The organism is Pseudorhodoferax sp. (assembly GCF_047601025.1).
Taxonomy (GTDB): Bacteria; Pseudomonadota; Gammaproteobacteria; order Burkholderiales; family Burkholderiaceae_C; genus Pseudorhodoferax.
The window spans coordinates 1,620,181-1,676,069 of record NZ_JASGJZ010000001.1 but is presented as its reverse complement, the minus strand read 5'-3'; the positions used below and the strand labels follow the sequence as shown (position 1 = coordinate 1,676,069).

Annotated in this window: 49 protein-coding genes (2 of these 49 only partly in view); 22 read left to right on the top strand and 27 right to left on the bottom strand. The window is 70.4% G+C overall.

Features of this window, described 5'->3' with window-relative positions; translation table 11 throughout:
- Positions 1-1,441, top strand: partial view of a tyrosinase family protein gene (locus QM782_RS07810; RefSeq protein WP_415202346.1) — the 3' portion only. The gene continues 47 nt to the left of window position 1, outside the view; the window shows 1,441 of its 1,488 coding nt (coding positions 48-1,488); its start codon lies beyond the left edge, outside the window; its stop codon occupies positions 1,439-1,441.
- 23 nt (positions 1,442-1,464) lie between these two features.
- Positions 1,465-1,869 (top strand): hypothetical protein, encoded by a 405-nt coding sequence (locus tag QM782_RS07805; RefSeq protein ID WP_415202345.1) that lies wholly within the window; start codon positions 1,465-1,467, stop codon positions 1,867-1,869.
- 79 nt (positions 1,870-1,948) lie between these two features.
- On the opposite strand, the gene QM782_RS07800 is transcribed toward QM782_RS07805, so the two are convergent.
- On the bottom strand, positions 1,949-2,944 hold the full coding sequence (locus QM782_RS07800; RefSeq protein ID WP_415202344.1) for an SGNH/GDSL hydrolase family protein: 996 nt from the start codon (positions 2,942-2,944) through the stop codon (positions 1,949-1,951).
- 188 nt (positions 2,945-3,132) lie between these two features.
- On the opposite strand from QM782_RS07800, the gene QM782_RS07795 reads away from it, so the two are divergent.
- Positions 3,133-4,026, top strand: coding sequence for a dienelactone hydrolase family protein (locus QM782_RS07795; RefSeq protein ID WP_415202343.1), 894 nt, complete (start codon positions 3,133-3,135; stop codon positions 4,024-4,026).
- Positions 4,027-4,064: 38 nt separating this feature from the next.
- Here the strand turns inward: QM782_RS07795 and QM782_RS07790 are convergent, their stop codons facing one another.
- On the bottom strand, positions 4,065-5,234 hold the full coding sequence (locus QM782_RS07790; protein ID WP_415202342.1) for an ABC transporter substrate-binding protein: 1,170 nt from the start codon (positions 5,232-5,234) through the stop codon (positions 4,065-4,067).
- Between the two features lie 444 nt (positions 5,235-5,678).
- Here QM782_RS07790 and opgC point away from each other — a divergent pair, with 444 nt between their 5' ends.
- Positions 5,679-6,887 (top strand): OpgC domain-containing protein, encoded by a 1,209-nt coding sequence (gene opgC, locus QM782_RS07785; RefSeq protein ID WP_415202341.1) that lies wholly within the window; start codon positions 5,679-5,681, stop codon positions 6,885-6,887.
- Here opgC and QM782_RS07780 read toward each other — a convergent pair.
- The 3 genes from QM782_RS07780 to murU all read right to left on the bottom strand — a co-directional run bounded on the left by QM782_RS07780 (position 6,811) and on the right by murU (position 9,834).
- Positions 6,811-7,554 (bottom strand): SGNH/GDSL hydrolase family protein, encoded by a 744-nt coding sequence (locus tag QM782_RS07780; RefSeq protein WP_415202340.1) that lies wholly within the window; start codon positions 7,552-7,554, stop codon positions 6,811-6,813. The two genes, opgC and QM782_RS07780, sit on opposite strands and share 77 nt — an antisense overlap.
- Positions 7,555-7,711: 157 nt before the next feature.
- Positions 7,712-9,091, bottom strand: coding sequence for an aminopeptidase P N-terminal domain-containing protein (locus QM782_RS07775; RefSeq protein WP_415202339.1), 1,380 nt, complete (start codon positions 9,089-9,091; stop codon positions 7,712-7,714).
- On the bottom strand, positions 9,088-9,834 hold the full coding sequence (murU, locus tag QM782_RS07770; RefSeq protein WP_415202338.1) for an N-acetylmuramate alpha-1-phosphate uridylyltransferase MurU: 747 nt from the start codon (positions 9,832-9,834) through the stop codon (positions 9,088-9,090). The genes QM782_RS07775 and murU overlap by 4 nt, the downstream gene beginning before the upstream one ends.
- 178 nt (positions 9,835-10,012) lie before the next feature.
- On the opposite strand from murU, the gene QM782_RS07765 reads away from it, so the two are divergent.
- Positions 10,013-12,199 carry a catalase gene (locus QM782_RS07765; RefSeq protein WP_415202337.1) on the top strand — a complete coding sequence of 729 codons (2,187 nt, stop codon included), beginning with the start codon at positions 10,013-10,015 and terminating at the stop codon, positions 12,197-12,199.
- Positions 12,200-12,277: 78 nt separating this feature from the next.
- Here QM782_RS07765 and QM782_RS07760 read toward each other — a convergent pair whose 3' ends face one another.
- Positions 12,278-13,210, bottom strand: coding sequence for an MBL fold metallo-hydrolase (locus QM782_RS07760; protein WP_415202336.1), 933 nt, complete (start codon positions 13,208-13,210; stop codon positions 12,278-12,280).
- 192 nt (positions 13,211-13,402) lie between these two features.
- On the opposite strand from QM782_RS07760, the gene QM782_RS07755 reads away from it, so the two are divergent.
- The 4 genes from QM782_RS07755 (at position 13,403) to QM782_RS07740 (ending at position 17,933) form a co-directional block, all read left to right on the top strand.
- Complete coding sequence (locus tag QM782_RS07755) at positions 13,403-15,469, top strand: transketolase family protein (RefSeq protein WP_415205614.1); 2,067 nt, start codon at positions 13,403-13,405, stop codon at positions 15,467-15,469.
- A 5-nt stretch (positions 15,470-15,474) separates the two neighbouring features.
- Positions 15,475-16,497 carry a hypothetical protein gene (locus tag QM782_RS07750; RefSeq protein ID WP_415202335.1) on the top strand — a complete coding sequence of 341 codons (1,023 nt, stop codon included), beginning with the start codon at positions 15,475-15,477 and terminating at the stop codon, positions 16,495-16,497.
- Between the two features lie 45 nt (positions 16,498-16,542).
- Entirely contained in the window at positions 16,543-17,541 is a 999-nt protein-coding gene (gap, locus tag QM782_RS07745; protein WP_415202334.1) for a type I glyceraldehyde-3-phosphate dehydrogenase, read from the top strand.
- A gap of 95 nt (positions 17,542-17,636) precedes the next feature.
- Positions 17,637-17,933 (top strand): hypothetical protein, encoded by a 297-nt coding sequence (locus QM782_RS07740; protein ID WP_415202333.1) that lies wholly within the window; start codon positions 17,637-17,639, stop codon positions 17,931-17,933.
- Between the two features lie 25 nt (positions 17,934-17,958).
- Here the strand turns inward: QM782_RS07740 and QM782_RS07735 are convergent, their stop codons facing one another.
- Complete coding sequence (locus QM782_RS07735) at positions 17,959-19,410, bottom strand: aminotransferase class V-fold PLP-dependent enzyme (RefSeq protein WP_415205613.1); 1,452 nt, start codon at positions 19,408-19,410, stop codon at positions 17,959-17,961.
- 49 nt (positions 19,411-19,459) lie between these two features.
- The gene (locus QM782_RS07730; RefSeq protein WP_415202332.1) at positions 19,460-19,930 is read right to left on the bottom strand and encodes a Rid family detoxifying hydrolase; all 471 of its coding nucleotides are present in this window, start codon (positions 19,928-19,930) and stop codon (positions 19,460-19,462) included.
- A 275-nt stretch (positions 19,931-20,205) separates the two neighbouring features.
- On the opposite strand from QM782_RS07730, the gene QM782_RS07725 reads away from it, so the two are divergent.
- Positions 20,206-21,621 carry a cache domain-containing protein gene (locus tag QM782_RS07725; protein WP_415202331.1) on the top strand — a complete coding sequence of 472 codons (1,416 nt, stop codon included), beginning with the start codon at positions 20,206-20,208 and terminating at the stop codon, positions 21,619-21,621.
- On the top strand, positions 21,618-22,310 hold the full coding sequence (locus tag QM782_RS07720) for a response regulator transcription factor (RefSeq protein WP_415202330.1): 693 nt from the start codon (positions 21,618-21,620) through the stop codon (positions 22,308-22,310). The genes QM782_RS07725 and QM782_RS07720 overlap by 4 nt, the downstream gene beginning before the upstream one ends.
- Here the strand turns inward: QM782_RS07720 and QM782_RS07715 are convergent.
- Entirely contained in the window at positions 22,244-23,506 is a 1,263-nt protein-coding gene (locus tag QM782_RS07715; RefSeq protein ID WP_415202329.1) for an MFS transporter, read from the bottom strand. The two genes, QM782_RS07720 and QM782_RS07715, sit on opposite strands and share 67 nt — an antisense overlap.
- Positions 23,507-23,561: 55 nt before the next feature.
- Positions 23,562-24,035: an FKBP-type peptidyl-prolyl cis-trans isomerase gene (locus QM782_RS07710; protein ID WP_415202328.1), complete on the bottom strand. Its 474-nt coding sequence runs from the start codon at positions 24,033-24,035 to the stop codon at positions 23,562-23,564.
- A gap of 147 nt (positions 24,036-24,182) precedes the next feature.
- Between QM782_RS07710 and QM782_RS07705 the strand changes: the two genes are divergently transcribed.
- Together QM782_RS07705 and QM782_RS07700 are read left to right on the top strand one after the other, a co-directional pair.
- Positions 24,183-25,001, top strand: a complete 819-nt coding sequence (locus tag QM782_RS07705; RefSeq protein ID WP_415202327.1) for a gamma-glutamyl-gamma-aminobutyrate hydrolase family protein — start codon at positions 24,183-24,185, stop codon at positions 24,999-25,001.
- A gap of 230 nt (positions 25,002-25,231) precedes the next feature.
- Complete coding sequence (locus QM782_RS07700; protein ID WP_415202326.1) at positions 25,232-25,981, top strand: SDR family NAD(P)-dependent oxidoreductase; 750 nt, start codon at positions 25,232-25,234, stop codon at positions 25,979-25,981.
- 55 nt (positions 25,982-26,036) lie between these two features.
- On the opposite strand, the gene QM782_RS07695 is transcribed toward QM782_RS07700, so the two are convergent.
- Positions 26,037-26,567: a DUF3016 domain-containing protein gene (locus QM782_RS07695; protein ID WP_415202325.1), complete on the bottom strand. Its 531-nt coding sequence runs from the start codon at positions 26,565-26,567 to the stop codon at positions 26,037-26,039.
- Between the two features lie 32 nt (positions 26,568-26,599).
- Positions 26,600-27,751, bottom strand: a complete 1,152-nt coding sequence (locus QM782_RS07690; protein WP_415202324.1) for a serine hydrolase domain-containing protein — start codon at positions 27,749-27,751, stop codon at positions 26,600-26,602.
- A 179-nt stretch (positions 27,752-27,930) separates the two neighbouring features.
- Here QM782_RS07690 and QM782_RS07685 point away from each other — a divergent pair, with 179 nt between their 5' ends.
- Positions 27,931-30,126, top strand: coding sequence for a malate synthase G (locus QM782_RS07685; RefSeq protein WP_415202323.1), 2,196 nt, complete (start codon positions 27,931-27,933; stop codon positions 30,124-30,126).
- Positions 30,127-30,172: 46 nt separating this feature from the next.
- Here the strand turns inward: QM782_RS07685 and QM782_RS07680 are convergent, their stop codons facing one another.
- From QM782_RS07680 to QM782_RS07650, 7 genes are read right to left on the bottom strand one after another with little or no spacing between them, the layout of a single operon-like run.
- The gene (locus QM782_RS07680; RefSeq protein ID WP_415202322.1) at positions 30,173-30,823 is read right to left on the bottom strand and encodes a hypothetical protein; all 651 of its coding nucleotides are present in this window, start codon (positions 30,821-30,823) and stop codon (positions 30,173-30,175) included.
- A gap of 1 nt (position 30,824) precedes the next feature.
- Positions 30,825-31,313, bottom strand: a complete 489-nt coding sequence (locus QM782_RS07675; protein ID WP_415202321.1) for a hypothetical protein — start codon at positions 31,311-31,313, stop codon at positions 30,825-30,827.
- A 10-nt stretch (positions 31,314-31,323) separates the two neighbouring features.
- Positions 31,324-34,068, bottom strand: a complete 2,745-nt coding sequence (locus tag QM782_RS07670) for a DEAD/DEAH box helicase family protein (protein WP_415202320.1) — start codon at positions 34,066-34,068, stop codon at positions 31,324-31,326.
- Positions 34,065-35,264, bottom strand: a complete 1,200-nt coding sequence (locus tag QM782_RS07665) for a PDDEXK nuclease domain-containing protein (RefSeq protein WP_415202319.1) — start codon at positions 35,262-35,264, stop codon at positions 34,065-34,067. Before QM782_RS07665 ends, QM782_RS07670 begins: the two co-directional genes overlap by 4 nt.
- Positions 35,261-36,913, bottom strand: coding sequence for a site-specific DNA-methyltransferase (locus QM782_RS07660; RefSeq protein WP_415202318.1), 1,653 nt, complete (start codon positions 36,911-36,913; stop codon positions 35,261-35,263). The genes QM782_RS07665 and QM782_RS07660 overlap by 4 nt, the downstream gene beginning before the upstream one ends.
- On the bottom strand, positions 36,910-38,655 hold the full coding sequence (locus QM782_RS07655; protein ID WP_415202317.1) for an AIPR family protein: 1,746 nt from the start codon (positions 38,653-38,655) through the stop codon (positions 36,910-36,912). Before QM782_RS07655 ends, QM782_RS07660 begins: the two co-directional genes overlap by 4 nt.
- On the bottom strand, positions 38,655-41,450 hold the full coding sequence (locus tag QM782_RS07650; protein ID WP_415205612.1) for an SNF2-related protein: 2,796 nt from the start codon (positions 41,448-41,450) through the stop codon (positions 38,655-38,657). The genes QM782_RS07655 and QM782_RS07650 overlap by 1 nt, the downstream gene beginning before the upstream one ends.
- A 300-nt stretch (positions 41,451-41,750) precedes the next feature.
- On the opposite strand from QM782_RS07650, the gene QM782_RS07645 reads away from it, so the two are divergent.
- The 5 genes from QM782_RS07645 (at position 41,751) to QM782_RS07625 (ending at position 45,552) form a co-directional block, all read left to right on the top strand.
- Positions 41,751-42,884 (top strand): AI-2E family transporter, encoded by a 1,134-nt coding sequence (locus QM782_RS07645; RefSeq protein ID WP_415202316.1) that lies wholly within the window; start codon positions 41,751-41,753, stop codon positions 42,882-42,884.
- A 7-nt stretch (positions 42,885-42,891) separates the two neighbouring features.
- The gene (locus QM782_RS07640; RefSeq protein ID WP_415202315.1) at positions 42,892-43,107 is read left to right on the top strand and encodes a cysteine-rich CWC family protein; all 216 of its coding nucleotides are present in this window, start codon (positions 42,892-42,894) and stop codon (positions 43,105-43,107) included.
- Positions 43,108-43,143: 36 nt separating this feature from the next.
- A complete protein-coding gene (locus QM782_RS07635) occupies positions 43,144-43,332 on the top strand; it encodes a 4-oxalocrotonate tautomerase (protein ID WP_415202314.1) in 189 nt (62 codons plus the stop codon).
- A 103-nt stretch (positions 43,333-43,435) separates the two neighbouring features.
- A complete protein-coding gene (locus tag QM782_RS07630; RefSeq protein WP_415205611.1) occupies positions 43,436-44,785 on the top strand; it encodes an MFS transporter in 1,350 nt (449 codons plus the stop codon).
- Between the two features lie 2 nt (positions 44,786-44,787).
- Complete coding sequence (locus tag QM782_RS07625) at positions 44,788-45,552, top strand: class II glutamine amidotransferase (protein ID WP_415202313.1); 765 nt, start codon at positions 44,788-44,790, stop codon at positions 45,550-45,552.
- A gap of 4 nt (positions 45,553-45,556) precedes the next feature.
- Here QM782_RS07625 and QM782_RS07620 read toward each other — a convergent pair whose 3' ends face one another.
- The 4 genes from QM782_RS07620 to QM782_RS07605 are packed head-to-tail and all read right to left on the bottom strand — an operon-like array spanning position 45,557 to position 48,793.
- Positions 45,557-46,117, bottom strand: coding sequence for a cytochrome b (locus tag QM782_RS07620; RefSeq protein ID WP_415202312.1), 561 nt, complete (start codon positions 46,115-46,117; stop codon positions 45,557-45,559).
- Between the two features lie 56 nt (positions 46,118-46,173).
- Positions 46,174-46,977, bottom strand: coding sequence for an ABC transporter permease (locus QM782_RS07615; protein ID WP_415202311.1), 804 nt, complete (start codon positions 46,975-46,977; stop codon positions 46,174-46,176).
- Positions 46,978-46,979: 2 nt separating this feature from the next.
- Positions 46,980-47,801, bottom strand: coding sequence for an ABC transporter permease (locus QM782_RS07610; protein ID WP_415202310.1), 822 nt, complete (start codon positions 47,799-47,801; stop codon positions 46,980-46,982).
- Entirely contained in the window at positions 47,798-48,793 is a 996-nt protein-coding gene (locus QM782_RS07605) for an ABC transporter ATP-binding protein (protein WP_415202309.1), read from the bottom strand. Before QM782_RS07605 ends, QM782_RS07610 begins: the two co-directional genes overlap by 4 nt.
- Before the next feature lie 153 nt (positions 48,794-48,946).
- On the opposite strand from QM782_RS07605, the gene QM782_RS07600 reads away from it, so the two are divergent.
- Entirely contained in the window at positions 48,947-49,927 is a 981-nt protein-coding gene (locus tag QM782_RS07600; RefSeq protein WP_415202308.1) for a Bug family tripartite tricarboxylate transporter substrate binding protein, read from the top strand.
- On the opposite strand, the gene QM782_RS07595 is transcribed toward QM782_RS07600, so the two are convergent.
- Both QM782_RS07595 and QM782_RS07590 read right to left on the bottom strand, forming a co-directional pair.
- Entirely contained in the window at positions 49,928-50,902 is a 975-nt protein-coding gene (locus QM782_RS07595) for a Bug family tripartite tricarboxylate transporter substrate binding protein (protein WP_415202307.1), read from the bottom strand.
- 193 nt (positions 50,903-51,095) lie between these two features.
- The gene (locus QM782_RS07590) at positions 51,096-52,418 is read right to left on the bottom strand and encodes a sulfatase (protein ID WP_415202306.1); all 1,323 of its coding nucleotides are present in this window, start codon (positions 52,416-52,418) and stop codon (positions 51,096-51,098) included.
- Positions 52,419-52,506: 88 nt separating this feature from the next.
- Between QM782_RS07590 and QM782_RS07585 the strand changes: the two genes are divergently transcribed.
- Entirely contained in the window at positions 52,507-53,511 is a 1,005-nt protein-coding gene (locus tag QM782_RS07585) for a LysR family transcriptional regulator (protein ID WP_415202305.1), read from the top strand.
- Here the strand turns inward: QM782_RS07585 and gshB are convergent.
- Complete coding sequence (gene gshB / locus QM782_RS07580; protein ID WP_415202304.1) at positions 53,441-54,388, bottom strand: glutathione synthase; 948 nt, start codon at positions 54,386-54,388, stop codon at positions 53,441-53,443. The genes QM782_RS07585 and gshB overlap by 71 nt on opposite strands.
- Positions 54,385-55,569: a benzoate/H(+) symporter BenE family transporter gene (locus QM782_RS07575; RefSeq protein ID WP_415202303.1), complete on the bottom strand. Its 1,185-nt coding sequence runs from the start codon at positions 55,567-55,569 to the stop codon at positions 54,385-54,387. Before QM782_RS07575 ends, gshB begins: the two co-directional genes overlap by 4 nt.
- 64 nt (positions 55,570-55,633) lie before the next feature.
- Between QM782_RS07575 and QM782_RS07570 the strand changes: the two genes are divergently transcribed.
- Positions 55,634-55,889 carry the 5' portion of a DUF3297 family protein gene (locus QM782_RS07570; RefSeq protein ID WP_415202302.1) on the top strand. The gene runs 2 nt beyond the window's last position, so only the first 256 of its 258 coding nucleotides appear in the window; its start codon is at positions 55,634-55,636; the stop codon is cut by the window's right edge — 1 of its three bases falls inside, at position 55,889.

Sequence of the window (55,889 nt, the reverse complement as noted above, 5' to 3'; positions counted from 1 at the left end):
CCAGATCGCGGCGCTCGGCGCGGCGCCGCTCGCGCTGGGCGGCTGCGAGGCGCTGCTGGAGCGCATCCGCAACCGCCCGGTCCGCCGCAGCCTGCGCACGCTGGCGGCCAACGATCCCATCGTCGAAACTTACCGCGCCGCCGTCGCCGCGATGAAGGCGCTGCCGGCCAGCGACCGCCGCAGCTGGAACGCCCAGGCGCAGATCCACTTCGACCACTGCCCGCACGGCAACTGGTTCTTCCTGCCGTGGCACCGCGCCTACCTGCTGTACTTCGAGCAGATCTGCCGCGAGCTGACCGGCGCGCAGGACTTCGCGCTGCCCTACTGGAACTGGACCTGCCAGCGCCAGATCCCGGCGCCCTTCCTCGGCGATGCCGGCAACCCGCTGTTCGCGCCGGGGCGCAGCGGCGTGCCCCCGGCGGCGCTGCCGGACGATGCCGTCGGCCCGGGCGTGATGCAGGACATCCTGGACGAGCCGAACTTCGCGCTGTTCGCCAGCAGCCCGGCCGCCGCGCTGCGGCCGCCGGTCGGCTACGGGCCGCTGGAGGGCACGCCGCACAACAGCGTGCACGGCTTCGTCGGCGGCGTGATGAACAACTTCCAGTCGCCGCGCGACCCGGTCTTCTGGATGCACCACAACATGATCGAGCGCGTGTGGTGGGAGTGGAACGGCGTACAGGGCCATGCCAACACCGACGATCCGGCCTGGACCGGGCTGAGCCTCGCGGGCATGTTCGCGGACCGCCACGGGGCGCTGGTGCAGAACGTCACCGTCGGCGCGATGAACCTGGCGCCGCTGCTCAGCTACCGCTTCGACAGCGATCCGTTCACCAGCTGCCCGCGGCGCCTGCGGCCGCTGGAGATCCCCGACGAGGCGGCGCTGCGCCGGCTGCTGCAGGAAGGCGGCCACGTGGAACTGCAGCGCCGGCGCGTGCTGGCGCGCACGGGGGCGCTGCAGGTGCCGGTGGGCGCGGCGGCCAGCCCGGTGCTGGAGGTGGCCGACGCACCCGCGCTGGCCGGTGCCAGCCGCGCCGGGCGCGAACGGCTGCTGCTGCGCGTCGAGCCGGCCGAGCAGCCGCCTTCCGGGGAGTTCTTCGTGCGGGTCTACGTCGACCTGCCGGGCGCCGGGCCGGACACCGGCACGCAGGTGCCGCAGTTCGCCGGCAGCTTCGCGTTCTTCCACGATCCCCAGGCGCATGCCGCGCACCAGGGCCACGGCGCGGCGGCGGCGAACGCGGCCTTCATGGTGGATCTGGGCGCCACGCTGCAGCGCCTGCGCGCCGGCGGCGCGGCGCTGGGCGGCGCGGTCGGCGTGCAGCTGGTGGCGGTGCCCTGGACGGCGCGGGCCGACCGCACGCGCACGCTGCAGATCCGCGGCCTGGAACTGCTGCTGGCCGACAGCCTTGCGCCGGCACCGCGCCCGCTGGGCCAGGGCCGGTGATGCGGGCCGGCGCGCGCGGGTGCATGGCGCTGGCGCTGGCCGGTGCGTTGGCGGCCGGCGCCCAGTCCCTGCCGCCGCCGGGCGCGGCCGTGCCGGTGGCGGAGCTGCCGCTGCCGCCGGCGCCGCCCTCGGCGGAGCTGCTGCAGGTGCGCGTGGTACCCCTCGGCGCCGCGCAGCCCGTGCTGCTGCAGGCCACGCTGCGGGCCGGGCCGCCGCCCGGGCGCGCGGAGCGCCTGGCGGCCTGGTCGCTGCATCCGCCCGGCGCGCCGGCCACCTTCGTGGTGCGCGTGCCGGCGGCCCTGCTGCGGGCCGGGCGCACCGGCCAGGCGCTGCACCTCGCGGTCACGGCCGTGCCGCTGGGGCCGGCCGGCCGCTCCGGTGCCGCCCCGGCCTACGCGGTGACGGCGGACTGGGCGGCGCCCCGCTGACGCGGGCACGGCGAGGGCGGCCGGCCGATGAGGCGCATCAGGCGCCGCGTGTCGGCGCGGGGGCGCCGCGCGCGGCTTCTCACCGCTGCGTCAGCAGCGCCGTGAACATCGCGGTGCCGATCGCGCCGTGCACCTGGGTGGTCGGATGCATCAGGTCCCAGAACAGGAACGGCGACAGGAAGCCGGCCCACGGCGCGTCCACGCAGGCGGCGGGGTTGACCACCAGGCAGTTCGACGCGCCGCTGTCGGGCAGCAGGTAGTCCAGCGCCGAGGGGTCTGCGGAGACCAGGCCGGTGGACAGCATGATCTCGCTGAGCGTGTAGATGTCCACCGTGACGATGCGGATCGGGCGCAGCTCGCGCTCCAGCGCGGCCAGCGCCGACTTCAGCAGCGCGTTGTGCTGCTTGCTCAGCTGGGTGAACTGCGGGCCCTGGTGCTGCGCCTGCACCATCGGCGTGATGCCCAGGTTGGCCAGGTTGGGCACCAGGAAGTGGCGCGCGCCGGCCGCGTACAGCCCGCGGATCGCCTGCGTGATGTTGCCGACCACCGTGTAGGGGCTGTCCGCCTGGTTCTGCAGGTAGTCGTTGGAGCCGCTCCAGACCATGTACAGCGCCTCGGCCGGCGCCTGGCGGCTGCCCAGCGCGGTCGTGAACAGGTCGACCTGGCCGAGCAGGCCCGGCACCGTGAAGCCCATCGGCGTGGGCGTGGACGCGGCCGAGGTCGAGCCGCCGAACGCGAAGCTCAGCGCCCGCTTGCTCTGCAGCGTCGGGTCGCTCAGCGAAGGCGCCAGCTCGGCGTTGGGCCGGCGGCGGATCAGCCGCCACAGGTATTCGGCGGCCACCGGCCCGTTGGTGAAGCGGCCCTGCCAGTAGGTGGCGTGCGGCGAGTCCGAGGGCGGGATGGCCGGCACGATCTGCAGCTGCTTGGTGGCCAGGTAGTCGTTGCCGGTGTCCGACAGGCTGTCGCCGAACACGTAGAGCACCGGGTACCTGGCCTGGCCGGCCCAGGCGGCCGGCAGCGCCAGCAGGCAGACGAGACACAGGGCGCGCCCGAGCGCGCGAAGGGTGGGGAGCATGGGGATCCTTCTGGGAAAAAAGAGGACGCCGATGCTACGTAACACTTCGCTAATTCGGTGCGGGATTGATGCAGATCAGAAACAACTCCCGCCATTCCGAGGATGCGCACCTGTCAGGGATGACAGGCATCGCGCGGCGCTGCGATGGCGCTACCCTGCACGCTTCCTTTTTTCGCGGAGCCGCTGCCATGCCCCCTCGCCTGACCGCCCAGGATTTCGACCCGCAGCTGCTGGTCCTGTTCGACGCCTACGTGCACGGCGACCTGGATCGCCGCGGCTTCCTGGCCCGGGCCCGGCGCTACGCCAAGGCCGGCATGACGGCCGCCGGACTGCTGGCCGCGCTGAGCCCGGACTTCGCGCGCGGCCAGCAGGTGCCGCCGGACGACGCCCGGCTGCGCGGCGAGCGCGTGTCCGTGCCCTCGCCGGCTGGCCACGGCCGGATCGACGGCTACCTGGTGCGGCCCGCCGCGGCCGGCGCGGACCGGTTGCCGGCGGTGCTGGTGGTGCACGAGAACCGCGGCCTGAACCCGCACATCGAGGACGTCGCGCGCCGCCTGGCGCTGGACGGCTTCATGGCCTTCGCGCCGGACGCGCTGACGCCGCTGGGCGGCTATCCCGGCGACGAGGACAAGGCGCGCGCCGAGTTCGCCCGGCTCGACCCGGCGAAGACGCGCGAGGACTTCCTGGCGTGCGCGGCCTGGCTGCGCGCGCGGAGCGACGGTAGCGGCCGGCTGGGCGTGGTCGGCTTCTGCTGGGGCGGCGGCGTGGCGCACTGGCTGGCCACGCGCCTGCCGGACCTGCAGGCCGCCGTGCCGTTCTACGGCAACACCCCGGCGCCCGAGGAGGCCGCCCGCGTCAAGGCGCCGCTGCAGGTGCACCTGGCCGGCGTCGACGAGCGCATCAACGCCGCCTGGCCGGCCTACGAGGCGGCGCTGAAGGCGGCCGGCGTGCGCTGCGAGGTGTACCACTACCCCGGCACGCAGCACGGCTTCCACAACGACACCACGCCGCGCTACGACGCCGCGGCGGCGCCGCTGGCGTGGGGGCGGACGGTGGCGTTCCTGCGGGCGCAGCTGGCGTGAGCCGCCCCGCCGTCGCGGTGCGGCCGGCGCGCCTGCGCCTACCGCCCCGGATCCTTCACGCGCTCGAAGCGGTCGAACTCCACGTTGACCAGCCGGCCGTCCACGCGCTCGGTGCGGCGGATGTAGACGGTCTGCACGATGTCGCGCGTGGCCGCGTCGATCTCGATCGGGCCGCGCGGGCTTTCGAAGGCCAGGCCCTTCAGCGCCTCCATGAAGCGCTCGCCGCCGGCATCGCCGCCGGTGCGGCGCAGCGCCAGGTCGATCGCGGCCAGGGCGTCGTAGGCCGCCACGGCGAAGTAGCTGGGCCGCAGCGTGTTGCCGAAGCGGGCCTCGAACGCCTGCACGAAGCGGCGGTTCATCGCCGAGGGATGGGCGTAGGAGTAGTGGTGGCTGGTGACCAGGCCCAGCGCCAGGTCGCCGGTGGCGTCCAGGTAGCTGTCGTCGGTGGCCTCGCCGGTGGCGTACAGGCCGATGCCGGCCTGCGCCATGCCGCGCTCGCGCCAGGCCTTCAGGAAGGCCGTCGGCATCACGCCGGAGGGGAAGAAGAAGAACACCGCCTGCGGCCGGGCGTCCCGGATGCGCTGCACGTAGGCGGCGAAGTCCAGGTTCTGCAGCGGCGTGCGCAGTTCGCCGGCGATGCGGCCGCCGCCGGCCTCGAAAGCCTGGCGGAAGGCGGCCAGCGCGTCGGCGCCGGGCGCGTAGTCGGCCACCACCAGGTAGGCCTCGCGCTGGCCGTTGCCCAGCATCCAGCGCGCCATCGGCGCGGACACCTGCTGCACCGTGAACGACACGCGCGCCAGGTAGGGCGAGCTGGCGGTGATGCCCGAGGACGAGGCGTTCATGACCAGCGTCGGCAGCCGGGCCTGGGTGGCGACCGGGGCCACGGCGTAGGCGTTGGGGCTGAAGTCCAGCCCGGCCAGCAGGTCCACGCGCTCGCGCACCGCCAGCTCCTGCGCCAGGCGGCGCGCGGCGTCGGGCGCCGGGCCGCCGGTGTCGCGGCGCACGATCTCCACCGGCCGGCCGGCGATGCGGCCGCCCTGCCCGGCCAGGTACAGCGCCACGCCGGCGTCGAACTGGCGGCCGTAGTCGGCGTAGACCCCGGTGTAGCTGGCGATCAGGCCGATGCGCAGGGCCGGTGCGGCCCGCGCCATCGGGGCGATGCCGGCCAGCGCGGCGGCGGCCAGCAGGCGGCGTTTGTTCAGGGGCATGCTGCTCTCGTGTGGGACGGCGCCGACAGGCATTCGCGGCGCCGGCCTGGCCCGCCGGGCCGGCGCATGCGGGACGATGCGCGGATTCCCCATTCTCGCCCCGCATCCGCCATGCCTGCGCTGCACCGCCCCCCACGACGCCACGGCGAAGACGATGGCGAGCCCGAACCCGGCGGCCTGCCGGTGGAGCCCGACGATGGCGCGCCGGAGCCCGGCAGCCCGGCCGAGCCGGAACCCGATGGCACTCCCGTCGCGCCCGGCACCTGAGAAGGTGCGAACGAACCGCTCACACCCACGCGAGGCCCGATGACCACCTGTTCTCGCATCACGCGTGTTCCCAGGGCCTCGCCCTGCGGGCCGGGATGCGCCGGGCCGCATGCGGGCGTTGCAGTCCTTGCCCTGGCACCCGCCAGGGCGGCGGCCTGCGACCCGCCGCACCCCGTCGTGGCTGCGATCGATTCATCCACACCTTCTGAGCCCGGCGCGCGGCTGTGGCAGGTCGACGCGCTGCGCGGCCTGATGCTGGTGCTGATGACGCTGACGCACCTGCCCACGGTGGTGGCCGGGCCGGCCGGCCAGCCGTTCGGCTTCGTCTCGGCGGCCGAGGGCTTCGTGCTGCTGTCCGGCTTCATGGCCGGCATGGTCTACGCGGCGCGCGAGCGGCGCGAGGGCCGCTCGCGCATGCGCAGCGCGTTCTACCGGCGCGTGGGGAAGATCTACCTGTGCCAGGCCGCGCTGCTGCTGTTCCTGTTCAGCGTGATCGCGCTGATCGCCGTGGTGCTGCAGGAAGAAGCGATCACCGGCCTGCTGGAGTACTACCTGCAGGAGCCGCTGCACGCGCTGGTCGGCGGGCTGCTGCTGATCTACAGCCCGCCGCTGCTGGACATCCTGCCGCTGTACGTGCTGCTGATGCTGGTCAGCCCGGTGCTGCTGCTGCACGGGCTGCGCCGCGGCTGGGGCGGCATCCTGGCGCTGAGCGTGGCGCTGTGGCTGGCCGCGCAGTTCAAGTTCGGCGCCTGGGTGTACGAGGCGCTGGCGCCGGCCGCCGGCATCCGCGTGCCGCTGGCGCAGACCGGCGCGTTCGACGTGCTGGCCTGGCAGTTCCCCTGGGTGCTGGGGCTGTGGCTGGGCGCCGGGCGCAGCGCCCAGCCGCCACAGCCGGTGCCGGCGTTCCCGCGCTGGATGCTGGTGCTGGCGACGGCGATCGCCGCCATCGGCTTCGTCTGGCGGCACGTGGTCGGCCAGGTGCCGCTGCCGCACGACCCCGGCCTGAACCTGCTGTTCGACAAATGGCAGCTGGCGCCGCTGCGCCTGCTGAACCTGTTCGCGCTGCTGGTGCTGGCGCTGCACTGGGCGCCGTGGCTGGCCCGGCACCTGCCGCGCGTGCGCGCGCTGGAGGTCATGGGCGCGGCCTCGCTGCCGGTGTTCTGCGTGCACCTGGTGCTGGCGCTGCTGGCGCTGTCGCTGTTCGGCGCGCCGACGCCGTGGCGGCCGCTGTGGATCGACGCGGCCATCCTCGCGGTGTCGTTCGCCGTGCTGTACGCGGTCGCGCTGCTGAGCCGGGAGCTGGACCGCCTCAGCGCGACGCCACGGCCGGCAGCGCCAGGTGCGGCGCGATCGCCGCCTTCCACAACGCATAGCCATCCGCGTTGAGGTGCAGCGCGTCGCCGCCGTACAGGTCGGTGCGCGGCCGGCCCTGGGCGTCCAGCATGCGCGAGTAGATGTCGATGAAGTCCAGGTTGGGCGTGGCCGCGGCGTAGCCGGCGATCAGCGCGTTGGCCTGCATGGCCTGCGGCATCAGCGCCGCGCGCAGCGGGCTGGGCTTGATCGACAGGTAGGCGATGCGCGTGTCCGGCAGCGCCGCGCGCACGCGCGCGACGAACTGGATGAAGCTGTCCAGCACCTGCTGCGGCGTGCGGCCTTCGGCCAGGTCGTTGTCGCCGGCGTAGACCACGATCAGCCGCGGCCGGTACGGCAGCACCAGCCGGTCCGCGTGCGCGGCCACGTCCAGCATGCGCGAGCCGCCGAAGCCGCGCTTGAGCACCGGGGCACCCTGGAACTGCCGCTCCAGCCCGTCCCACAGCCGGATCGAGGAACTGCCGACGAACAGGATGCCGCCGGGCGCCGGCGCCTGCTGCCGGTCGGCCGCGGCGAAGGCGTCGAAGCTGTCCTTCCAGCGCGTGTCCGCAACCGGTGCGGCGCGCTGCGGCCCGGCCCGGCCCGGCGGCGGCCACTGCTGCTGCGCCCCGGCGGAGGCGCCCATGCCCAGGCTGTACAGCGCGAGGGCGAGCTTGGTCAGGCGTCGTCTGGTCTTGCGCATGGCGCCAGCATGCCATGGCGGCGGTGGGTGGCGTGTCGGCGCATGCCGACGCCGGCTGTGCGCGTGCGGGCGGAGCCCACGGCGCGCCGGAGCCTCAGAAGCTGCGACGGCATCGATCGCATGCCGCGGTGGGCGTGAAGGATGGGACCACGACGTCTCAGCGCATCAGCGCCTCGATCTCCCCGGCCTCGACCGGCACGCCGCGCGTGATCAGCTCGCAGCCGCCCGCGGTGACGATGGCATCGTCCTCGATGCGGATGCCGATGCCGTGGAACTGTTCCGGCGCGTCGGTGCCCGGGCGCACGTACAGGCCGGGCTCGATGGTCAGCACCATGCCGGGGCGCAGGATGCGGCTGGGCCGGTCGGTGATGGTCTCGCCCGACAGCGGGTCCTGTCGCACGCTGCCGTCGCCGACCTCGCCGGGCTCCACGTAGCTGCCGCAGTCGTGCACGTCCATGCCCAGCCAGTGGCTGGTGCGGTGCATGTAGTAGGCGAAGTAGGCGCGGCTGGCGATCACGTCGTCCAGGCCGCCGACCTTGTTCCCGTCCAGCAGGCCGAGGTCCAGCATGCCCTGGGCCAGTACCCGGACGGTGGCGTCGTGCGGGTCGTTGAAGCGGGCGCCGGCGCGGGTGGCGGCCACGGCCGCGTGCTGGCTGGCCAGCACCAGGTCGTACAGCGCGCGCTGCGGGCCGGTGAAGCGGCCGTTGGCCGGGAAGGTGCGGGTGATGTCGCTGGCGTAGCCGTCCAGCTCGCAGCCGGCGTCGATCAGCACCAGCTCGCCGTCGCGCACCGGCGCCGCGTCGGCGCGGTAGTGCAGCACGCAGGCGTTGGCGCCGGCGGCGACGATGGAGCCGTAGGCCGGGAACTGCGAGCCGTCCTGGCGGAAGGCGTGCAGCAGCTCGGCGTCCAGGTGGTACTCGCGCACGTCCCGGCCCGCGCGCAGCATGCGGGCGCAGGTCTGCATCGCGCGCACGTGGGCCTGGGCGCTGATCTGCGCGGCGCGGCGCATGATGTCCTGCTCGTGCGCGTCCTTGACCAGGCGCATCTCGTCCAGGATGCCGCACAGGTCGCGCTGCGACGCGGGGCACAGCGCGCCGTAGCGCACGCGCGCACGCACGCTGCCCAGCCAGCCGTCGATGCGCGACTCCAGCCCCGCGTGGATCGCGAACGGGAACCATACCGTGCCGCGGTTCTCCAGCAGGCGCGGCAGCCGGGTGTCCAGCTCGGCGCTGGAGCAGGCCTCGTCCACGCCCAGCGCGGCCGGCGCGGCCTCGGGCCCGAGCCGGTAGCCGTCCCAGATCTCGCGCTCCAGGTCCTTGGGCGCGCAGAACAGCGTGCTGCGGCCGTCGCCGGTGATGACCAGCCAGGCGTTGGGTTCGGTGAAGCCGGTCAGGTAGTAGAAATAGCTGTCGTGCCGGTACGGGAAGTCGGCGTCGCGGTTGCGCGGGCGCTCGGGGGCGGTCGGCACGATGGCGATGCCGTCGCGCCCGATCTGGCGGGCGACTTCGGCGCGGCGTTGGGCGTAGGGCGTGGTCATCGGGGGATCGTAGCGCCGGCGGACGCATCCAGCGCGGCCAGCTGCGCGGGCGTGCCGAGGTTGTGCCAGGCGCCGGCGTAGATCTCGGCGCCGACGCGGCGCTCGTGCACCGCGGCGCGCAGCAGCGGGCCCAGCGCCGCCTTCTGGCCGGCCGGCAGATGCGCGCACAGTTCGCGGCGCACCAGCGCGAGGTTGCCGTAGGTCCAGCGGTGGCGTTCCGGGCCGGGGTCCAGCAGCGCCAGGCCGTCGGCGCCGATGCCGAAGTCGCCCTCGGGATGGAAGTCGGGGTTGGGCACCAGCCACAGGTGGGCCAGCCGCTCCGGCCGGACCGCGAAGGCCGCGGCGCGCCGCACGTCGTAGCCGAACTGCGGCGCGTGGATGTCGCCGGAGACCAGCCAGAACAGCTCGTCCAGCAGCGGCAGCGCCTTGGCGATGCCGCCGGCCGTCTCCAGCGCGCCGCCGTGGTCGCGCCCCTCCATCGAGTAGCGGATCGACAGGCCCCAGCGGCTGCCGTCGCCCAGCGCGGCCGGGATCTGCTCCTCCAGCCAGGCGGTGTTGACTACCACGCGCTCGATGCCGGCGCGCGCCATGGCCTCCAGGTGCCAGACGATCAGCGGCTTGCCGTGGACCGGCAGCAGCGGCTTGGGCGTGCGGTCGGACAGCGGGCGCATGCGCTCGCCGCGCCCGGCGGCGAGGACCATCGCGCAGCGCACCGGCTGCGCGCGAAGGATCGGGGACGGCATGGCCGCGATTATGGGCAGCGCCGGCGCCGGCGATCGCCGGCCGGTAGGCGCCCTCCTACGAAAAATCCGTCCCGGCTCCCACAGCCTCGGGCGCCTTGCCACGACCGCGGCCGGCGGCGCCGGCGCATGAAATCGGCATTCCACCCAGCCACGACCCACGATCGAACAGGAGCACCCCATGGCCAGGAAGTCCCCGTCCCCGGGCCCCGCTGCCGCGCCTGCCAGCGCCGCGTCGCCCGCCAATTCCAACAGCCTGCACCACCACGCGCCGGGCGCCGGCTGCCCGGCATTCGAGGAGCACGCCGGCCACGGCGGCGAGCTGCACCAGGACGTCCCGCGCCGCGGCGACCACGGTGCCGGCGCGGACCACCTGACCGACAACTTCGGCCACCGCATCGCCGACAACCAGAACTCGCTGCGCGCCGGCGCGCGCGGGCCGACGCTGCTGGAGGACTTCGTCCTGCGCGAGAAGATCTTCCACTTCGACCACGAGCGCATCCCCGAGCGCATCGTGCACGCGCGCGGCTCGGGCGCGCACGGCGTGTTCGAGTGCACCAAGGCGATCCCGGAGCTGACCCGCGCGTCGATCTTCCAGAAGAAGGGCGCCAGCTGCCCGGTGTTCGTGCGCTTTTCCACCGTGGCCGGCGGCGCCGGCTCGGTGGACACGCCGCGCGACGTGCGCGGCTTCGCCGTCAAGTTCTACACCGACACCGGCAACTGGGACCTGGTGGGCAACAACATCCCGGTGTTCTTCATCCAGGACGCGATGAAGTTCCCCGACCTGGTGCACAGCGTGAAGATGGAGGCCGACCGCGGCTACCCGCAGGCGGCCTCGGCGCACGACACCTTCTGGGACTTCATCGGCCTGATGCCCGAGGCCATGCACATGGTGATGTGGGCCATGTCGGACCGCGCCATCCCGCGCAGCCTGCGCATGATCGAAGGCTTCGGCGTGCACAGCTTCCGCCTCGTCAACGCCAAGGGCGAGGGGCGCTTCGTCAAGTTCCACTGGAAGCCGGTGCTGGGCATCGAGTCCACCACCTGGGACGAGGCGGTGAAGATCGCCGGCGCCGACCCCGACTTCCACCGCCGCGACCTGTACGAGGCCATCGCCAAGGGCGACTTCCCGGCGTGGGACCTGGGCATCCAGGTGTTCGACGAAGCCTGGGCCGCGCAGCAGCCCTACGACGTGCTGGACGCCACCAAGCTCATCCCCGAGGAGGAGATCCCGGTGCAGATCGTCGGCCGCATGACGCTGAACCGCAACCCGTCGAACTTCTTCGCCGAGACCGAGCAGGCGGCCTTCCTGCCGTCCAACCTCATCCCCGGCATCGACTTCACCAACGACCCGCTGCTGCAGGGGCGGCTGTTCTCCTACCTGGACACGCAGAAGTCGCGCCTGGGCACGACCAACTTCCACCAGATCCCGATCAACGCGCCCAAGTGCCCGTTCCACAACTTCCAGCGCGACGGCATGATGCAGACGCTGGTGCCCACCGGCCGCGCCAACTACGAGCCCAACAGCCTGGCCCAGGCCGGCGAGGACGGTGGCCCGCGTGCCTGCCCCGAGACCGGCTTCACCACCTTCACCGCCAACGACGAACGCAACGACCCGGGCCAGAAGCTGCGCATCCGCGCCGAGCTGTTCGCCGACCACTACAGCCAGGCGCGGCTGTTCTACCGCTCGCAAACCGAGAGCGAGCAGGCGCACCTCGCCTCGGCGCTGGTGTTCGAGCTGTCCAAGGTGGCGCTGGCCCATGTGCGCGAGCGCGTGGTCGCGCGGCTGCGCAACGTCGACGAGGACTTGGCCAGGCGCGTGGCGGACGGCCTCGCCATCGACCTGCCGGCCAAGGCCCCGGCGGCGCGCGAGCCGGTGGACATGGCGCCGTCGGACGCGCTGTCGATCCAGAAGCAGGCGATGAACAGCTTCGCCGGCCGCAAGGTCGGCCTGCTGTTCGCCGAAGGCTCGGACAAGGCCGCGATCGAGCGCCTGAAGGGCGAGGTCGAGCAGGCCGGCGGCACGGTGTTCCTGGTGGCGCCCAAGGTCGGCGGCATCCCGGTCAAGGGCGGCACGCTGCAGGCGGACGGGCAGCTGGCCGGCTCGCCCTCGGTGCTGTTCGACGCGGTCGCCAGCGTGCTGATGCCCGAGCAGGCGCGCCAGCTCGCGCGCGAGGGCGCGGCCGTGCAGTGGTTCATGGACGCCTACGGCCACTGCAAGACCATTGCGCACTGCGCCGGTACGCAGCCGCTGCTCGACAAGGCCGGCGTGGAGCCGGATGAGGGCGTGGTGGCGCTGGACGCGCTGGTCAAGACCGGCCCGCGCCGCCACTGGGCGCGCGAGCCCAAGGTGCGCATGCTGGCCTGACGGGCAGCCGGGCAGCCGGGCAGCCGGGCAGCCGGGCAGCCGGGCAGCCGGACACGGCGGGCGGTGCCCGCTCCCGCGCTACCGGTCCAGCAGCAGCGGCCCTTCGCGTGCCGCCGCGCCGGAGCGCAGCAGGTCCTCCACCAGCTGCGCGGTCCAGGCCGGCAGGTCGCCGGCGTCGGCGAAATGCCGCGCGTGCAGCAGCTGGAGGTAGCGGGTGCGGGCGGCCCAGGCCAGCAGTTCGGCCTCGGCGACGCGCTGCAGCTCCAGCAGCTTGAACTTCAGCAGCACCTTGGCCGCGTAGTGCGCGTGCCGGCGCGGCGCGGCGACGAAGCCGTCGAGCCGGCGCCGGGCGCGGGCCAGGGCCGGGCCGACGTCGTCGAACGCGCCGCCGTGGCCGGGGATCACGACGGCCGGGGCCAGCCGCTCGATCAGGTCCAGCGAGGCGCCGACCGCGGCGAACGCGGCGTCGCCCTCCAGCTCCGGGAACACGACGCCGAAGCCGTTCTGCCACAGCGCATCGCCGGCCACCAGCAGCCGCCAGGCCGGCTCGAACAGCAGCACCGCGTGCGGGTCGTGGCCCGGCGCCGCATGCACCTGCCAGCGGCCGGCGCCGAGGGCGATCTCCATGCCCGGCCGCAGCAGCGCGTCGAAACCGAAGCGCATGCAGCGCTGGCCGGTCGGCACGTAGCCCAGCGCTTCCTCGTCCCAGGCGCGCACCGGCCCGGCCTGGCCCGGCGGGATGGCCGTGCGCAGCGCCGGCCAGGCCTGCTGCAGCGCGGCGTTGCCGCCGCAGTGGTCGCTGTGCAGGTGCGTGTTCAGCAGCCACTGCAGCGGGGCGCCGCCCAGCGCGTGGCGCACCAGCGCCACGGTCTGCGCCGCGTGCGTGCAGTAGCCGGAGTCGACCAGGGCGGCGGGGCCCGCGCCCCGCGGGTCCTGCAGCAGCAGGCCGTTGGACGAGAGCCAGCCGCGCTCGAGCAGCGTGACGCCGGGAGGCAGGGCGATGGCGGGCATGGTGCGGTGGCGTTTCCTCCCGCGACTGTAGGCCGAGTGGCCGGTGGGTCGGCGCGGGGCGCTCGCTAAAATCCCGGGTTTCCCCCGATTCTGCGGAGCAGCCCACCCATGGCGAACACTGACACGATGGCCCCGACCTCCTCCTCCGAACCGGCCATCGATCCCGGCGCCGCCCCGGCCTCGGCCAGCCGCATGGCCAACGCGATCCGGGCCCTGGCCATGGACGCCGTGCAGCAGGCCAACTCCGGCCACCCCGGCGCGCCCATGGGCATGGCCGACATGGCCGTCGCGCTGTGGGGCCGGCACCTGAAGCACAACCCGCGCAACCCGCAGTGGTTCGACCGTGACCGCTTCGTGCTGTCCAACGGCCACGGCTCCATGCTGCTGTACGCGCTGCTGCACCTCACCGGCTACGCGCTGCCGATGGCCGAGTTGCGCAACTTCCGCCAGCTGCACAGCAAGACCGCCGGCCACCCCGAGCACGGCGTCACGCCCGGCGTGGAGACCACCACCGGCCCGCTGGGCCAGGGCATCGCCAACGCCGTGGGCATGGCGCTGGCCGAGAAGCTGCTGGCGGCCGAGTTCAACCGCCCGGACTTCCCCATCGTCGACCACCGCACCTACGCCTTCCTGGGCGACGGCTGCCTGATGGAAGGCATCAGCCACGAGGCCGTGGCCCTGGCCGGCGCGTGGAAGCTGGACAAGCTGATCGCGCTGTACGACGACAACGGCATCTCCATCGACGGCAAGGTCGCGCCCTGGTTCGTCGACGACACGGCGCTGCGCTTCACGGCCTGCGGCTGGCAGGTGCTGGGTCCGGTCGACGGGCACGACGCCGAGGCCGTGTCCCAGGCCATCGCCGAGGCCCGGGCCTCGCATGGCAAGCCCACGCTGGTCATCTGCCGGACCGCCATCGGCCAGGGTTCGCCGAACCGCGCCGGCACGGCCAAGGCCCACGGCGAGCCGCTGGGCGCCGAGGAGATCGCGCTGACGCGCGCGGCGCTGGGCTGGGAGCACGGCCCGTTCGAGATCCCCGCGGACGTCTACGCCGCCTGGGACGCCAAGGCCCGGGGCCTGGCGGCCGAGGCCGACTGGGACGCGCTGTTCGCCCGCTACAAGGCGGCCCACCCGCAGCTGGCCGCCGAGTTCGCGCGCCGCATGCGCGGCGAGCTGCCCCGGCACTTCGCCCAGGTCGCCGTGGACGCCGCCGTCGCCGCCCACGCCAAGGCCGAGGGCGTGGCCTCGCGCAAGGCTTCGCAGATCGCGCTGGAGGCCTTCACCGCCGCGCTGCCCGAGCTGCTGGGCGGCTCGGCCGACCTGACCGGCTCCAACCTCACCAACACCAGCCACACGCCGGCGCTGCGCTTCGAGGCCGACAGCGGCGCCGTGGTGCTGGGCGACACGCCTGCCTCCGGGGCCGGTGCCGAGGACGCGCCGCCCGCGGAGCCGCCGCACCTGATCGGCCGCCACATCAACTATGGCGTGCGCGAGTTCGGCATGGCCGCGGTCATGAACGGCATCGCGCTGCACGGCGGCTACATCCCCTACGGCGGCACCTTCCTGACCTTCAGCGACTACAGCCGCAACGCCATCCGCATGGCCGCGCTGATGAAGCAGCGCGTGGTGCACGTGTTCACGCACGACTCCATCGGCCTGGGCGAGGACGGTCCCACGCACCAGTCCATCGAGCATGCCGCCAGCCTGCGCCTGATCCCGAACCTGGACGTCTGGCGTCCGGCCGACACGGCCGAGACCGCCATCGCCTGGGCCGTCGCGCTGGAGAACCGCACGCGGCCGACCGCGCTGCTGCTGTCGCGCCAGAACCTCAGGTACGCGCCCAAGCGCGACCTGTCGGAGATCAGCAAGGGCGCCTACGTGCTGTCCGAGCCGGCGGACCTGGGCCTGAAGAAGAAGGCCCGGGCCGTCATCATCGCCACCGGCTCGGAGGTGCAGCTGGCGCTGGCCGCGCAGGAGCTGCTGGCGCGCGAGTACCGGATCGCCGTGCGCGTGGTCTCCATGCCCAGCACCACGGCCTTCGACCGCCAGAGCCTGGCCTACAAGAAGGCGGTGCTGCCGGCCGGCCTGCCGCGCATCGCGGTCGAGATGGGCGTGACCGACGGCTGGTGGAAATACGGCTGCGCCGCCGTGGTCGGCATCGACACCTACGGCGAGTCGGCCCCGGCGCCGGTGTTGTTCAAGCACTTCGGCTTCACGCCGGAGAACGTGGCCGCCACGGTGCGCGCGGCGTTGGCGCGCTGAACGTCATGGCGGGGCGCCTGGTCAGGAGCGCGGCGCGGCGCCGCATCGTGCCGGCCCTGTGCATGGCCGCCGGCGCGGCGGCCGTCCAGGCGCAGCCCGTCGACATCACGCCGCTGGCGCCGGCGACGGCGCTGGCCTGCCTGCAGATGCCGCCGGCGGCAGTGGGCCTGGCGACCGACGAGGCCGATCCGCGCGACGGCGGCCTGGTCCGCGTGAAGCTGCGCTTCACGGCGCCCGATGCGCCGCCCGCGGCCGAGCTCCTGGCCGCCACCGCGCGCGCCGACCTGCAGCGCCTGGTGCAGCACCACGTCGCCGACTACCGGCTGCCCTGCCTGCAGCCGGGCGAGCCGCCGGTCGAGGCCGTGCAGGACTTCGTGTTCCGCCCGGCGCCGGCGCGGCGCGTGACGCGGGCCGAGCCCGTGCCGCTGGCCGGCCATGCGCCGCGCCCGCCGGCCTGCCTGCTGCGCCCGGCCAAGGACCCCGCGCCGGTGCGCGGCCTGGGCCGGCGCGCGCTGCAGCACGTCGTCTTCAGCCTGCGCTTCGAGGGCGACGGCAGCCAGCCGCCGCAGGTGCGGCTGCTGCATTCCAGCGTCACGCCGGCCGACACCGAGCTGCTGCTCGACTGGGCGCAGGGCTACCGCATGCCCTGCCGTACGGCCGGCGATGCGCCGACGCTGCTGCGCGAGCATTTCATGCTGGGCGCGCGCGACATGCGCCGCTACGCCTTTTCCAAGGACAGCTACGGCCTGACCGAATTCCTGGCCATGACCGAACAGCCCGAGCGGCTGCAGGGCTGGTTCGACTTCACGACCATGCGCTGCCCGTTCAAGGTCGCCTACACCGTCTGGGGCCCTGCGCTGCCGAACGAGGTGCGCAGCGCGCCGCCGCTCGACCCCAACCGCCTGCCGTTCATGCAGTGGCTGCAGCGCCAGCAACTACACTTCGCCGATGACCGGCAGGCCAACGACCTGTTCGGCCGCACCGTGCTGGTCGAGGTGCCCTGCGCCGTGCTCGACCTGCAGCCGTAGGCCCCTGTCTCCCCCATCCTCATTTCACTTCCAGGAGATCCTGCTATGACGATCAAGATCGGTATCAACGGCTTCGGCCGCATCGGCCGCATGGTGCTGCGCGCGGCGGTGCAGAACTTCGACGACATCGAGATCGTCGGCATCAACGACCTGCTGGAGCCCGACTACCTGGCCTATATGCTGCAGTACGACTCGGTGCACGGCCGCTTCAAGGGCGAGATCGCGGTCGACGGCAGCACCCTGGTCGTCAACGGCAAGAAGATCCGCCTGACCGCCGAGCGCGATCCCGCGAACCTGAAATGGGGCGATGTCGGCGCCGACATCGTGGTCGAGTCCACCGGCCTGTTCCTGACCAAGGAGACCGCGCAGAAGCACATCGACGCCGGCGCCCGCAAGGTCATCATGTCGGCCCCGTCCAAGGACGACACGCCGATGTTCGTGTTTGGCGTGAACTGCAAGACCTACGCCGGTCAGGCCATCGTCTCCAACGCCTCGTGCACCACCAACTGCCTGGCCCCGCTGGCCAAGGTGCTGAACGACAAGTGGGGCATCAAGCGCGGCCTGATGACCACCGTGCACGCCGCCACCGCCACGCAGAAGACCGTGGACGGCCCGTCCAACAAGGACTGGCGCGGCGGCCGCGGCATCCTGGAGAACATCATCCCCTCCAGCACCGGCGCCGCCAAGGCCGTGGGCGTGGTGATCCCCGAGCTGAACAAGAAGCTGACCGGCATGAGCTTCCGCGTGCCGACCTCCGACGTGTCGGTGGTCGACCTGACGGTCGAGCTGAACCAGGAAGCCAGCTACAAGGAGATCTGCGCCGAGATGAAGGCGCAGAGCGAAGGCGCGCTCAAGGGCATCCTGGGCTACACGGAAGACAAGGTCGTGGCGACCGACTTCCGCGGCGACCCGCGCACCTCGATCTTCGACGCCGAGGCCGGCATCGCGCTGGACGGCACCTTCGTCAAGCTGGTGAGCTGGTACGACAACGAATGGGGCTACTCGAACAAGGTGCTCGAGATGGTCCGCGTGATCGCCAAGTAAGACGCCAGACCGCAGCGGGCCGGGCGGTTGTTCCGGCCCCGGCGGGCGCGCTAGGATGTGCGTCCACCACCACCTTGTCCGTTCGGGAATCCGCCATGCCGCAGCAGCCGTCCAACGACGCCGGGGCCGCCCAGACCCTGGAGCAGGCCATCGAGAAGGCCAAGGAAGTCGCGGCCGACATCCGCCAGGCCGCCGATGACCTGGCCGTGGCCAACACCGTGTTCGAAACCCACCTGCCCGAGCAGGACCGCCATCCGGCGGTCGACCAGGCGCTGGACCATACCGGCGCGGTCGAGAAGACGTTGAACAAGTCCGCCGACACGCTGGACGAGGTCAACGACGCGCTGGGCAGCGCCGCGCCGCCGGGCCGGCCCGGCGGCGGCGCGGCCTGACAGGCAGGCCGCGCGCCCGGGCCGCTTACATCCGGCCCGACAGATCCCACATCGCGTCGACCAGCGCGTCGACGTCGTTCGCGTCGTGCCACAGGTGCGTGGAGACGCGGACGCCGTAGTGCTGCGCCGGGGCGCCGATCACCTCGAAGTTGGCGTTGCGGATGACGAAGTGCTGCGGGTAGTCGCTCAGCATCCGCGCCACGAACTGGCTGGACTTGGCCGAGTCCATGATGTCGTTCGGGCTGTTGCGGAACGGGTTGAACGAGGTCAGCGCGCAGCACAGCTTGGGATCGTCCTTCGGCGAGTACAGGGCGTTGAGGCCCCAGCGCTCGGCGATCCTCTCCTTGAGGTAGTTCGCCAGCGTCAGGTCGTAGGTCTGGATCTTCTCCCGGCCGATCTCGTCCCACTTCAGGCAGGCGCTGACCAGGGCCTCGAACATCGGCGTGTGCACGCTGCCGCACGACGTCACGCTGGCGGCGATGTCGAAGGTCTCGGTGCCGGTGGTGGTGCGCGGCTGCGTCGAGTAGCTGCTGGTGTGCACCGGGTACCACTTGGGCAGCGGCAGCGGGTTGGAGGCGCGGATCTTGTTGCGGATGATCAGGATGCCGGTGGAGCCGGGGCCGCACTGCCACTTGTGGCCGGCGCCCGACATGAAGTCCATGCCCAGCGCACCGTAGTCGTAGTTCATCATGCCGGGCAGGTGCGCGCCGTCGACGATGCTGATCAGCTCGTGCGCCTTGACCACCTCCATCAGCTCGGCGATCGGCAGCAGCGTGCCGGTCTTGTAGGTCGGCGAGGACCACATCATCGCGCGCACGCGCTTGCCGGCGTTCTTGAGCGCGCGGACGCGCTCGTCGAACAGGTTCTGGTAGGTGGCGGCCGTCTGGTTGTTGCCCACCGGCATGGCAATGCGCGAGACCTCGATGCCGTAGCGGTCCTGCGCGATGGCCAGCGGCGTGTCGCCGCCGCCGTGCTCGTGGTTCGTGGTGACGATCACGTCGCCGGGCTGCCAGTCCAGGCCCAGGATCGCGTGGCACATGCCCGAGGAGGTGTTGGCCGAGAACGCGAGCTCGTCGCCGCCCACGCCGAAGCTGGGCGCGACCTGGTCGCGCAGATTCCTCAGGTTGCTGTAGCCGTTGCCAGAATCCCTGGCCTTCGCGCGGTTCTTCTCGTCGAACACGTCCAGCGTCAGCTTGGGCATGGAGCCGGCCGTGCCGATGTTCATGAAGGTCTTGGACGGGTCCAGGATGAACAGGCCCTGCACCGCGGTCCAGAAGGCCTCGTCGGTCACGAGCTGCGCGCGCAGGTCGTCGGCGCGCGTGGCCGAGTTGCTGCTGCCGCAGGCCATCAGCGTCGGGCCGAGCGCGGCGGCGCCGGCGCCGTAGCCCAGCATGCGCAGGAAGTCGCGGCGCTTGGAACTCCAGCGCGAGGTGTCGACGGTGGCGATCGCGCTCGCCTCGGGCGCTGCGGCGGGCATGGCGGAAACGTTGTGTTCTTGCATGGCGTGGCTCTCCGTGGTGGGGGGTTCAGCGGCGGCCGGCGATCAGGCCGATCTCGATCTTCACGTCGCGCGGCAGCCGCGCGACCTCGACGGTGGCGCGTGCCGGGGCGCCGCCGGTGAAGTACTCGCCATAGATCTTGTTCATGGCGGCGAACTCGTTCAGGTCCTTCATGTAGACCGTGGTCGAGAGCACGTCCGAGTAGTCCAGCCCCTGCGACTTCAGCAGCACGCCGATGTAGCGCAGCACTTGGTGCGTCTGCTCCTCGATGCTCGGGCCGACCACCGCGTTGCCCGCGACGTTCAGCGGGATCACGCCGGACAGGTACAGGTTGTGGCCGTGCGCGATCATCTGCGAGTACGGCCCGATGGCCGGCGGCACGCCGGTGGTCGACAGCACCTCGCGCTTGGCGGGCACGGCGCAGGCCGTGAGCAGCAGCGCCGCGGCGCAGCCGGCGGCGACGGCTGCGAGACGCGGGACGGAAAAGGGCAGGGGCATGGGGGCTTCCTCCGGGTGGTTTGAAAGAGGTGCAAGGGCCGGGCCCGTCGCTGTTGCTGCAGCACGTCACGGGGGGCAGGGTGCGAAGAAATTCTAGGAATCGGAGGACTGCGCGTGGGACTTCATTTCCCCTACGTGGTAGTACGCAGAGTTCCATCCAGACATGTTTCAAAACGAAACATCACTGGTTGGCACCGCGTTTGCTTTGCACATTGCGCACTGGAGGAAGACACCATGAAACACCTTGATGCCGTCTCCCGCGGCGGAGTCCCCCGGTGAAGCTGCGCCTGAAGCTGGTGCTGCTGTCCGGCGTGCCCATCGTCGTGGCGCTGATGCTGATGAGCGTCACCATGCAGCAGCAGACGCTCAAGCTGGCGCACGAGGAAAAAGCGCTGGTGCAGGCCGCCTTCATGACCAGCAAGGAGGCCGAGCTCCGGCACTACGTGGAGCTGGCGCGCAACACGCTGGTGCGCATCGCCGAAGGTCCTGGTGCGCTGGACGAGCGCAAGCGGCTGGCGCTGGACACGATCAAGCGCATGCAGTTCGGCAACAACGGTTACTTCTTCGTCTACGACCAGCACGGGCAGCTGATGATCGACCCGCAGACCCTGCCGCTCAAGGGCGTGGCGTTCTGCGACCCGAACGACCCGCAGAGCGCCGATTCGGCATACCGCATCCTGGCCACGGCGCGCCGCGGCGGCGGCGTGGTGCGCTACAGCTGGCACAAGCCGAGCTCGCAGGAAGTGGTGCCCAAGCTCGGCTACGTGCTGACGATCCCGCAGTGGGACTGGGTCATCGGCACCGGCATCTACCTGGACGACGTGCAGCAGGCGCTGCGGGCCATCGAGACCGGCGCGCAGGCCAACATCGAGGGCACGCGCCAGCGCATCTACCTGATCGCCGCGCTGTGCGTGGTGCTGATCTGGACCGGCGGGCTGGTGCTGAACCTGAAGGACCACCGCGTCTCCAGCGACAAGCTGCGCCGCCTGGCGCGGCGCGTGGTGCATTCGCAGGAGCAGGAGCGCGTGCGCGTCGCGCGCGAGCTGCACGACGGCGTGGTGCAGGTGCTGGCCTCCTCCAAGTTCCTGCTGGAAACCGCGCAGCTGCAGCTGGCCGATGCCGCCGTGCCGCCGGCGTCGCGCTCGGCGCTGGCGCAGGGCGTCGACCAGCTCGCCGGCGCGCTGGCCGAGATCCGCCGCGTCTCGCACGGCCTGCGGCCGGCGCTGCTGGACGACCTGGGCCTGGCGCCGGCGCTGGAACTGCTGGCGCGCCAGATGCAGCAGTGCGGCGCGTTCGAGGTGCGCTTCGCGTGCCGCGGCCTGGCGGCCGGCCTGCCGCCCGAGCACGGCACGGCGCTGTTCCGCATCGCGCAGGAAGCCCTGCAGAACTGCTGCAGCCATGCCCGGGCCCGCCGGGTCGAGCTGGTGCTGCGCGGCACGCGGCGCGCGGTGGCGCTGAGCATCGAGGACGACGGCTGCGGCTTCGACATGCGGCGCGTGTCCGCCGACGGCGAGCGCGGCATCGGCCTGCGCAACATGCGCGAGCGCGCCGAGAGCCTGGGCGGCGACCTGCACGTCGCCAGCAGCAGCCGCGGCACGCGCATCGACGTCCGCCTGCCGCTGCCGTCCGCGGCCGCGCCGGCGCCGGCCCGCGAATCCTTTCCCCTGGTCATCGCCCATCCCCTGACATGAGCTCCCCCTGCCCCGCCGTCCGCGTCCTGCTCGTCGACGACCATCCGCTGCTGCGCGACGGCGTGCGCATGCGGCTGCACGCCACCGGCCGCATCGAGGTCGTCGGCGAGGCCGGCAGCGTGCGCGAGGCCGAGGCCCTGGCCGCCGCGCTCGAGCCCGACCTCGTGGTCACCGACATCCGCATGCCCGATGCCAGCGGCATCCAACTGGCCGGCCTGTTCCGCGAGCGCTTCCCCGACCTCAAGCTGATGGTGCTGTCGATGCACCGCGACGCGGAGTACGTGCGCCGCGCCATCCTCGGCGGCGTGCGCGGCTACGTGCTGAAGGACGGTCCGGGCCAGCACCTGGTCGAGGCGATCGAGGCCGTGCACGCGGGCGGGCGCTACTTCAGCCCCGGCCTGCCGCTACCCGCCGAGCCGGCGCCGCCGCCGGTCACGCGCGCCTGGGGCCACCTGACGCCCAAGGAGGCGGCGGTGCTCTCGCTGCTGGCCGACGGCTGCTCCAACAAGGAGATCGCCGACGCGCTGGGCGCCTCCGTGCGCACCGTGGAGACGCACCGCCTGCACCTGCGCCGCAAGCTGCGCATCGACGGCCAGGCGGCGCTGGTGCGCTACGCGGTGGCCTATGCCGACCTGGGCGCGGCCTCCGCCGCATCGGCGGCGCTGGCCGGCTGCGGCAGCCACCGGTAGCCCAGCGCGCCCACCAGCAGCGCGCCGGCGATCGCCAGCAGCACGGCCGTGTACGGCTCCACGCCCCAGCCGGCCGCGCGCGCGGCGACCCAGCCGGTGGCCCACTGCATCAGCGCCACGCCCATGAACATCGCCATCGTGAACACCGACAGCGCGCGCCCGATCATGGCCGGCGGGTAGGCGGCGCGCACGTCGGCGTACTGCAGCACCATGTAGCCCGACACGGCCGCCACGGCCAGCGCCAGCGCCACGTCCGCCGCCAGGCCGCGCAGCAGCGCCATCGCCGCGAACAGGCCGGCGGTCAGGAAGGTGCAGCGCGCGATGCGCTGGCGGCGCCGGCGCGTGTCCGGCGGGTCGAAGCGCCCGAACAGCGGCGGGCTGACCAGCGACACGACCGACACCACCAGCGCCACGTGGCCGCTGGCCAGCAGCGACAGGCCGTGGCGCTCGGCCAGCATCGGGCCCAGCCACAGGCCGCGCAGCGTCAGGAACGCGGCGTAGTTCACCGACGACATCAGCACGATGCCCCAGGTGTGCGGCAGCAGGAACAGCGCGCCGAAGCCGCGCAGCGCCTGGCCCGGCGATTCGCGCGGCGCGCCGGCCGTGCCGCCCGCCGGCGGCTGGTACGGCACCTTCCACCACACCAGCAGCCAGGCCGCCAGCGAGCACGCCGCCAGCACCGCCATGCCGGCGCGCCAGCCGCGCGCCTCGATCAGCCAGGCCAGCGGCGTGCCGGTGGCCAGCATGCCGACGCCGCCGAGCATGATGATCAGGCCCGACAGCATCGCGAAGCGCTGCGCCGGGAAGTTCTGCGCGATGAACAGCGTGCAGGCCAGGAAGGCCGGCGCGCAGCCCACGCCGATCAGCAGCTGGCCGGCCACCAGCGTGCCGCTGCCCGTGGCCACCGACGACAGCGCCGCGCCGGCGACGGCCAGCGGGAAAGCCGCCAGCACCGTGCGGCGCAGGCCGTGCAGGTCCATGCCGATGCCGACGAACAGCTGCAGCGCGCCGAACGCGAAATGGAAGCTCGCGGCGAACCGCCCCAGCTGCTCGGGCGACAGGCCGAACTCGGCCTGCAGCGGCGGCGCCAGGATCGCCGCGACCGTGCGGAACGCCTGGCTCATCGCGAAGGCCGCCGTCAGCGCCAGCAGCATGGGCCAGGCGGCCCGGGGAGAAAGCGCGGTGCGCGTGGTCATGGTGTGGCGGGCGAACGTACCCGGCCGGCGCCGCGGCCGCTGCCGGGTGGCCGGGTCAGTGGTGGTGCCCGTGCCCGCCGTGCACGTGGCCGTGGGTGATCTCCTCGGCCGTGGCGGCGCGCACGGCGCCGACCTGCAGCGTGAACTTCAGCGCCTTGCCGGCCCAGGGGTGGTTGGCGTCCAGCAGCACCTGGTCGCCCTTGATCTTCAGCACCGTGAAGACGCGCTCATGGCCGTCGTCGGTGCGGCCGCGCAGCTGGCCGCCGACCTTCACGCCGGGCGGGAAGTCGCGCTTGGAGATCGTCGTCGCCAGGCTCTCGTCGCGCGGGCCGAAGGCGTCCTGCGGCGCCAGCTCCAGCGTGCAGCGGTAGCCCGCCTCCCGGCCCTCCAGCGCGGCCTCGATGCGCGGCAGCGTGTTGCCGTAGCCGCCGTGCAGGTAGTCCGTGGTCTCGCGGCCGGCCAGCGGCTTGCCGCTGGCCTCGGCCACGCTGTAGTGCAGGGTGACGGCGGTGTCTTTGCTGATCTTCATGCGGATGCGGGTCGGGTGGAAACGGGGCGCGATTGTCGGCCAAGAGCGCCGGCGCCCGCGGGGCCCCGCCGGCATGCCCGCCGCTCGCGGCGGATGTTCAAATGCAGCACGTGCTGGGAGCGGATCCCCGGCGCTGAAAGGCCTCGCATGAAGCGGATTCCCGCGGCCGCCGCGCACAGCCGGCTCAAGATCGGCCTGTCCGCCTGCTTCTCGCATGCGGATCCGACGCGCTCGCTGTTCACCGGCAAGACGCTGCAGTACGTCGAGCAGTCCATCGCCCACTGGCTGATGTCCACCGGCGCGATGGTCGTCATGGTGCCGTGCCCGACCGGCAGCACGCAGCGCGGCGACGTGACCTACGAGCACTACGCGCACTGGCTGGACGGCCTGGTCATGCACGGCGGCTCCGACGTCTGGCCCGGCAGCTACGGCGAGGAGCCGCTGCACGAGAACTGGATCGGCGACCGCATCCGCGACGCGTACGACCTGGCCCTGGTGGCCGCCTTCGAGGCCGCGGGCAAGCCGATCTTCGGCGTCTGCCGCGGGCTGCAGCTGCTGAACGTGGCCTTCGGCGGCACGCTGTACCAGGACATCGGCACCCAGGTGCCCGGCGCCTTCGTGCACCGCGACCCGGTCGCCTACGACCTGAACTACCACCGCATCGAGATTCGCCAGGGCACGCGGCTGTCGCGGCTGTACCCCGGCGTGGAGCGCGCGCGCGTCAACAGCATCCACCACCAGGCCATCAAGCGCCTGGCCGCGGATTTCGAGGCCGAGGCCTTCAGCGTGAGCGACGGCATCGTCGAGGCGGTCCGCCGCAAGGCCGCGGCCGGCGGCTACGTCGCCGCCGTGCAGTGGCACCCGGAGTTCCACCGGCCCGGCTCGGACACCATCGACGACGCACCGATCCTGCAGGACTTCCTGGACGCGGTGGCGGCGGTGCGCGCCGCCGCGGCGGATCCGTGACCGGCGGGCCGGTGCGGCGCCGGAATCCGCGGACGGGAGCGTGCCTGCCCGCCGGTGGCCGTGCCGTCGCCACGGTTCGCGCAGCGGGCGCGGCAGCGGCTACAGTCCATCGGTCTGCACCCGGTGTCCGCCCGCCGGCCGGGCCGGGCATCCATGCGGCCGTCGCCTGTCCCGCGCTGGCGCGGCCGCACCCCTTTCGACGCATTCACTCTCTCTTGAGGAGGCTCTCCATGGATCTGGGACTGAAAGACAAAGTGGCCATCGTGACCGGTTCGGCACGCGGCCTGGGCGCCGCCATGGCGCGCAAGCTGGCCGAAGAGGGCGCGCGCGTGGTGGTGACCGACATCCAGCGCGAGCTGGCCGAGGCCACCACCGCGGCGCTGAAGGCCGACGGCCTGCAGGCGCACTGCGTGGTCGCCGACATCACCAAGGCCGACCAGGTGCAGGCGCTGGTCGACGAAGCCGTGGCCACCTTCGGCGGCGTGCACGTGCTGGTCAACAACGCCGGCTTCCCGCGCGACAAGTACCTCGTGAAGATGTCCGAGGCCGACTGGGACCTGGTCATGGAAGTCATGCTCAAGGGCGCCTTCCTGGCCACCCGCGCCGTGATGCCGCGCATGATCGAGCAGGGCTGGGGCCGCGTGATCAACATCAGTTCGCGCGCGCACTTCGGCAATCCCACGCAGGCCAACTACTCGGCCGCCAAGGCCGGCCTGATCGGCATGGCCAAGGCGCTGTCCATGGAGGAGGGGCGCTACGGCGTCACCGTCAACTGCGTGGCGCCGGGCTTCATCGACACCGAGATGGTGCAGGCGCTGCCGACCTACGAGGTGATCAAGGAGCGCGCGGTGCAGGCGCAGCCGGTCAAGCGCGCCGGCCAGCCGCAGGACATCGCCAACGCCGTGGCCTTCCTGGCCTCCGAGGCGGCCAGCTTCATCAGCGGCGAAGTGCTGCACGTGAGCGGCGGGCGCTACGGCTGATCCGTGGCGCGGCGGGGCCCGGGCAGGCGATGGCGCCGCGCCCTGCGGTCCCGCGTCAGCGCCGCGCCCCGAACTCCTGCCGCACCCAGTCGTCCAGCAGCATCTTCTCGTACCCCAGCGGGTCGTCCGGATACGCGTTCGGCCGCATCAGGAAGGCGGCGTCGCGCAGCGTGCGCTGGCCGCTGGCCAGCACGCGGCCGTCGGCGGCCCGGCGCTGGAATTCCAGCACGATGCGCGGCGGGTAGATGTCGCGTACGATGCGCACGTCGGCCGCCTGCGGGCCGCGCCAGGGCTCGAAGCCGCCGGCGCGGCGGACGTCGGTGAAGCGCACGTCCAGCTTCTCGTCCGGCGGCAGCACGGCGGCCGCGCGCTCGGCCAGGTGGCGGCCGAGGTCGCTGAGCCAGGCCTCGCGCGCGGCGGGCGTGTCGCGCGGGTTCTCGCGCGCTTCGGTGAACCGGGCCGGGTCGCCCCAGCTGACGCTGACGGCGCCGGGCGGCGCACCGGCGGGCGGCGGCGCGGAGGCGCAGGCCGCGAGCAGGGCGGCGGCCAGCAGCAGCGCGGGGCGCGCGGGGAATCGGCGGGACATGGCGTGCTCCTTTCTCTTCAGCGCGGCCTTCTTCATTCGACGGCCGCATAGACCAGGTGGCGGAACAGGTTGCGCAGGAAGACGCGCTGGTTCGGCGCCTGCGCCAGCAGCAGCGCGAACAGATCCTCGGCGGGGTCGACGAAGAAGAAGGTGCCGCCGATGCCGCTCCAGAAGTACATGCCCGGCGAGCCGGGCTGCGGGCCCAGGCCCGCGGCCGTGCGCACCGCCACGCCCAGGCCGAAGCCGTGGCCGGGCGGCAGCAGGTCGCCGGGCGCGGGGATGCCGCCCAGGTGGTCGGCCGTCATCCATTCGATGGTTTTGCGCGAGACCAGGCGCTGGCCCTCGAAGCGGCCCTGGTCGCGCAGCAGCTGCAGGAAGCGCAGGTAGTCCGCCGCGGTGGACAGCAGCCCACCGCCGCCGGATTCGAAGGCCGGTGCGGTGCGCGCGTCCATCACCGTGACGGCCCGGCCGCTCTCGGGGCAGCGCGCGAACGGCTCGGCGATGCGGTGCTGCTGCGCCGGCGGCACGGCGAAGCCAGTGTCCGCCATGCCCAGCGGGCCCAGGATCAGCCGCTGCAGCAGCGTTCCCAGCGGCTCTCCGGCCACCACCTCCAGCAGCGCGCCCAGCACGTCGGTTGCGCGGCTGTAGTGCCAGGCGCTGCCGGGCTGGGCCAGCAGCGGCAGCCGCGCCAGCGCGGCGCAGAACGCGGCGCTGCCGCGGCGGCGGTCGGCCAGGTCGGCGGCCTGGTACTGGCGCTGCACCGGGTGGTCGCCCAGGAACTCGTAGGTGAAGCCGGCCGTGTGGCGCAGCAGGTCGTGCACCGTGGGCGGGCGGCGCATCGGCGCCAGCGCCAGCGTCCCGCCCTGCTGCGGCATGCCGACCTGCAGGTCGGCGAACACCGGCAGGTGGCGGGCCACCGGATCGGCCAGCGACAGGCGGCCCTGCTCGGCCAGCATCAGCGCGGCCAGCGAGACGATGGGCTTGGTCATCGAGTAGATGCGGAAGATCGCGTCCATCGGCATCGCCCGGGTGCCGGCCGGGTCCAGCCGGCCGCAGGCGGCCTGGTGCGCGACCTGCCCGCCGGCGCCCACCAGCACCACGGCGCCGGGCAGCAGGCCGGCTTCGACGTGCTGGTCCAGCACGCGGTTCAGGCGGTTCAGTGCGGCAGCGTTCAGAAGGGGCATGGCGCGTGTCCTGGCGGTCCGATGTCGGGAGTATTGCGCTGTGTGGCGAAGGGTTTGCAACCGAATGTGCCTTCATTACCATCATCCAGGTCACAGATGCCCCGCTGCTGCAGTGCGCAATCGCAGGGCCAGTGTCCTCTAAAGTCCGTCTTTCGCATCCAGACCTCGAAAGACCCGCCATGACCGAACGCACCACCTACCACCGCCTCCAGGTCGCGACCAACCTGGCCCGTTTCATCGAAGACCAGGTGCTGCCCGGCACCGGCGTCGAACCCGCCGCCTTCTGGAAGGGCTTCGACGCCATCGTCGGCGACCTGGCGCCCAGTAACATCGCGCTGCTGGCCGAGCGCGACCGCCTGCAGGCCGAGCTGGACGGCTGGCACAAGGCCCATCCCGGCCCGATCCAGGACCTGCCGGCCTACCGCGCCTTCCTGGAGAAGATCGGCTACCTGGTGCCGGTGCCGGCCGGCGTGCAGGCCACCACCGCCAACGTCGATGCCGAGCTGGCCACCCAGGCCGGCCCGCAGTTGGTGGTGCCGATCCTGAACGCGCGCTATGCGCTGAACGCGGCCAATGCGCGCTGGGGCTCGCTGTACGACGCGCTGTACGGCACCGACGCCATCCCCGAGAGCGGTGGCGCCGAGAAGGGCAGCGGCTACAACCCGGTGCGCGGCGCCCAGGTCATCGCCTTCGCGCGCCGCTTCCTCGACGAGGCCGCGCCGCTGGCCAGCGGCTCGCACCGGGATGCGACCGGTTACCGCGTCGAAGGCGGCCAGCTGGTGGTGCAGACCGCCGCCGGCACGACCGGCCTGAAGGACCCCGCGCAGTTCGTCGGCTACCAGGGCGACGCCGCCGCGCCGTCCTCGGTGCTGCTCCAGCACCACGGCATCCACATCGACATCCGCATCGACCGCAGCACGGCCATCGGCAAGGGCGACGCCGCCGGCGTCAGCGACGTGGTGCTGGAGTCCGCGCTGTCCACCATCCTGGACCTGGAAGACTCGGTCGCCGCCGTCGACGCCGACGACAAGCTGCTGGGCTATGCCAACTGGCTGGGCATCCTGCAGGGCACGCTGACCGAGCAGGTCAGCAAGGGCGGCAAGACCTTCACGCGCGGCCTGAACCCGGACCGCCAGTACACCGGCGCCGACGGCCGGCCCGTCACGCTGCACGGCCGCTCGCTGATGTTCGTGCGCAACGTCGGCCACCTGATGACCAACCCGGCCATCCTGTACACGGCCGCCGACGGCTCGACCAAGGAGATCCCCGAAGGGATCATGGACGCCGTCGTCACCACCACCATCGCGCTGCACGACCTGAAGCCGCGTGCCGGCCAGACCGTGCGCAACTCGCGCACCGGCTCGGTCTACATCGTCAAGCCCAAGATGCACGGCCCGGCCGAGGTGGCCTTCGCCAGCGAGCTGTTCGGCCGCGTCGAGCAGCTGCTGGGCCTGCCGGACAGCACCGTCAAGCTCGGCATCATGGACGAGGAGCGTCGCACCAGCGTGAACCTGGCGGCCTGCATCGCCGCCGCCGCCAGCCGCGTGGCCTTCATCAACACCGGCTTCCTGGACCGCACCGGCGACGAGATGCACACCGCCATGTACGCCGGCCCGATGCTGCGCAAGGGCGCGATGAAGACCACGCCCTGGATCACCGCCTACGAGAAGAACAACGTGCTGGTCGGCCTGGCCGCCGGCCTGCGCGGCAAGGCGCAGATCGGCAAGGGCATGTGGGCCATGCCCGACCTGATGGCCGCGATGCTGGAGCAGAAGATCGGCCACCCCAAGGCCGGCGCCAACACCGCCTGGGTGCCCAGCCCCACGGCCGCCACGCTGCACGCGCTGCACTACCACCAGGTCGACGTGGCCGCGGTGCAGAAGGAACTGGAGAAGACCGACGTGGCGGCCGAGCGCGACGCGCTGCTGACCGGCCTGCTGACGGTGCCGGTGGCGCCCAAGGCCGACTGGTCGGACGCCGACAAGCAGCAGGAGCTGGACAACAACGCCCAGGGCATCCTCGGCTACGTGGTGCGCTGGGTCGACCAGGGCGTGGGCTGCTCCAAGGTGCCCGACATCCACGACGTCGGCCTGATGGAAGACCGCGCCACGCTGCGCATCAGCAGCCAGCACATGGCCAACTGGCTGCAGCACGGCGTGGTGACCGAGGCCCAGGTGCGCGAGACCTTCGCCCGCATGGCCGCCGTGGTGGACCAGCAGAACGCCGGCGACCCGCTGTACAAGAGCCTGGTGGCCAACCCGCAGGGCGCCGCGTTCCAGGCCGCGCTGGACCTGGTGTTCAAGGGCAAGGAGCAGCCCAGCGGCTACACCGAGCCGCTGCTGCACGCCTGGCGGCTGAAGGTCAAGGCGGGCTGAGCTGCGTTCCCGCGCTTCACGAAGCGGCGCCTGCGGGCGCCGTTTTCTATGGAGGCGAGGCGTGCGTGGAATCCAGCTGTTCGCCGAACACGAGCCGATACGGCGTGCCAAGCCGAAGGACCTCTGCGAGATCGTGGATGCTGATCTGCTTGGGCTTGCGTAGCCGGAGCAAAGATTTGACCTTTGAAGCTGGCGTTGCCAAGCCCCGCAGGAGATCCCTGTATCTGCTGTTCCAGTCCTGCTCATGCTGTCTAGGTAGCTCTTTCAACTCGACCCCGATATCCAGATCGCCCAAAACTTCCTTTTCAGTGAGGTACGAACCAAACACGACGATCCTCACCACCTCACATCGATGTTTCAGTGGATCCGCATTCACCGATTCGGCTTGATCAAGGATTCGCGTCAGCAGGGCATCAGCCTGCGCGCGTGGCAGTCCTTCCGAGATGTTGGAGAGTGCCAGTTGCCCCAGCTTCGGAGTCGCGAGGTAAACGCTGGAAGAGGTTGCCTGCGTTGAGATGAATCCCTCAGAGATCATCTGCGCCAGAACTGGTTTTGCCTCACGTATCGGTGCACCGAGAGCCATGCAAAAGTCGTCCAACGTGAAAGGTTGGCCGGCAAGTCGATGGAGTTGTCGCGCGCAGTCGATCAGGATGGTTGGAGCAACGCCAAACATTAGTTCGCCGGATCGCAGATGCACGTCAGCAGTCCTTTGCTGGTCGCCAGCACAAATGGGTCCACCCGCCATCCAATTGTCTGCGTGAAATGAGGCCCGTGCCGATGCACGTCCAATCAGGCTTGTCACCGATCGTTCCGTCTTTGCGCAAGCGGCGCCCGTGGAGCGACCACATCCAACGCGAGAGGCGGCTCCATCGGTCATCTTGGAAGCCCATGGACAGCAGCTGCATGAGTTTCTCGTGCCCACCGCTTCTGATGGTATGGATGACCATATAGCGCTCCAGCCCGAGTTCCCTAGCCAATACGGTGGAGGCTAATGCATCGAACTCGCGGTCGATGGCTTTACGCGCATCCCGGTAGAATTCATATCCCTTGCGCTCCGAAGAAGGCAGCGCGTCATCGCGCTGCACACGTTCTCGGTGTCGGTCCAGCTTGTTCAGCAAGCGCCTTGCTTTGCCGAGTTCGGCGGATGTCATCAGCCTGGTGGGGGAAAAGTCATCATCAGACGGCATATGGCCTCGACTACTGGCGGGCGAACTGCAAGAAGGTGTCGAGCGCTTTGTCTTCCGTTACCTGCTCGTGAGGAATTAGCAGGTACTTCCAGGGTTTGCCAGTAGCTCCGGCACTGCTCGCGCGTTGGCACCAAAGGGCGCCGGCCTCGGCCTTGGCGTTGACCTCATCCGTCGCAAGATCCTTGCGTGCTTTGGTCTCGCACATGAGCAGCAGATGTGCGGTCTCGACGACAAAGTCTGGCACGTATTCCGGCTGTTCCACTCCCAGCTTGTAGAAGATCTGGAACTGGCCCTTCGCCGGCTTGAACCACTTCTCGGCATCCCGCTCCAGGATGACGGCAAAGCGGCGTTCGGTGTCCGAATCGAACTTCTGCATCGGAAACAAGCACTTGCCGAAGTAGCCGAACACCATCTGCTTGATGCGGCTGGGCTCGTCGACTGTTTGTCGGTAGTCGCGCAACGTCTGGCCCGCGCCGATTGTGAAGGTGGGCGCCTTCAGCGTAGTGAAGCCCCGGCGTACATCTACCGTGTAGTTGGTGGCGGTTGGGCAGTAGTGTGCCTGCATCTGCGCATAGATGTTTTCGGCCAGCGCTCTGCGCTCCTGCGTCAGCACGTTACGCACCTCCTCCTCGTTCGAGAGGTAGCCGCGCAGATGCGCCACCATCTGCCCAGCTAGGTCGTAAAGCAGGCTGGCCTGGGTGTTGTAGTCGATATCGTCCTTGTCGATCAGCGCATGGACGATATAGTCCTCGGCCCGCCGTTCCGTGCTGTCCCGCTGCGCTCCCAGAATTTGCTGGTCGTGCGTGTGTAGAGACTGGGCCACCAGCGAGCGATCCTTGGGTTGCGGATGCACGCCATGCAGATCCAGCGTGAACGGCTCGAAGCCCCCTCCGACTTCGCCTGTCGGGACCACCACGATGCGCGGAATATCAATGGTCTGCTGCACCACGACTTCGGTTGCGCGCCGCACGACGGCGGCTAGGTCCAGCTCCGGTGCAGCGTCTTCGCCCATGGTCAACGGCATCTGCGTCGGAGGCAGCTTCTCACGCACGGCCTCGGTGATTTGTGCCTGCAGTTCCTCACTCAGCAGCGCCTGACGCGAAGGCGCCTGTGAAGGTCTGACCTCGTAAGTAGCCAGTACCTCCATCACGGCCAGCGCCGCTTGCCGTTCCTGCTGTGTCGTGAAGATGGGTGAGGGCACCGTCTGGGCCTTTGCAATGCCGCTGGCAGCAGTGCTGGGCACCGGCTCGGTGCTCGGGCCGTCAATGGTTGCCCCAATGCCCAGGCTGGCCGTCAAATTCGGCTGAACAGTCACGCTCTGGGTGCGGCTGTCGTCCTGCGCACCGGGAGGCGGCAGCTCGAAGGTCTTGAGCTTGAGCGGCGAATCCGCCCGGCGCGCATCGTCGACGATTTCCTGGAACCGGTCGTGCGCGATGATGCTCAGCCGGTCCACCGCGACGACGCCCACACGCTTGCCATAAGGCAGCCGTAGCCCGCGGCCGATGGATTGCTCCACCAGCGTTCGCGCGTTGGCTGCGCGCAGCGGCACGATGGTGTAAAGGTTGGTCACGTCCCAGCCTTCCTTGAGCATGTTCACGTGCACCACGATCTCGGTGGCCTCGTCCACGCTTTCCACGGCCAGCAGCTTGCGCACCATGGCTTCTTCCTCGGCGCCGGTTTTACTGCTGTCGACCTGAATGACCTTGCCAACGTAGCGGCCGGCGAAGAACTCGGGCGACTGCATATGCCCCTGAAGCGCCGCCGCGTGCGTGGTGTCGCGCGCGATCACCAGCATGAAGGGCTTGACCTCTTTCACGCTCTGCGTCCGCGCATAGGTCTTGAGTTCCACCTTCGTCAGCTCGTGCATGCGCACACCATCGCGCAGCTTGATCCGCTCTAGTTCTTCGGGCGGTACGCTCTTCGCGTCGAAGTTGCGCTGGGTCACGACGTAGGGATCCTTGACGAAACCATCGTCCAGCGCTTGGGCCAGCGGATAGTGCATCACCACGTTTCTGAACGGCATCGGCCCCTTGGTGGTTTCCACGAAAGGCGTGGCCGTCAGCTCCAGCCCCAGTAGCGGCTGCAGGTCGTTGATGGCGCGCATGCCTGCGGCCGCACGGTAGCGGTGCGACTCGTCCATTAGCAGCACCAAGTCCGGCAGGCCTGCCAGGTAGTCGAAGTAGCTCTGGCCGATGTACTCGCTCAGCCGCTTGATGCGTGGCGCCTTGCCGCCGCGCACTTCCGACGTGATCTTGGCGATGTTGAAGATATTGATGGTCACGGGCGACAGAAGGTCGCCGAGCGCCTGGGCACGTTCCTCGTAGTTGTCGCCCGTGATGATCTCCGGCGGATAGGCTGCGAATTCCGCCACGCCCTTGAACACGTACTTGTGCGTGTTGGGGGTGAAGTCCGCGATCAGCTTGTCGTAGATGGTCAGGTTGGGTGCCAGTACGAAGAAGTGCTTGATCTTGTGTGCCGTGTACAGGTAGGTGATGAAGGCGCCCATCAGCCGCGTCTTGCCCACTCCGGTAGCCAGTGCGAAGCACAGCGACGGAAATTCGCGTTCGAAATCCTGCAACTGCGGGAACAGCGCGCGCAGCTGGGCTGGCATGGCCGCCACGTCGTCCGCGTTGCGCGTGCGTTTCAGGATGTCGGGGCAGGTCTCGATAGCACGCGCCAGTCTCGACAACGATTCGGCTTGCGGCGCGCGCAGGCTCAGGCGCCCGTTGATGGCGTGGACTTCTCGTTGGCTCATTCAGGCGTCCTTTGGGCCTTGGCGGCACGGGCGGTCTTCTTGATGGCGGCGGGGGCGCGTCTGCGCGCGGGAATAACGGAGGCCTGGTCAATCTGTGCCAGTTGCTCCAACTCGCGCTGGATTTCCGCGCGCAGGTCCGCCTCGCTGGGCAATGCAAGCTGGTAGCGGCTGGCAAAGACCTGCGCATGCTTTTCGGCCAGCACGTACCGTACGACGGCATCGTTCTTTTCACTGCACAGCACCAGCCCAATGGTCGGGTTGTCGCTCGCGGTGGCGACTTCGCGGTCGTAGTAGTTGACGTACAGCAGCATCTGCCCCAGATCGCCGTGGTTCAGCTTGCCCACCTTGAGGTCGATCACCACATAGCACTTGAGCTTGACGTGATAGAAGAGCAGATCGGGATAGAAGTGGTCACCCTCCAGCGTCAGCCGTTGTTGCCGTCCCACGAAGGCGAAGCCACTGCCCAGCTCCAGTAGAAAGGCCTGCAACTGGTTGATCAGCGCCTCTTCGATGCGCGTTTCCACCAGGCGATGCGACTCCGGCAGGTCTAAGAACTCCAGCACATAGGGGTCCTTGATCACGTCCTGCGGACGCGCCAGCACCTGGCCTTCGCGCGCCAGCGCTAGCACACCCTGCTTGTCGCGGCTCTTGGCCAGGCGTTCGAACAGTAGGCTGTCGATCTGCCGCTCCAGTTGGCGGGCCGACCAGGCGCTGCGGCTGGCCTCCATTTCGTAGAAGTCACGCGCCTCGCGGCGCTCCACCTTAAGCAAAGCTCGATAGTGCGTCCACGACAGGCCTGTGTGCAATTCGCCCGGGCGCCAGCCCGTGCCGCCATCCGATTCGTCACGCACTGCGTGACGAATCGCAGGGGCCCCGTTGGAAAGGTCACGCAGTGCGTGACGCTTGGCCAGCAATTCCGGGTAGCCCAGATAGAACAGGCGCATGTACTTCAGCGCCGAGACCGAAAATCCCTCGCCGTAGTCCTGCGACAGCCGCTCCGACAGCGAAGCCAGCAGTGCCTGGCCGTAGCCCGCGCGCCGCGCGCCGCCCTGCTCGGCTTCCACGATCTGCTGCCCGATCAGCCAGTTGGCACATACGTGGGCCGTGTTGACCGAGCGCGCGGCCTGCGTGCGGGCTGACTCCCAGATCTGCCGAATGCGCGCCAGCAAGTCCTTCGGCGGTGGCCGGGTTGTCATGCATCGGCCTCGCCGAACAGATCGTCCTGCCGGGGTTCCGGCGGTTTGGCCTGCGCCATCGGCAGGTTGGCGACGTTGAGGCTGTAGTCGTCGCGACCCCATTCGCAGCGGTCCTTCACCATCTTGGGGATCTTCTTGACCGTGAGATTGGGCCAGCGCTCGGCCGCCTGCGCCGCCGTCGCACCGCGCCAGGCACCACAGCACACCAGCAGACTGCGCTCCGCGCCCACCTCTTCACTCAGCGCGTCCAATTGCTCGGCACTCAGCGTCTGCGTAGTCACGTAGATGAAATCGCGCTCACTGCTGCGGCCCTGCTGCCACCAGAGCGTTTCCGAAGGGGCATAGGTGAAGCCTTCGAGCTTGCACATAGCGGCCGCCAGCATGCTGGCGTCGTAGGTGGGATTGATGACCAGATTGCCCCAGCGGTCGGCGGCGAGCAGCGTGGGCGCCAACTCGTAATAGCGGAAGCCGCCGCCGCCCTGCCAACCGGTGGCGTGGGTCACGCCACCCGGGTCTTGGCCGTCGATGACCTTCTTCAACCGTGGAACGATGTGCGTGTGGCAGTGCTCGCCCAATTCGACCATGATCCAGCGGCGGCCCATCTTGTGGGCGACGGCGCCAGTGGTGCCGGAGCCGGCGAAGGAGTCGAGGACTAGGTCACCGGGGTTAGTTGCAATATGAAGGATTCGATTGATAAGTCCTTCGGGTTTCGGAGTACCAAAAGGCTCGATGCCCGTCAGCAGCTTATTCAGGTGATCACGCTTAGCTCCTTGGTTCGTGCCGACTTCATCAGCAGACCACCACGTTCGAGGGGCTACGCCATCTCGAACATCAGTTAAATATCTTTTGATGATTGGCAACCTGTCTCCGTCACCGCCAAAGTAAGCTCGCCCCTCAGAACGAGCTTCAGCTAGCGTCTCCGCAGAAAATGCCCAATACCGACCTGGGGGAGGTGTGACGGTTCGGCCGGACGGAAGAGTCACAGGGAATCGCTGTTTTTCGCTACCACTCTTTGCCGTTCCATCATCACCCTGGCGCCAAGGTCCTCGCGGATCATTGTCTGGATTTCGGAAGCGTCCCAACTGAACTTCCGTTCGAGGCAGGAGATTTCGAACTTTGGACCAAATATCTCGATCACGCGCATACAACAGGACATAGTCATGCGACAACGAAACATCCGCATCCCCACGTCCGCCTTTGTCCTTCTCCCACACGCATGACGCCACAAAATTAGAGCGCCCAAAGATCTCGTCACACAAGACCTTGAGATAGTGAGCCTCGTTGTCATCAATCGTGATCCACAACGACCCATCCTCCGACAACAAGCGCCGAATGATCTCTAGCCGATCCCGCATCAGCCCCAGCCAAATGGAGTGCTCCAGCCCATCGTCGTAGTGCGTGAACGCACTGCCCGTGTTGTAGGGTGGGTCAATGAACACACACTTGACCTTCCCCGCGAACTCCGCCTCCAGCGCCTTGAGCGCCAGCAGGTTGTCGCCCTTGATCAGCCGGTTGTCGAAGATGTCCTTGTCGGTCACGCGCTGGCTGGCGTGGTAGCTGCGCTTCGGGTCTTCGAGCAGGATGCGCGGCTCCAGGCGCGGACGCTGGTCCTTGCCGATCCAGGTGAGTTCGAGTTTCTGCAATGTCATGCGGGTACGTTGTTCTGCGCGGCCAGGCGGGCCATGGTGGCGTTTTTCAGCCGGCTCAGGCAGGCCATGTCGGTAAATGAAACCGAGGGCTCTGCATCCGGGATTCTCTCCGCCGAATAGACCGCTGCGAGCGCGGCGCGCACGGCGTCGACTTCCTGCGAAATGCGCAGGGCCTCGGCCTGCGTGAGGTTCAGTGTTTCGCCATCATGCAAAGCATGCAAGCGGACGAACACGAGATGCGTGACCAGCCAGGAAGAGGCGCGCGCTTCCTCTGCTTTCAAGGGTTCCGCTTCGGCCATGGCGTCGGCATCCTGCTGGATCGTCTGCTGCACTTGCCGCCCGATCTGCACCAGGCGCCATAGCTTGCGGCAGGACAGCGTGTCGTGAAACAGACTCTTGTAGGCCGAGGTGAAGGGCACGTTCGCCTGTGGCGGCTGGCCGCCCACATCGTGGTGTCGGTCCCAGAGTCGCTCCGGGTGGTGAAGCACCCATTCCAGGCTGCGCAGGTCGCGCGCCGCACAGAATCCGGCGGCTTCCTCGACGGTGAACATGGGGGCTGTGGCCTGCGCATCCGCCTCGCTGGGCTTGTAGATGTAGGTCACGCCGTGGGCCATCAGGCTCTTGCGCCAATACTCCTGGTTGTCGTCCAGCGCGACGAAGTCCTGCGGCCGCACCGCGTTCTGGCTGTTGCGGTACTCCGTGACGGCGTCGGCAAAGGCGCCGTCATCACCAGGCAACTCGATGACCGTGGCCAACACATCGGCGGGGTGCTCGTCATAGTGCGCCAGTGGTTCCTGCGCCACGGTGCCAGCCGTCTGCGCGCCGTTGATGATCGACACGCCATTGAGCCGGAAGCGTCCGTGATTGCGCCGGTCGTCCAGCGTGCCGACGGCCGTGATGCTTCGACAAAGGAAAGTCACGCCGTTGTTGAAGCAGAAGAAATGGTCGGCCTGCGTGCGCAGGGTTTGCGTCATGCCTGCATTGACTTCGGAGGAGCCCTTGTAACGACGAATGTTGGCGCGAACCAGCGCATGCGCGTGGTCTTGATAGAGCCTGGCCAAGTCCCTGACGCGCAGGGTGCCGTAGCACACACGCGCCGCGCCTTGCGTCATGCCGTAGTGATGCAGTTCCAATTCGACGTCGTTGATTTCCGGCTCGCCATGCTGGCGGATCAACGCTTCGTGGAAACCGGACAAGCCGAACCAGCGGAACTGGGCACGCTTGGGCTGAACGGCGTTGATGGCACCTTCCAAGTCACCAAACATCGTGCGGCGGGTGTCGTCTATCGAGGTGCCGGTGTAGACCAAAGCAAAGACCATTTGATGCGGTCCGTCCATTGCACGTCGTATCTGCGGCAGCTTGGCTTTCAGCGCCTGGTTGAAACGCTCGAAACGTCCTGCTACGAAGTCACGCACGCCATCGCGAAAGAGGCTGGCCTCGCCAAGTGATGGCTCCCCCACTCCCTCGTGGATGTACTTGGACTGCACCAGCCACAGCACATTGGTGGGGCTGACGTACACCGAATCGATGCCGTGATCGCCCCCGCCATCGATGCTCGCGGCAATGGCATCGGCCTTGCTGGCACCCGCTTGAAGCATCAGGAAGAAGGCAGCGACGGTCTTGGACAGGAAATTGCGTTCCTTGTCCTTCCCATGACCCATCCCGTCGATGGCTCCTGCAAATTCCTGCTTGAGGAAGTTCTCCAACTGCTGGATTTCCAGCGATCGGGGACCGGTGACCATCAGACAAGCTCCCATTGGATGACGAAGATGCTGTGGCGCTGCACCGTGCTCGCCAGCCGCCCTTCCAGTTCCTCGATCAGCCGGCTGCGTCGCTCGTCGATCTCGTCCTGCCGCTCGAACATCTGCCGCCGCAGCTTGCTGCGCTGTTCTTCCAGCTCACGTTGGCGCTTCTGCCAATGCAGCTTTTCGTCCAGCGTGGGCGCCACGCTGGCGGTGCGTCGCACGTCCCGGATCTCGCGGTCCAGTTCCTTGAGCGAATTCTCTAGGCCGACCTTGAGGTCGTCGGCCCAGTCATCGAGCTTTTGTACCTCGGCCTCGAAGTAGCCGAGATTACGCGTGTTGACGGACTGGATGCACTTGCCTTCCTGCACTGCCAGGCCATTCTCCAGCGCCGGTGGCGGATCACCGGATGCCGCCTCATCTAGTAGCTGAGATGGCAGGTGCAGTAGCTTTTCGGCATCCTCCTGATGGAGTGCTGCGCCATCGGCGTCCACGGCTGCCAGCAGCAGATGCTCTTCCACGGTGCCGAGGGCCTCGTAGGTCAGGACACACAGCGCCAGCCAGCCATGTTGATTACGCAAGGTCTCCAGCGTCGAAACCTTGGTGCCGTAAGCCTGGTAGTCGAAGCGCAGCCTGGCTACAGGCAATTTGCGACGGCGGGCTTGGTCAATCAATGCCTGGGCCAGCGGATGACCGGTGCGATACAAATGAGCGTCGCCGCTGCGGCGCGGCAGTTCGTAGCGCCCCGCAGGGACATCAGATTCGGACAGCAACGGAGGCGTTCGGGGCAGCACGAAACCGTGTTCATCGAACGTCGCCTGGCCCTCCAATTCGGTCTGCGTCAGGTCGATCAGCAGTTTTTCGTAGCGGCTGCGCGCGCTGGCGCTTTCGGCTTGGCGGACCTTGAGCTTGGCCTGCACGGCCTCGTCGAAGTTCTCCAACAGCAACTGCCGGGTCTTGAGCATGGCGGCATTGATCTCGCCCGACATGTCTTGCTGCAATTGCTGGAACGAGCGTTCGATCTCCTCTGGGGTGCGGCAGCTCTTGTAGATCTCGGCAATGCGGCGCTCGAAATCCACGCCGCTGCCGATGGCGCCCAGCACCTCGTCGCTGGCGCCGAATACGCCATCGAACAACTGGAACTTCTGATCCAGCAGCTCATACACACGCCGGTCCGCAGCATTGCTGCGGTCGATGAAGTTGACCACCACCACGTCGTGCTTCTGGCCGTAGCGGTGGCAACGGCCAATGCGTTGCTCGATGCGCTGGGGGTTCCAGGGCAAGTCGTAGTTGATGACCAGCGAGCAGAACTGCAGGTTGATGCCTTCGGCGCCGGCTTCGGTGGCAACCATGATGCGTGCAGTGTCGCGGAAATGTTCCACCAGTGCGGCCCGCGTGTCTGCCGTGCGCGAGCCGGTGATGCGGTCGGTGCCAGCGTGGCGCTGCAACCAGGCCTGGTAGATCGCGGTGGCCTGCTCGCCGGTGTTGGTGCCATTGAACAGTACCGTCTGGCCTGCGTAGTCGCTTTGCTCCAGAAGTTCAAGCAAGTAGGCCTGGGTACGCTTGGACTCGGTGAAGATCAGTGCCTTCTGCTGGGCGCCCATGTTACGAAGTTCGCCGAAGGCGCGGCCCAGCGCCAGCAGCAGTGCCTGGCCCTTGGCGTTGTCGCGGATGGTCACCGCCTGATTCTGGAAGGTACGCAATTCCGCGGCTTCTTCCGCCAGGCTGACCTTCAGTGCCTCGGGGGCGGCAGCTTCGGGCTCGTTCCAATCCTCCTCGGTTTCGTCCAGCGCCTCGTAGTCCTCGTCTAGCGTGTCGGCAAGGTCTGCCTCTTGTCGACCGCGCAGCTTGCCTTCCAAGCGCTCCGCCATGGTGCCCAGGGCGCCGGCAATGGCATGGCTGCTGGAGGCCAGCAACTTCCACAGTACCAACGAGATCAATTGCCGCTGTCCGGTGGGCAAGGCGTGACTGCTGTCGCGGCGCAGGTAGTCGGCCACCATGCCGTGCAAGGCTTGTTCGTCTAGTGAGGGCGTGAACTCCTGCACCAGCGGAATGCGCCGCGTGTAGGAGATGTAGGGCTGCACTTGGCGGCGCAAGGTGCGCTGGCAGACCGTGGCCAGCCGCATACGCAGCTTGGCCAGCGTGTCCGCTTGCCCGAGGGCGCTGAACTGATCCCTGAAACTGGTCAGGTCGCCAAACACGCGCTCGTCTACCAGGCTCACCAAGCCGTACAGCTCCAGCAAGGTGTTCTGTAAAGGCGTGGCCGTCAACAGCACCTTGGGTGCATGGGTCAGCGCTTCCTTGAGCGCTTTGCCGATCACATTGCCGGGCTTGTAGACATTGCGCAGGCGGTGCGCTTCGTCCATGACCACCAGATCCCACGGCACGCGTTGCAAGTCGTCGGCCTTGGATTTCGCGAACTGGTAGGAGCAGATCAGGATGCTGCCGCTCTGATCGAAGGGCAGTGCAAGACCCTCCTTGCGCAGTTGGCGGTAGCTTTTGGCCTCCAGCACGGCAGCTCGCAGGCCGAACTTGTCCCGCAGTTCTTGGTGCCACTGCTTACGCAGATTGGCAGGGACGATGATGAGGATGCGTCGTTTGCGCTCGGCCCAGCGCTGAGCAATGACCAACCCCGCTTCGATGGTTTTGCCCAGGCCCACCTCGTCGGCCAGGATGACGCCTTTGGACAACGGGCTGCGAAATGCGAAGAGGGCCGCGTCGACCTGGTGGGGATTCAGGTCCACCTGGGCATCGACCAGGGTGGACGCCAGCAACTCCGCCGAGTCGCCTGCCATCTGTCTGGACAGGAGCCAGGCGAAATACTGCGTCTGGTAGCGGGTGTAGGGGCTGGACAAGATGATTCACTCAGGTGATGGCGGGGATGATATGAGTGTGAACTGCTGATGTCTGTGCGCAACGTCGGCCAGCTGATGACCAGCCGGCCCTCTTGTACACGGCCCCGGCGGCCCGACCAGGGAAAGCCCGGAAGGCAATGCGGACGGCGTTCCGTCCGACCCGCGGAAGCGGCGGATGGCGTCTGGCGCGGCGCCGTTTGCCGATACGATGCTCTTCCACCTCCGCTCCGGCCCGCGACCATGCCCGACCTGCCCCAGCCGCCCCAGCAGTCCGCGCTGGAGACCAAATCCTTCCTGCTGCTCGTGGCGGGCGTCACGCTGGCCTTCGGCTGGATCCTGCTGCCGTTCTACGGCGCGGTGTTCTGGGGGGCGGTGCTGGCCATCGTGTTCGCGCCGCTGTACCGGCGCATCCTGGCGCGCGTCGGCGCGCGGCCCACGCTGGCGGCGCTGGCCACGCTGGTCCTGATCGTGCTGCTGGTGATCCTGCCGCTGGCCATGATCGCCAGCTCGCTGGTGCAGGAGATCTCCGCGCTCTACGCGCGCGTGCGCGACGGCCAGCTCGATTTCACGACCTATGCGCACCAGATCTACGCGGCGATGCCCGAATGGCTGACGCAGCTGATGCAGCGCTCCGGCCTGGACAGCTTCACCGGCGTGCAGCAGCGCGTGGTCGAGGCGCTGCAGCAGGGCGGCCAGCGCATCGCGCAGCGTGTGCTGGACATCGGGCAGAACACCTTCGACTTCGTGGTCAGCTTCTTCATCATGCTGTACCTGCTGTTCTTCCTGCTGCGCGACGGTGCGCGGCTGTCGCGCCGCATGCGCGAGGCGATCCCGCTGAACGCGGTCTACCTGCGCAGCCTGTCCAGCAAGTTCACGACCGTGATCCGCGCCACGGTCAAGGGCAACATCGCCGTGGCGGCGGTGCAGGGCGCGCTCGGCGGCCTGGCGTTCTGGGCGCTGGGCGTGCATGCGCCGGTGCTGTGGGGCGTGCTGATGGCCTTCCTGTCGCTGCTGCCGGCCGTGGGCGCCGGCCTGGTCTGGGGGCCGGTGGCGATCTACCTGCTGGCCACCGGCGCGGTGGCCAAGGGCGTGGGCCTGGCCGCCTACGGCGTGCTGGTGATCGGGCTGGTGGACAACGTGCTGCGCCCGGTCCTGGTCGGCAAGGACACCAAGATGCCCGACTACGTGGTGCTGATCAGCACGCTGGGCGGCATGGCGCTGTTCGGGCTCAACGGCTTCGTGATCGGGCCGCTGGTGGCGGCGATGTTCATCGCGGTCTGGGACATCTTCGCGACCGAGCAGGCCCAGGCCAATGCGCTGGCCGAGGCGACGGCGGCGCCGCGCGCCGAGCTCCCGCCCTCCGACGCGCCCTGAGGTCGGCATGCCTGCCGCGCCCGCCCCGCTGCCGCCGGTCGATCCGGCGCGCTGCCCGCTGTGCGGCGCACTCAACACCTGCGCGATGGCGGCCGGCGCGCCGGCCGCCCGCGCGGCCGACTGCTGGTGCATGCGCACGCCGGTCGCCCCGGCGGCGCTGGCGCGGCTGCCGGCCGAGCGGCGGGGCCTGGCCTGCCTGTGCCCGCGCTGCGCGCAAGGCTAATATCCGCGGCTGCCCTCAACCGAACGGAGAAACCCCATGCCCACCTACCACGTCGAGATGATGGAAGGCCGCACGCTGGAGCAAAAGAAGAAGCTCGTGGCGGAGATCACGCGCGTGTCGGTCGAAGTGCTCGGCGGCTCGCCCGAGTCCGTCGACGTGATCATCACCGACATCCAGCGCGAGAACTGGGCCACCGGCGGCCAGCTGTGGTCCGAGAAGAAGTGAACGCCCCCGCACGGACCGTCCCGCCTTGAGCCACCCCGCCACCCTGTCCGAGCTGCAGGCCCGCTACGGGCCGCGCTACCGCTGGCTGCTGCTGCTGTCGGTCATGGTCGGCACCATGGCTTCCATCATGTCCTCGACCATCGTCAACGTGGCCGTGCCGGACATGAGCCGCCACTTCTTGCTCACGCCCTCGCGCGCGACCTGGGTCAGCTCGGGCTTCATGGTGGCGATGACCAGCTCGATGCTGGCCACGCCCTGGCTGCTGGCGCGCTTCGGCTACCGGCGCACCTGCAACGGCGCGGTGCTGCTGCTGATGGTCGGCGGCGTGGCGGGCGGGCTGGCGGCCCACTACCCGCTGGTGCTGGCCGCGCGCGTGGCCGAGGGGCTGGCCGCCGGCGTGCTGCAGCCGATCCCGGCCATCATCATCCTGCGCGCGTTCGAGCCGAGCGAGCAGGGCCGCGCCAGCGGCATCTTCGGCATGGGCGCGGTGCTGGCGCCGGCCGCCGGGCCCAGCGTCGGCGGCCTGCTGGTGGACGCGTTCGGCTGGCGCTCGATCTTCTTCATGGTGGTGCCGTTCTGCCTGGCCTCGCTGTACCTGGCGCGGCGCTTCGTGCCGGCCACGGCGCCCGGCGGCGTCGCGGCCGACCGCAGCGTGCCGCTGGACTGGGGCGGCCTGGTGCTGGGCACGGCCGGCACGCTGTGCCTGCTCAACGGCATGGTGCAGCTGCATGGGGGCGCCGCCTCGGAGGCGGCGGCGCTGCTGGCGGGCGCGGTGCTGGCGTTCGGCGCCTTCCTGCTGTGGCAGCGCTGGCTGGCCGCGCGCGGCGGCGCGCCGCTGCTGCAGCTGGCCCTGTTCCGCTACCGGCAGTACGCCATGGGCAGCCTGGTGTCGTTCATCTACGGCACGGCGCTGTTCGGCTCGACCTACCTGCTGCCGGTCTACATGCAGGCCGGCCTGCACCTGTCGGCCGCCTACGTCGGCACGATCCTGATGCCGGCCGGCCTGGTGCTGGCCGGCGTGATGGCCGGGGTCGGCCGGCTGGCGGACCGGCAGCCGGCCGCGCGGCTGGTCACCATCGGCCTGCTGCTGTTGACGGCCTCGTTCGCGCTGATGGTCACGATCGGCCAAGGCACCTCGATCTGGTGGCTGGTGGCGCTGGCCGTGCTCGGCCGCATCGGGCTGGGCTTCATCCTGCCGTCGCTGAACCTGGGCGCGATGCGCGGGCTGGACCAGAGCCTGGTCACGCAGGGCGTGTCGGCCATCAACTTCCTGCGCATGCTGGGCGGGGCGGCCGGCATCAGCCTGTGCGGCATCGTGCTCGAATGGCGGCTGGCCGTGCACGGCGAGGGCCTGGCCGCCTACGACGAGACCTTCCTGATGCTGGCCGGCCTGTGCGCGCTGGCGATGGTCGCCGCCCGGCAGCTGCGGCCCGCGCCGGCCCGGGAGAACTGAGCATGTGCCAGCTGCTGGGCATGAACTGCAATACGCCGACCGACGTCGTGTTCAGCTTCACCGGCTTCGCCGAGCGCGGCGGTCGCACCGACCACCACGGCGACGGCTGGGGCATCGCCTTCTTCGAGGGCCGGGGGCTGCGGCATTTCGTGGACCACCAGGGCGCCTGCGCGTCGCCGGTGGCCGAGCTGATCCGCCGCTACCCGATCAAGAGCTGCAACGTGATCTCGCACATCCGCAAGGCCACGCAGGGCGCGGTGGCGCTGGAGAACTGCCATCCCTTCGTGCGCGAGCTGTGGGGCCGCTACTGGGTGTTCGCGCACAACGGCGACCTGAAGGACTTCCACCCGCGGCTGCACGCGGCGTTCCGCCCGGTCGGCAGCACCGACAGCGAGCGCGCCTTCTGCTGGCTGATGCAGGAACTGGCCAAGTCCCACGCCGGCGTGCCCACCGTGGCCGAGCTCACGCTGACGCTGCGCGAGCTGGCGCCGCGCATCGCGCGCCACGGCACCTTCAACTTCCTGCTGTCCAACGGCCAGGCGCTGTGGGCCCATGCCTCCACGCTGCTGCACTACATCGAGCGGCGCCACCCGTTCGCGCACGCGCAGCTGGCCGACGAGGACCTGAGCGTGGACTTCTCCAGCCTGACCACGCCGGACGACCGCGTGGCCGTGGTCGTGACCACGCCGCTGACCACCAACGAGGCCTGGACCGCGTTCGCGCCCGGCGAGCTGAAGGTCTTCGTGGACGGCGCCGCGCAGGCGTAGCCGCTCAGCGCACGCGGCCGACCATGCGCTGCGCGACCCCGTCGCGCCACCACCAGCGGTGCAGCGCGACCATCGCCACGTGGCCGGCCACCAGCGCCAGCAGCGCCCAGGCCAGCGGGCCGTGCAGGACGCCGGGCGCCGTCAGCGCCTCGTTCTTCGGCCCGGCGGCGAACACCGGCACGGTGTTGAACCAGACCAGCGCGCGGCCCGAGCCGTAGGCCCGCACCAGCGCGATCAGCGGCACCACCACCATCAGCAGGTACAGCGCGCCGTGGCCCAGCGCGGCCGCCCGGCCCAGCCAGCCGGCGCCGTGCGGCGGGCGGTGCCGGCGGTTCAGCAGCGCCCACAGGCCGCGCAGCAGCACCAGCACGAGCAGCAGCAGGCCGACGCTGGAATGCGTGCCGACGAAGAACGAGACCAGCGGCGTGCGCCCCAGCGCCAGCCGCAGTCCCATGCCGGTGAACTGCCAGGCGAACAGCAGCGCCATGCCCCAGTGCAGCCAGCGGCTGATGCGGCCGTAGCGGCCCGGGGTGTCGAGCCAGACCGAAGCGGACGGAGTGTGCATGCGCCGGCACTGTACGCAGCACCGGTAAAGGCTTGCCGGAGGCGGGGATTCGCGCCTCAGCTGCCGGTCGACGCGTAGTGCCGCACGCCCTGGCGCCAGCCGAGGAACGACAGCCCCAGGAACGCGAAGCCCGCCAGCGGCGATACCCAGCCCAGCCAGGGCGGCGCACCCAGCAGGTCGGGCCGGCCCAGGATGGCCAGGCCCGGGTAGTAGGCCACGCAGGCCAGCGGCACGGCGAAGGTCAGCAATCGTCGGGCCCAGCGTGCGTACAGGGCCATCGGGTACTGGCCGGCCTCCACGCCGCCGTAGGTGAACACGTTGGCGATCTCCAGGCTTTCCACGGTCCAGAACGCCAGCGTGCCCTGCAGCACCAGAATGCCCAAGAACAGCGCCACGCCGCCGGCTACGCAGGCCAGCGCGAGCGCGGCGCTGGTGGGTGTCCATGCGATCGGCGCCTGCCAACTCGCGAACGCCAGCACGGCCAGAGCCTGCAGCAGCCGGCCGGCGCGGCTCAGCCGCACCTCGTGCGCCATCAGTTGCAGCGCGAGCGGGCGCGGCCGCAGCAGCAGCCGGTCGAAGGCGCCGGTGCGCAGGAACTCGGTGCCCAGGACGTCGAAGCCGCGCCCCAGCGCATCGGCCAGCGCGAACATCGCGTGCACCAGCCCGTAGAACAGCGCGACCTCGCCCAGACGCCAGCCCTGCACCGTGCCGAAGCGGTCGAACAGTGCCCAGATGCCGACCACTTCGATACCCGTGGACAGGAACTGCGACAGCGTCAGCAGCAGCGCCGAAGCCGGATAGCGCAGCTGGCCGCGCAGCGAGGCGGCGGCCAGGCGGACGAACAGGCGCAGGTGCGTCATGTCTATCCGCCCTGTATTTCCAGCCGCGCCATCACGCGTGCCATGCATGCGCGGCCGAGCGCTACCAGCGCAGCGACCCAGAATGCCTGCAGCGCCAGCAGCCCGGCCGCCTGCAAGCCCGGCGCCCGCCCCATGTACAGCCGCATCGGAATGTCCAGCAGGCCGGCCAGCGGTTGCAGCAGCAGCGCCGCCTGCCAGCCCTCAGGCAGCAGCGCCAGCGGCAGCAGGTTGCCCGACAGCAGGACCGCCAGCGGCGTGGCGAAGGCGTTGATGCCGCGCGCATCCAGCGTGGCCGCCGCCGCGACGTTCAGCAGCATCACCAGCGCCGTGGACAGCAGCAGTGCCAGCCCAGCCGAGAGTGCGAAGCCGGCCGCCGCGGCCGCCCCGGCTGGCGGCTGCCAGGACCATGCGGCGAAGCCGACCAGCGGCAGCAGTACGGCAGCGAATGCGGCCATTAGCGCCACCCGCGGCAGCACGCGCGCGGCGATCCAGCCGGCGCTGCGCGCGAACCATAGCGTGTAGGCATCGACCGGCCGCAGCCGGTCGTAGGCCACGGCGCCGGTGCGCACGGCCAGAGCCACCTCCGGGTCGCCGCTCCAGGGCAGCAGCGCCAGCAGGCCCTGCGCGGCCCAGGTGTAGGTGATGGCCTGGGCCAGCGTCATGGCGGGCGCGCGGTTCGCGGCTTGGCCGAAGAAGGCCGCCAGCACCATGACCTTGATGCCGCCCCACCAGCATTGCGTGCCGAAGCCCGCCAGCGCGGCGGTGCGGTACTGCAGTACCTGCAGGAAGCGCGAGACGAAGAGGGCGCGGCAGGCCGGTGTCATCCTTCAGCTGCCCCGTGCAGCGCGTAGAAGCGCGTGATGACCTCCTCGATCGCCAGGCCTTCGAGCCGGATGTCCTCCACCGCGTGCGTGGCGGCGATGCGCGCGATCAGCACCGGCGCCGCCACCTGCGCCGGGTCGAAGCCCAGCACCAGCGTGCGGGCCTCGCGCGCGATCTCGCGCACGCCGGGCAGGGCCGGCGTGGCTGGTGGCGCGCCGGCGAAATCGACGACCAGCCGGCGTTCGGCCATGACCTGTGCACGCAGCGCCGCCACCGGGCTGTCGGCCAGGACACGGCCGTGGCCGATCACGATCACGCGCCCGGCCAGTGCCTCGATGTCGTGCATGTCGTGCGTGGTCAGCAGCACCGTGGTGCCGCGCTCGCGGTTCATGCGGCGCACGAAGTCCCGCACCGCGAGCTTGGAGGGCGCGTCCAGGCCGATCGTCGGCTCGTCCAGGAACAGCAGGTCCGGCGCGTGCAGCAGCGCGGCCGCGATCTCCGCGCGCATGCGCTGGCCCAGGGAGAGCTGGCGCACCGGCTGCGCCAGCACGCGCTCGAGCTGCAACAGCGCGACCAGTTCGTCGCGCGCCGCGCGGTAGCGCTGCGACGGCACGCGGTAGATGTCGCGCAGCAGGTCGAAGCCCTCGCCCACCGGCAGATCCCACCACAGCTGGGTGCGCTGGCCGAACACCACGCCGACGCGGCTCACGTGCCGCTGCCGATCAGCGAACGGGTCGCGCCCGTCCACCACCACGCGGCCGCCGTCGGGTCGCAGGATGCCGGCCAGGATCTTGACTGTGGTGGACTTGCCGGCGCCGTTCGGGCCGATGAAGCCCAGCAGTTCGCCGCGCTGCAGTTGGAACGACACGCCGTCCAGCGCCCGCACTTGGCGCTGGCGCCGCCGCCACAGGCCGCGCAGCGCACCCAGTAGGCCCGGTGCGCGCTCGGCGATGCGGTAGGTCTTGCACAGCTGCTCGACGACGATCTGCGGCATGCGAGGGCGTGTTCCGGCCGGAAAAGGGCGCGGATTCTACGGCCCGGCCAGCCGGACCATCGGCGCCCGCCTGCGTAGCGGCGCGATGGCACGATGCATGCTCGTGGTGGGGTGGGCCGATTCCGCGCCCGCCATCCCCGAGGACCCGTTTCCATGGACATTCGACGCAGACGTTCTTGCCTGGCCGGTGCGCTCGGCATCGCGGCCCTGGCCGCGCCTGCCTGGGCGCAGGACCGCTATCCCGACCGGCCGATCAAGCTGCTCGTGGCGCTGCCGGCCGGCGGCAGCGTGGACATGATCGCGCGCCTGGTCGGCCAGAAGCTGGCCGCCACGCTGGGCCAGCCCTTCGTCGTGGACAACAAGGCCGGCGCGTCCGGCCGCATCGGCCTGCCGCTGGTGGCCAAGGCCGCGCCGGACGGCTACACGCTGATGGCCTCGCCAGCCTCGTTCCTGACCACCAACAAGAGCATCTTCAAGGAGCTGCCCTACGACCCGCAGGCCGACTTCGCGCCGATCACCAAGCTCGTGAACCAGCCCATGGTGCTGGCGGCGCGCGACCGGCAGAAGTTTCCCGACGTGGCGGCCGTGCTGGCCGCCGCCCGGGCCCGGCCGGAGGGCCTGACCTACGCCTCCTCGGGCGACGGCAGCCCGCAGCACCTGGCCGCGCTGATGTTCCAGACGCGCACCAAGGCGCGCATGCTGCACGTGCCCTACAAGGGCGGCGCGCTGGCGATCAACGACCTGCTGGGCGGCAACGTGGACCTGATGTTCTCGCCCATGCCCGAGGTGCTGCCGCACATCCGCTCGGGCAAGCTGGCCGGGCTGGCGGTGATGGGCGAGCAGCGCTCGCCGCTGCTGGCCGAGGTGCCGACCATGCGCGAGGCCGGGTTCGACGGGCTGGCGATGTCGGCCTGGATCGGCCTGCTGGCGCCGGCGGGCACGCCGCGCGCGCTGGTCGACCGGCTGAACCGCGAGGTCCACGCCATCCTGGCCGCCGGCGAGGTGCAGGCCCAGCTGCGCGACGCCGGCATGGACCCGGCGCCCTCCACGCCCGAGCAGCTGCAGCAGACCATCGCGCAGGAGCTGCGGCTGCACGCCGAGCTGGTCAAGGCGGCGGGCCTGGTGCCGCAGTGATCAGTCGGCGGCGAAGCCCGTCGCCTTGACGATGCGCGCCCAGCGCGCGGACTCTGCGGTGATCTTCGCGAGGAAGGCGTCGCCGCAGATGCCGGGCGAGGGCACGAGGCCGGAGGCGGCCATGCGCTGGCGGAATTCCGGCGAGGCCACGATCTTCTGGTGCACCTCGGTCAGCCGCTGCACCACGGGCGCCGGCAGGCCCTTGGGGCCGGACAGGCCGAACCACACCGTGGTCTGCAGCTGCGGCAGGCCGACTTCGGCCACGGTCGGCACGTCCGGCAGTTCGGCGCTGCGCTGGCCGGCCGTGCTGGCATAGGCGCGCAGCTTGCCGGCGCGGATGTGCGGCGCGGCCGTGGCCGTCTGCACGAAGCCCAGCGGCGCGACGCCGCCCAGCATGTCGGTGATCTGCGTGGGGCTGCTGCGGTAGGCCACGTGCGTCATCTCCACGTTCAGGGCCTCGCCGAGCTGGTGGCCGAGGAAGTGCGCCGGCGAGCCCGGCGCGAACGACGAGTAGGTCGGCGGCGTCTGCTGCGCCTGGATCCACTGCGCCAGCTCCTTGAAGTCCCGGGCTGGCACGCCGGGGTAGGAGGCCAGCACCAGGCCGGCCTCCACGCCCTGGCAGATGTGGGTGAAGTCGCCGGGCTGGTAGCGCGCCTTGGGGTTGGCGCTGGGGGTGATCGTCACCGCGCCGGCCGTGCCGATGACCAGCGTGTAGCCGTCGGCCGGCGTGCGCGCCATCGACTGCATGGCCACCATGCCGCCCACGGCCGGCGAGTTCTCGACGATCACGGCCTGGCCCAGCTCCTTGGCCATCAGGTCGGCCAGCGCGCGGGCGTAGGCGTCCGGCGGACCGCCGGGCGTGGACGGCGAGATCAGCTTGAGGGTCTTGTCGGGCCAGGCCTGGGCGCCGAGCGCGGCGCAGGCGCCGAGGGCGAACAGCGCGGCGGCGCGCAGGGCGGCGGTGCGGGTCTTCATGCGGATGTCTCCTTGCAAGTGGTCGAAAAAGGGCCCCACGCATCCCCTGCGATGCGAGGGCTGCTGGGCGTGGCGTCGCGAGACGCGGCGTCCCTTCGGCTGCTCCGGGCCTGCGCAGGCAGGCTGCGGCGCCGCAGGCCCAGGCCCCTGGGGGCGCTGGTTCGCCTGGGGGGCGACGCGGCCGTGGAAAAGGTCAGCGCTGCGGCATGTCCTGGGTCGAGTAGCCCAGGCTCACGCTGGCGTCCTCGGGGATCGCGGGCACCGTGGCGTCCCAGGCCAGCCAGTCGGCGCGCAGCGCGGCGAAGGTCTCGGGGTGCCGGTGCGCGAGGTTGGCGCGCTCGCGCGCGTCCTGCGCCACGTTGAACAGGTACTCGTGCGCATCGACCTTCAGGTATTTCCAGTCGCCCTTGCGCACGGCGCGCTGGCCGCGGTGGTTCATGCGCCAGTACAGCGGACGCTCGAAGCGGTGCGCCGGATCGCGCAGCACCGCGGCCAGCGAGACGCCGTCCAGCGGGTAGTCCGGGTGCGGCCGGCCGCCGCCGATCTCCAGCAGCGTGGCCGACCAGTCCATGCTCATGCAGTGCTGGGCCGTGGTCGTGCCGGCCGGGATGCCGGCCGGCCAGTGCGCGATCCAGGGCACGCGGATACCGCCTTCGGTCAGGTCCATCTTGCCGCCGACCAGCGGCCAGTTGTCCGAGAAGCGCTCGCCGCCGTTGTCGCTGGTGAACACGATCAGCGTGTTCTCCAGCAGGCCTTCGTCGCGCAGCGCCTGCACGAGCTGGCCGATGCCCTCGTCCATGTGGTGGATCATGCGGCGGTAGGTCTCCACGTTGCCGCCGTCCAGGTGGAACAGGTTGTGCGCGACCTGCTCGGCCAGGTGCGCGTCGTCGCGCGTCTCCCAGGGCCAGTGCGGCGCCGTGTAGTGCAGGCTCAGGAAGAAGGGCTGGCCGCCGCGCACCGCGCCCGCCTGGCCGCGCACGTAGTCCACCGCGCGCCGGGACAGCAGGTCCGTCAGGTAGCCCACGTCGTGGCGCTCGTTCTCGCCCTCGAACAGGTCGTGGTCGCCCTTGCTGGAGCGGTGGCTGAAGTAGTCCACGCCGCCAGCCATGATGCCGTAGAAGCGCTCGTAGCCCGAGCGCAGCGGGCCGCAGGCCGGCGGGTAGCCCAGGTGCCACTTGCCGACCAGCGCGGTCGCGTAGCCGGCCTCGCGCAGCAGCGCCGGCAGCGTCGGGATCTCCGGCGGCAGGCCCAGCTTCGGGTTGCCCTTGCTGCGGCTGTTGATCGGCTCCTCCATGCCGCCGCGCAGCCGGTACTGGTAGCGCATGGTCATCAGCGCGAAGCGCGTGGGCGAGCACACCGGCGAGTTGCTGTAGCCCTCGGTGAAGCGCAGGCCGTTTGCGGCCAGCGCGTCGATGTGCGGCGAGACCGCGCCGAAGCCGGCCGGCCGGCCGCCGTAGCAGCCCAGGTCGGCGAAGCCCAGGTCGTCGGCAACGATGAAGATGATGTTGGGGCGCATGCAGGGGTTTCCTCGTTCGGACGCACAGCTTAGGGCTTGCCGATGCATCCGTAAAATTGAAAACTGGTTGCTAACCATAAGTATTTCTATGGACCCTCGGCACCTGGTGCAACTGGCCACCATTCTGGAAAAGGGCTCCATCACGCAGGCCAGCCGGCACCTGCACCTGACACAGCCCACGCTCACGCACAACATGCAGACGCTGGAGATGCAGGCCGGCGGCCAATTGTTCGAGCGCAGCCGCTATGGCGTGCGCAGCACGCCGCTCGGCGAGATGCTGGCGCGCGAGGGCCGCGCCATCGCGCGGCGGCTCAAGGATGCGGCCGAGGTCACGGCGCGCCACCGCCACGGCATACGCCGGCAACTGCGCATCGGCACCGGCCCGCTGGTCGGCGCGGCGCTGCTGGGCGACCTGGTGCAGGCGGCGCTGCAGCGCTTTCCGGACCTGGCGCTGGCGGTGCAGAGCGACCGCCCGCACCTGCTGGTGGAGCAACTGATCGACGGGCGGCACGACCTCGTGATCGCGCCCTCGTGGCTGGAGCGCCCGCCGGCCGGCATCGCGCGCCGGCTGCTGGTGCCCGACGTGCTGGGGGTGTTCTGCGGCGCGGCGCATCCGATGGCTGCGGCCGGCGCGCTGCGGGCCGACGCCGGCGACGCCGTCGGCGCGCCGCGCTGGATCAGCCTCGGTTCGGCCTCGCCGTTCGACCAGGACGTGCGCGAGATGCTGCGCGCCGCGCGAGTGGAGCGCACGCACGTGGATCTCACGGTGATGGGCGAGGCCTTCATGCTGCTGGACACGCTGGCCCAGGGTCGGCACCTGGCGGTGCTGTCGTGCTTCGCGCTGCGGCGGCTGGCGCCGCGCTTCGGCCTGGTCGAGCTGGCGCTGCCGGCGCCCGGCAAGCCACGGCCGATCTACCTGTGGGGCCGCGCCGATGCGCTGGAGGACGCGGCGATGGCCGACCTGGCGGCGCTGGTGCAGCAGGTGGCGGCGCGCCAGGCCGAGGCGGTCCTCGGCGCGACCCTCAGGCCCCCAGCGCCGCCTCCAGCGCGTCCACGAACATCGCCGGCACGTCGAAGCCGCTCTGCTCGGTGATTTCCTGGAAGCAGGTCGGGCTGGTCACGTTGACCTCGGTCAGGCAGTCGCCGATCACGTCCAGCCCCACCAGCAGCAGGCCGCGCGCGGCCAGCTGCGGGCCCAGCGCCTCGGCGATCTCGCGGTCGCGCGCGGACAGCGGCTGCGCCACGCCCTTGCCGCCGGCCGCCAGGTTGCCGCGCACCTCGCTGCCCTGCGGGATGCGCGCCAGCGCATACGGCACGGGGCGGCCGGCGATCACCAGGATGCGCTTGTCGCCCTGGGCGATCTCGGGCACGAAGCGCTGCACCATGATGGTCTCGGCGCCGTCCTTGTTCAGCGTCTCGACGATGGAGCCCAGGTTCAGCCCGTCGGCCTTCACGCGGAAGATGCCCATGCCGCCCATGCCGTCCAGCGGCTTGAGGATGATGTCCCGGTGCTCGGCGTGGAAGGCGCGCACCGCGGCCGCGTCGCGCGTGACCAGCGTGGGGCTGGTGAACTGCGCGAACTCCATGATGGCCAGCTTCTCCGGGTGGTCGCGCAGCGCGGCCGGCTGGTTGAAGACCTTCGCGCCCTCGCGCTCGGCCTGCTGCAGCAGGTGCGTGGCGTAGAGGAATTCGCTGTCGAACGGCGGGTCCTTGCGCATCAGCACGGCGTCGAACTCGGCCAGCGCGCGCAGGCCCGTGGTCTCCACGCGGAACCAGTCCTGCGCATCGCCGGTCAGCGTGATCTCCCGCACCTGCGCCTGCACCCGCCCGCCGCTGCGCCAGAGCAGGTGGCGCGGCTCGCAGGCGGCGAGGCGGTGGCCGCGCCGCCGGGCCTCGCGCATCATCGAGAACGTGGTGTCCTTGTAGGTCTTGAAGTCTTCCAGGGGATCGGCGACGAAGAGGAGGTTCATGCGGTGCTCTTGCGGGAGGAGCCGTACTGTTGCACAAACAGCGCCGCGGCGCCGGCCACCACGCCCCAGAAGGCCGAGCCGATGCCGGCGATGGCCACGCCGGAGAGCGTGACCAGGAAGGTGATCAGCGCCGGCTCGCGGTGCCGCTCGTCGGCCAGCGCCGTGGCCAGGCCGGAGCCGATCGTGCCCAGCAGCGCCAGCCCGGCGATGGCGGCCACCAGTTCGCGCGGGAACGCCGTCAGCAGCCCCGTGACCGTGGCGCCGAAGACGCCGATCAGCACGTACAGCAGGCCGCAGCACACGGCCGCGGTGTAGCGCTTGTCCGGGTCCTCGTGCGCCTCGCGGCCCATGCAGATCGCGGCCGTGATGGCCGACAGGTTCAGCGCGAAGGCGCCGAACGGCGCCAGCACCAGCGTCGCCAGCCCGGTGATCGACAGCAGCCGCGAGATCGGCATGCGCCCGTAGCCGGCCGCGCGGATCGCCGCCACGCCGGGCAGGTTCTGCGAGGCCATGGTCACCACGAACAGCGGCACCGCCAGGTTCACGGCCGCCTGCCAGCTGAACGCGGGCGCCGTGAACTGCGGCACCGCCAGCGCCAGGCGCACCGACGACCAGGCCAGCTGGCCGCGCAGCGCGCAGTACGCGACCGCGGCCAGCAGCGTCAGCGGCACCGCGTAGCGCGGCACGCGGCGCCGGCCCAGCAGGTACACGGCGAGCATCAGCAGCACCAGGCCCGGCGCGGTCTTCGCCGCGGCGAAGGCGTCGAGCCCAAAGCGTGCCAGCACGCCGGCCAGCAGCGCCGAGGCGATGGCCATCGGGATGCGGTTCATCACCCGCTCGAACCAGCCGGTCGCGCCCGCCAGCCAGATCGCCAGCGCGCTGAGCAGGAAGGCGCCCACGGCCTGGTCCATGCCGTAGCCCGCGCCGGCCACGGCCAGCACGGCCGCGCCCGGCGTGCTCCAGGCCACCATCACCGGCATGCGCCACAGCAGCGAGAGGATCGCCGTGCACAGCCCCATGCCCAGGCCCAGTGCCCACATCCACGAACTGGTCTGCGCCGGCGTGGCGCCGAAGGCCTGCGCGGCCTGGAACACGATGGCCACCGAGCTGGTGAAGCCGACCAGCACCGCCACGAAGCCCGCCGTGAAGGCCGGCAGGCTCACATCCTTGAAGAAACCCATGGCGCGCGATTGTGCCGAGGCGGGCCGGCGCGTGCCGGGCGGCGGACGCGGTCTAATTGTGGGCATGAATCCGCACGCCACCGACCGCCCGCCCCTGCCCGACCACCTGTCCGTCGACCCGCGCAGCCCGCACCACGTCGCCGCCGTGTTCCAGCACGACGTGGGCATCCGCTTCAATGGCCAGGAGCGCTTCGACGTCGAGGAATATTGCCTGTCCGAAGGCTGGATCAAGGTCGCCGCGGGCAAGACCCTGGACCGTCGCGGCAAGCCGCTGCTGATCAAGCTCAAGGGCCGGGTCGAGGCGTTCTACCGGGAGGCTT

What these genes read in the sequence shown, in the direction of transcription:
- QM782_RS07740 (WP_415202333.1), top strand. Translation starts at nt 17,637, where the DNA reads ATGCCGCAGCAGCCGTCCAACGACGCCGGGGCCGCCCAGACCCTGGAG.
- QM782_RS07715 (WP_415202329.1), bottom strand. Translation starts at nt 23,506, where the DNA reads ATGACCACGCGCACCGCGCTTTCTCCCCGGGCCGCCTGGCCCATGCTG.
- QM782_RS07595 (WP_415202307.1), bottom strand. Translation starts at nt 50,902, where the DNA reads ATGAAGACCCGCACCGCCGCCCTGCGCGCCGCCGCGCTGTTCGCCCTC.
- QM782_RS07720 (WP_415202330.1), top strand. Translation starts at nt 21,618, where the DNA reads ATGAGCTCCCCCTGCCCCGCCGTCCGCGTCCTGCTCGTCGACGACCAT.
- QM782_RS07610 (WP_415202310.1), bottom strand. Translation starts at nt 47,801, where the DNA reads ATGACACCGGCCTGCCGCGCCCTCTTCGTCTCGCGCTTCCTGCAGGTA.
- QM782_RS07750 (WP_415202335.1), top strand. Translation starts at nt 15,475, where the DNA reads ATGGCGGGGCGCCTGGTCAGGAGCGCGGCGCGGCGCCGCATCGTGCCG.
- QM782_RS07695 (WP_415202325.1), bottom strand. Translation starts at nt 26,567, where the DNA reads ATGTCCCGCCGATTCCCCGCGCGCCCCGCGCTGCTGCTGGCCGCCGCC.
- QM782_RS07735 (WP_415205613.1), bottom strand. Translation starts at nt 19,410, where the DNA reads ATGCCCGCCGCAGCGCCCGAGGCGAGCGCGATCGCCACCGTCGACACC.
- QM782_RS07645 (WP_415202316.1), top strand. Translation starts at nt 41,751, where the DNA reads ATGCCCGACCTGCCCCAGCCGCCCCAGCAGTCCGCGCTGGAGACCAAA.
- QM782_RS07805 (WP_415202345.1), top strand. Translation starts at nt 1,465, where the DNA reads ATGGCGCTGGCGCTGGCCGGTGCGTTGGCGGCCGGCGCCCAGTCCCTG.
- QM782_RS07615 (WP_415202311.1), bottom strand. Translation starts at nt 46,977, where the DNA reads ATGACGCACCTGCGCCTGTTCGTCCGCCTGGCCGCCGCCTCGCTGCGC.
- QM782_RS07625 (WP_415202313.1), top strand. Translation starts at nt 44,788, where the DNA reads ATGTGCCAGCTGCTGGGCATGAACTGCAATACGCCGACCGACGTCGTG.
- QM782_RS07585 (WP_415202305.1), top strand. Translation starts at nt 52,507, where the DNA reads ATGGACCCTCGGCACCTGGTGCAACTGGCCACCATTCTGGAAAAGGGC.
- QM782_RS07575 (WP_415202303.1), bottom strand. Translation starts at nt 55,569, where the DNA reads ATGGGTTTCTTCAAGGATGTGAGCCTGCCGGCCTTCACGGCGGGCTTC.
- QM782_RS07635 (WP_415202314.1), top strand. Translation starts at nt 43,144, where the DNA reads ATGCCCACCTACCACGTCGAGATGATGGAAGGCCGCACGCTGGAGCAA.
- QM782_RS07800 (WP_415202344.1), bottom strand. Translation starts at nt 2,944, where the DNA reads ATGCTCCCCACCCTTCGCGCGCTCGGGCGCGCCCTGTGTCTCGTCTGC.
- QM782_RS07670 (WP_415202320.1), bottom strand. Translation starts at nt 34,068, where the DNA reads ATGAGCCAACGAGAAGTCCACGCCATCAACGGGCGCCTGAGCCTGCGC.
- QM782_RS07710 (WP_415202328.1), bottom strand. Translation starts at nt 24,035, where the DNA reads ATGAAGATCAGCAAAGACACCGCCGTCACCCTGCACTACAGCGTGGCC.
- QM782_RS07675 (WP_415202321.1), bottom strand. Translation starts at nt 31,313, where the DNA reads ATGCCGTCTGATGATGACTTTTCCCCCACCAGGCTGATGACATCCGCC.
- QM782_RS07705 (WP_415202327.1), top strand. Translation starts at nt 24,183, where the DNA reads ATGAAGCGGATTCCCGCGGCCGCCGCGCACAGCCGGCTCAAGATCGGC.
- QM782_RS07650 (WP_415205612.1), bottom strand. Translation starts at nt 41,450, where the DNA reads ATGGCAGGCGACTCGGCGGAGTTGCTGGCGTCCACCCTGGTCGATGCC.
- QM782_RS07665 (WP_415202319.1), bottom strand. Translation starts at nt 35,264, where the DNA reads ATGACAACCCGGCCACCGCCGAAGGACTTGCTGGCGCGCATTCGGCAG.
- QM782_RS07640 (WP_415202315.1), top strand. Translation starts at nt 42,892, where the DNA reads ATGCCTGCCGCGCCCGCCCCGCTGCCGCCGGTCGATCCGGCGCGCTGC.
- QM782_RS07620 (WP_415202312.1), bottom strand. Translation starts at nt 46,117, where the DNA reads ATGCACACTCCGTCCGCTTCGGTCTGGCTCGACACCCCGGGCCGCTAC.
- QM782_RS07655 (WP_415202317.1), bottom strand. Translation starts at nt 38,655, where the DNA reads ATGGTCACCGGTCCCCGATCGCTGGAAATCCAGCAGTTGGAGAACTTC.
- QM782_RS07775 (WP_415202339.1), bottom strand. Translation starts at nt 9,091, where the DNA reads ATGACCACGCCCTACGCCCAACGCCGCGCCGAAGTCGCCCGCCAGATC.
- QM782_RS07600 (WP_415202308.1), top strand. Translation starts at nt 48,947, where the DNA reads ATGGACATTCGACGCAGACGTTCTTGCCTGGCCGGTGCGCTCGGCATC.
- gshB (WP_415202304.1), bottom strand. Translation starts at nt 54,388, where the DNA reads ATGAACCTCCTCTTCGTCGCCGATCCCCTGGAAGACTTCAAGACCTAC.
- QM782_RS07605 (WP_415202309.1), bottom strand. Translation starts at nt 48,793, where the DNA reads ATGCCGCAGATCGTCGTCGAGCAGCTGTGCAAGACCTACCGCATCGCC.
- QM782_RS07765 (WP_415202337.1), top strand. Translation starts at nt 10,013, where the DNA reads ATGGCCAGGAAGTCCCCGTCCCCGGGCCCCGCTGCCGCGCCTGCCAGC.
- QM782_RS07760 (WP_415202336.1), bottom strand. Translation starts at nt 13,210, where the DNA reads ATGCCCGCCATCGCCCTGCCTCCCGGCGTCACGCTGCTCGAGCGCGGC.
- QM782_RS07630 (WP_415205611.1), top strand. Translation starts at nt 43,436, where the DNA reads ATGGTCGGCACCATGGCTTCCATCATGTCCTCGACCATCGTCAACGTG.
- QM782_RS07790 (WP_415202342.1), bottom strand. Translation starts at nt 5,234, where the DNA reads ATGCCCCTGAACAAACGCCGCCTGCTGGCCGCCGCCGCGCTGGCCGGC.
- QM782_RS07780 (WP_415202340.1), bottom strand. Translation starts at nt 7,554, where the DNA reads ATGCGCAAGACCAGACGACGCCTGACCAAGCTCGCCCTCGCGCTGTAC.
- QM782_RS07690 (WP_415202324.1), bottom strand. Translation starts at nt 27,751, where the DNA reads ATGCCCCTTCTGAACGCTGCCGCACTGAACCGCCTGAACCGCGTGCTG.
- QM782_RS07755 (WP_415205614.1), top strand. Translation starts at nt 13,403, where the DNA reads ATGGCCAACGCGATCCGGGCCCTGGCCATGGACGCCGTGCAGCAGGCC.
- gap (WP_415202334.1), top strand. Translation starts at nt 16,543, where the DNA reads ATGACGATCAAGATCGGTATCAACGGCTTCGGCCGCATCGGCCGCATG.
- QM782_RS07795 (WP_415202343.1), top strand. Translation starts at nt 3,133, where the DNA reads ATGCCCCCTCGCCTGACCGCCCAGGATTTCGACCCGCAGCTGCTGGTC.
- QM782_RS07660 (WP_415202318.1), bottom strand. Translation starts at nt 36,913, where the DNA reads ATGACATTGCAGAAACTCGAACTCACCTGGATCGGCAAGGACCAGCGT.
- QM782_RS07700 (WP_415202326.1), top strand. Translation starts at nt 25,232, where the DNA reads ATGGATCTGGGACTGAAAGACAAAGTGGCCATCGTGACCGGTTCGGCA.
- QM782_RS07685 (WP_415202323.1), top strand. Translation starts at nt 27,931, where the DNA reads ATGACCGAACGCACCACCTACCACCGCCTCCAGGTCGCGACCAACCTG.
- QM782_RS07730 (WP_415202332.1), bottom strand. Translation starts at nt 19,930, where the DNA reads ATGCCCCTGCCCTTTTCCGTCCCGCGTCTCGCAGCCGTCGCCGCCGGC.
- QM782_RS07590 (WP_415202306.1), bottom strand. Translation starts at nt 52,418, where the DNA reads ATGCGCCCCAACATCATCTTCATCGTTGCCGACGACCTGGGCTTCGCC.
- murU (WP_415202338.1), bottom strand. Translation starts at nt 9,834, where the DNA reads ATGCCGTCCCCGATCCTTCGCGCGCAGCCGGTGCGCTGCGCGATGGTC.